The sequence below is a fragment of the Streptomyces bullii genome, assembly GCF_042657145.1.
Lineage (GTDB): Bacteria > Actinomycetota > Actinomycetes > Streptomycetales > Streptomycetaceae > Streptomyces > Streptomyces bullii.
Genome location: NZ_JBHSNY010000005.1, coordinates 169,186 through 224,692 on the forward strand (window position 1 = coordinate 169,186; position 55,507 = coordinate 224,692).

The following is a 55,507-nucleotide window of genomic DNA, read 5'->3' on the forward strand; positions in this document are numbered from 1 at the left end:
ACCTTGCATTCGAAGGTGCCGCTCCCCCTGCAGATGGACGGTGACCACCTGGGGCTGCGTACGAGCGTGACGTTCACAGGCGTACGCCGTGCACTGCGTGTGATTGTGTGAGCAGAAGGGGCTAAAGTCCTTTCACTCGAACGTTTAGGCCAGGGTCCACCCCATGGAAGTACGGCTGTGACCTAGTCGACACCGAAGAATCAAAAAAAACTTTCCTGAAGGGGTTGTATCCGCCGCTGAGGTTTGCGAGTCTCTACGTGGCGATCGGGACGGCCCGCAACACCGGCCTCCACAGATCACCGGAACCCCTCTTCAAACCACAGGACCACGCCGGGTTACCCGGCGGTCGGCCCTTCACTTGTTGAGGGATTCGTGAAAGCGTTCACATTCACAAGCAAGCCCTGCACGTAATACCAAGGAGAGGTAGCAGCCATGGACTGGCGTCACAACGCCGTTTGCCGCGAGGAAGACCCCGAGCTCTTCTTCCCCATCGGCAACACCGGTCCTGCGCTGCTGCAGATCGAGGAAGCCAAGGCCGTCTGCCGTCGCTGCCCGGTGATCGAGCAGTGTCTGCAGTGGGCGCTCGAGTCCGGCCAGGACTCCGGCGTCTGGGGTGGTCTCAGCGAGGACGAGCGCCGCGCCATGAAGCGTCGCGCCGCCCGCAACCGGGCCCGTCAGGCCTCCGCCTGACACTCCACCCCTGCTGACAGCCTGAGCTTGGCGGCGCGTACAGCGAGTACGCATCTCCCGCCCCCGAGCCGCAGCGCGCAGTTCCCCCGATGCGCATAGCACGAGCACTAGCCTCGGACCGTCTGGTCCGAGGCTTTTCGCTGTGTACGGGGCCTCGCGACGGGACCCCCGACCGTCGCCGGCTACTTCTGCGCCCGCACCGGTATGTCCAGGATCACCCGGGTCCCCCGTTCCGACGCCGGAACCATGTCGAAGGTGCCGCCCAACTCGCCCTCGACCAAGGTCCGTACGATCTGCAGGCCGAGGTTGCCCGCGGTCTGCGGGTCGAAGCCCTCGGGCAGGCCGACGCCGTCGTCCTGGACGGTGACCAGCAGGCGGGCCTCCTTCGTCGTACCGCCGCGGACCGCCGACACCTCGACCGTGCCGGTGTCGCCGTCACGGAATCCGTGCTCCAGGGCGTTCTGCAGGATCTCGGTCAGCACCATCGACAGCGGCGTGGCGACCTCGGCGTCGAGTATGCCGAAGCGGCCGGTGCGCCGGCCGGTGACCTTGCCCGGTGAGATCTCGGCGACCATCGCCAGGACCCGGTCGGCGATCTCGTCGAACTCCACGCGCTCGTCCAGGTTCTGGGACAGCGTCTCGTGCACGATCGCGATCGACCCGACCCGCCGGACCGCCTCCTCCAGTGCCTCGCGCCCGCGGTCGGACTCGATGCGCCGGGCCTGGAGGCGGAGCAGGGCCGCGACCGTCTGGAGGTTGTTCTTGACGCGGTGGTGGATCTCCCGGATGGTCGCGTCCTTGGTGATCAACTCGCGTTCGCGGCGACGCAGTTCGGTGACGTCACGGAGCAGGACGAGCGAGCCGATGCGGATGCCCTTGGGTTTGAGCGGGATCGCGCGGAACTGGATGACCCCGTCGCTCGCCTCGATCTCGAACTCGCGCGGCGCCCAGCCGCTGGCCACCTTGGCGAGCGCCTCGTCCACCGGGCCGCGGGTGGGGGCGAGTTCGGCGGTGGTCCTGCCGAGGTGCTGTCCGACCAGGTCGGAGGCGAGGCCCAGGCGGTGGTAGGCGGACAGCGCGTTCGGGGAGGCGTACTGGACGATGCCGTCCGCGTCGAGCCGGACCAGTCCGTCGCCGACGCGCGGCGCGGCGTCCATGTCCTTCTGCTGGTTCGGGAACGGGAAGGAGCCGGCCGCGATCATCTGCGCGAGGTCCGAGGCGCTCTGCAGGTAGGTGAGCTCCAGCCGGCTCGGGGTGCGGACGGTGAGCAGGTTGGTGTTGCGCGCGATGACGCCGAGGACGCGGCCCTCGCGCCGCACGGGGATGGACTCGACCCGGACCGGGACCTCCTCGCGCCACTCGGGGTCGCCCTCGCGCACGATGCGGCCCTCGTCCAGGGCGGCGTCCAGCAGGGGGCGCCGGCCGCGCGGGACGAGGTGGCCCACCATGTCGTCCTGGTACGAGGTCGGGCCGGTGTTGGGCCGCATCTGGGCGACCGAGACGTACCGGGTGCCGTCGCGGGTCGGGACCCACAGGACCAGGTCGGCGAAGGAGAGGTCGGAGAGGAGTTGCCACTCCGAGACCAGCAGGTGGAGCCACTCGAGGTCGGTGTCGTCGAGGGCGGTGTGCTGGCGTACGAGTTCGTTCATGGAGGGCACGTCAGCGAGCGTACCTGGGGGTTTGTACGGCCCTGAAATGTGCGAGGGGTACGGGCCCGGAGACACCCGCGGGCCGCGGCGCCTGGGAGGGACCCTCAACCCTCCCGGCACCGCAGCCCGGAGCAATATCGGCCGTGGGGTGTGCGGTCCCGGTCGGCCGAAGGATGAGGAGCCGGGGCAGTCAGGGCAGAGAGCTCCGGATCCTCGGTCCGCCCTCCTGTGCGGGGAAGGCGGAGGTCTTGGTGCGTGCCTCGCGCAGAGTTCTCAGGGGGCACCCAGGCATTGTGGACTAGACCACTACGGGGTGTCCATGCGTGCGAGGCTGTTGGTTGTTGTCATTTCCGCGGCGGGTCGGACGCCCTGGCGCCCAGCACGCAGCCTAACCCGTGTGGGTTCCTGTTCGGGGCCAGATGGCCAGGGCAATTTCCACGAGCGCTTCCAGTTCCTCCCGGCTCGCCCCGTCCCGTGCCTGTTGTGACATGCCCTGGATCATGGCGCCGGCGTGCCGGGCGAGCACGGCGGCGTCGATGTCGGCGGGCAGGACGCCGGCGGCGACGTCGGCTCGTACACGGTTCTCGATGGCGGCGATGTTGGCGTTGCGCCGCTCCCGCAGGGACTGTTCGACCTCCGGGGTCGAACAGTTGGCGGCTGCGTGGATGACCAGGCACCCGTGCGGATGGCCGGGTTCGGTGTAGGCGGCGGCGGCCTCGCGCAGCATCCGCTCGACGGCCGCCCGGGCCGTGGGCTCCTCCGCGAGGGCGCGGTCGGTGAAGGCGCCGTACCGCGCGCCGTACTCGCGCACGACCTCCTCGAAGAGGGAGCGCTTGTCGCCGAAGGCGGCGTACAGGCTGGGTGCGCCGATGTCCATCACGCGCGATGGGTGACGGGGAGCTGGGTGGACGCGACGGGGGGTTCGCTGACGTAGGCGGTTCGGGGTGCACCGTTCTCGGGCGAGGTGGCCGTGGTCGCGCCCGGCGCGGGGAGCCGGCGACGGCAGTTTCCGGGTCCGCTCGGCGGGCCGTTTCCGGGTCCGCTCTGCTAGATTGGTCTAAACCACATGCCCTACCGGGTCCCCACAGAGCCCCTCTTCTCAGATCGGCAGGCCCACCGTGGAAGTTGTCATCGTTCCGGAAGCCAGGGCGGGCGGCGAGCTCATCGCCGAGGCCATGGCGCAGCTGCTCAGGCGCAAGCCCGACGCCCTGCTCGGCGTGGCCACCGGCTCGACGCCGCTGCCCGTGTACGAGGCGCTCTCGGCCAGGGTGCGCTCCGGTGCCGTGGACACCTCACGGGCCCGTATCGCCCAGCTCGACGAGTACGTGGGGCTGCCCGCCGACCACCCGGAGTCGTACCGCTCGGTGCTGTGCCGCGAGGTGCTGGAGCCGCTCGGGATCGGCATGGACCAGTTCATGGGGCCCGACGGCACGGCCGAGGACGTGCAGGCGGCGTGCCAGGCGTACGACAAGGCCCTCGCCGAGGCCGGGGGTGTGGACCTGCAGTTGCTCGGCATCGGGACCGACGGGCACATCGGGTTCAACGAGCCGTGTTCCTCCCTCGCCTCGCGCACCCGGATCAAGACACTGACCGAGCAGACCAGGATCGACAACGCGCGCTTCTTCGACGGCGACATCGAGCAGGTGCCGCACCATGTGATCACCCAGGGCATCGGCACGATCCTGGAGGCCCGGCATCTGGTGCTGCTCGCCACGGGTGAGGGCAAGGCGGACGCGGTCGCCGCGACCGTCGAGGGGCCGGTCGCGGCGATCTGCCCGGCCTCCGCGCTCCAGCTGCACCCGCACGCCACCGTCGTGGTCGACGAGGCCGCCGCGTCCAAGCTGAAGCTCGCCGACTACTTCCGGCACACCTACGCCAACAAGCCGCGGTGGCAGGGGATCTGAGGCGCGCGAGCGCCGGTGGGTGCGGGAAGGCGCGGGGTCCCGGGCGGGGCCCCGCGCCTTTGCAGCATCGAACGGGTCACTGACTGCCCCGGGCGGTGGTCACCTGCCCGGTGACGCTCACGCCCCCGCGATGACCTCCGCCGCCGCCCGGCCGCAGACGCGGGCCGCGCCGTGGGTGGCGATGTGCAGGGCGCCGCGGGGAGCCGCCTGGGGGACGCCCATCTCGACCACGATCGTGTCGGGGCGGGCCGCCAGCAGGGTGTCGAGGGCCGACGCCATCCAGGGGTGGCGGTGCTCGTCCCGGACGACGGCCACGATGCGGCGCGCTCCGGCTGCCTCGAGGGCGGTGCGCCCGGCCCTCTGCCCGTTCGTCCCGCCGGCCCCTTTCTCCCCCGGGTCCGCCGTGAAGCTGCCCGTCTCGGTGCCCGGGAGGAGGTGGCGGAGCTCCGCTGCCACGCCCCACGGGGTCTCGTCGCCGACCGCGATGTTCGCGACCGGGGTGAAGGCGGCGACGTACGGCGGTTCGGTCAGCGGGGCGAAGCTCGGCGCGCCGGTCACCGTCAGGGCGCGGCGGGCCGCGCGCAGGCCGACCTCGCCGCCGGGGACGGCGCCTCCCGGTGCGGCTGCGACGGCCGTCCACCGGGCCAGCCTGCGGACGCGGTCCGCCGCGTCGGCCAGGCGCTCCTCGGGCAGTTCTCCACAGCGGACGGCCGTGACCAGGGCGTCTCGCAGCCGCCGTACCGTCGCGTCGTCCGCGAGGCCGCCGCCCACGCAGATCGCGTCGGCTCCGGCCGCGACGGCGAGGACGCTGCCGCGTTCAATGCCGTAGGTGTCCGCGATGGCCCGCATCTCCATGCCGTCGGTGACGATCAGGCCGTCGTAGCCGAGCTCCCCGCGTAGCAGGTCGGTCAGGATGCGCCGGGACAGCGTCGCCGGGCGGTCGGGGTCCAGGGCCGGCACCAGGATGTGGGCGCTCATCACCGCGCGCGTGCCGGCGGCGATGGCGGCGCGGAACGGGGCCAGCTCACGCTCCGCGAGCACCGCGTCGGGCGCGTCGACGCGCGGCAGGGCGAGGTGGGAGTCGACGGCGGTGTCGCCGTGCCCCGGGAAGTGCTTGGTGCAGGCGGCCACTCCGGCGGACTGCAGGCCCCGCACATAGGCGGCCGTGTGCCGGGCGACCAGGTCCGGGTCGGCGCCGAAGGACCGTACGCCGATCACCGGGTTGCCGGGGTTGGAGTTGACGTCGGCCGACGGGGCCCAGTCGAAGTTCACGCCGCAGGCCGCGAGGCGGCGGCCGAGTTCGAAGGCGACCTCCTCGGTGAGCTGGACGTCGTCCACCGCGCCCAGGGCGTGGTTGCCCGGGAAGGAGGAGCCGGTGCGCACCTCCAGACGGGTCACGTCCCCGCCCTCCTCGTCGACGGCGACCAGGACGTCGTCCCGCTCGGCGCGCAGCTGGGCGGTCAGGGCGGCGAGTTGGTCGGACGTGGCGATGTTGCGGCCGAACAGGCCCACCGACGCCAGGCCCTCGCCGAGTCGGCGCAGCAGCCAGTCGGGGGCGGTGGTGCCGGTGAAGCCGGGCTGGAGGACCGTCAGCGCGTCGCGCGTGAGGGTGTCCGTGCCGCTGGCGAATGTCGTCATCGGGTGCGTTATCCCTTCACGGCGCCCGCGGTCAGGCCGCTGACGGCCCTGCGCTGCAGGAAGACGAAGAGGATCAGGATCGGGATGGCGAACAGGGAGGAGGCCGCCATGGTGGCGCCCCAGTCGTTGCCGAAGACGGTCTGGAATCCGGACAGCCACAGGGGCAGCGTCTTCGCCCCGGCCTCCTTGTTCAGAACGAGGACGAGCGCGAACTCGTTCCACGCGGTGATGAAGCCGAACAGGGAGGTCGACATCAGACCCGGGGCGAGCAGTGGGAGGATGACCCGGCGGAAGGCCGTCACCCGGGTGCAGCCGTCGACCATCGCCGCCTCCTCCAGCTCCCTCGGTACGGCGGCGACGAAGCCGCGCAGCGTCAGGATGGTGAAGGGCAGGATCATCATCATGTAGAAGACCGTCAGCGGCACGAGGCTGTTCAGCATCGACGCGTCCCGGACGATCATGTACATCGCGATGACCATCACCTCCCAGGGCGCCATCTGGGCCAGCATGAAGGCCACGATGAAGCCGCGCCGCCCCCGGAAGCGCATGCGCGCCAGGGCGAACGAGCCCGCGAGGGCGATGACCAGCGAGAAGACGACCGCGAGGACCGTCACGATCAACGAGTTGGTGACGTACGTCCAGAAGTGGTCGACGCCGGTCGCGGTCCGGAAGTGTTCGAAGGTGATGTCGGTCGGGAACCAGACGGGGTCCTCGGAGATGATGTCGCCGGTCGGTTTGAAGGCCGTGGCGAACATCCAGTAGACGGGGAAGACGAAGCCGATGAACAGCACGACGGCTGTGACGTTGGGCCACAGGCGGCCGAAGAGCGAGCGCCTCACAGCTCGTCCTCCTCTTGTTTGAGCACGATCCTCAGGTAGTAGGCGGTCAGGCCCAGCAGGATCAGGATGGTCAGCACGGCGATGGCGGCGCCCATGCCGTAGTGCTGGTTGCCGACGCCCTCGATGTAGGCGTAGACGGGCAGGATCTCGGTGAGCCGGTCGGGTCCGCCGCCGTTGATGGTGAAGACCTGCACGAACGCCTTGAAGACCCAGATGATCTCCAGGAACGTCGTCGCGTACAGGAAGGGCCGCAGGAACGGCAGGGTGACGGTGCTGAAGCTCCGCCAGGGGCCCGCGCCGTCCAGGGCTGCGGCCTCGTACAGCTCGTTGGGGATCGTGGTGGTCGCCGCGTACAGGTTGATCGCGACGAACGGGATGGACTGCCAGACGATCAGCACGGTGACGACGAAGAACGTCGACATCTGGCTGCTGGTCCAGCTGTAGTCGGCCATCGAGTGCCAGCCGAGCCGGTCCAGGACCCAGTTGACGACGCCGAAGCGCTGGGCGAACAGCCACTGGTAGACGGTGGTCGCGGCGACCACGGGCATCGCCCAGGCCAGCACCAGGCCGACCATCAGGGTGAGCCGCATCCGCCGGCCGAGTCGGGCGAGCAGCAGGCCGACCAGCGCGCCCAGCACCATGATCAGGACGACGTTGGCCGCCGTGAACAGGATGGAGCGCAGGGTGACGCGCCAGAAGTCCTCACCGGTGAGGACCTCGATGTAGTTGTCGACGCCGTTCCACTCGGTGGCGTGCTGGATCAGCTGCGCCATGTTGAGGTTCTGGAACGACAGCAGGACGTCCTTCACCAGCGGCCAGCCGAGCAGCAGCACGGTAGCCGCGCAGGCCGGCAGCAGCAACAGGTACGGGACGAGCGCGCCGGCGCGCGACGCGGCTCGCGGGGTGGGCCCGCCGGATGCTCCGGCGGCCGCCTTGCGGACGTCCGCCGGGCCGGAGGGCGGCCGTTCGGTCTGCACGGTCATGCTCGCGCTCTCTCTCCTCGACCTGCGTACGGTCGCCGGGGCGGGACCGCGGGAAAGGCGGCCCCGCCCCGGTCCGGCGTCCTCAGTTCTGCTGCGCCAGGCGCTTGTTGAGCTCGCCCTCGACCTGCCGGGCGGCCTCGGCCGTGGACTTGCCGTTCAGGACGGCGGTCATGTAGGTCTTGATCGGGTTGGGCGCGTTCTCCACCGCGGCCCACTCGGGGATCAGCGGCGTGGTGCCACCGCCCGCGGCGGCCGGCGCGGCGGCCTCGGCGGCGGCGTTGCCCTTCAGGTTGGTCTGGAGGGACTCCTTGTTCGGGATGACGCCGTTGAGCTTGGCGAGCTGTCCCTCGTACCGGTCGGACAGCGCGATCTTCAGGAACTCCTTGGCGAGCTCCTGCTTCTCGCTGCCCGCCGCCACGGCGAGGTTGGAGCCGCCGAGGAAGACGCCCTCGGGCTTGTCGGCCGTGGCACCGGGGATGGTGAAGTAGCCGATCTCCTTCTCGATCTTCGGGTTGGCCTTGATCGCGATGCCGGCCTCCCAGCCCATCCCGATGAAGGCGCCCACGTCGCCCTTGGCGAAGACCTCCCCCTGCTGCGGGGTGGCCTCGTCCTTGTCCTTCGGGGCCTTGGACAGCGCCTGGAACTTCTTGTACGTCTCCATGGCGGCGGCGACCTTGGGGTCGTCGAGGTTGGAGACGTACTTGTCGCCGTCCTTCTTGACGAGCTCCCCGCCCTCGCCGACCACCAGGCCGACGAAGTGGTACCAGTTCTGGCCGGGCAGGTAGATCGGCTCGGCGTCGGTCTTCTCGCCGATGGTCTTCAGGTCGGCGTAGAACTCGTCGCGGGTCCTGGGGGTGTCCTTGATGCCGGCGTCGGCCCAGACCTTCTTGTTGTAGAGGACGACGCGGTTGGCGAAGTACCAGGGCGCGGCGTACTGCTTGCCCTCGTAGACCGAGGACTCGTTGAGGGACTCGGTCCAGTCGGCGCCGATCTCGGTCTTCAGGTCGGCGAGGTCCGCGAGGCCGCCGGTCTTGGCGTAGGCCGGGGTCTGGGTGTTGCCGATCTCGAAGACGTCCGGCGGGTTCTCCTCCGACAGGGCGGTGGTCAGCTTCTGCTGGATGCCGTTCCACTGCTGGACCTCGAACCTGACCTTCGCCTTGGTCTTCTTCTCGAAGGCGGCGGCCACGTCCTTCTGCCACTGGTCCGGCGAGGAACCGTCCATCACCCACACCGTGAGCGTCTGGCCGGCGTAGCCGTCCGCTCCCGCCTTGCCGTCGCCGCTCCCGTCGTCGCCCCCGCACGCCGCGACGGAGAAGATCATGCCCGCGACACCGATCGCGGATATCAGCTTGCGCTTCACGCCACCCTCCTCAGGGATGCCACACCCCCCTGCCCACAGGCCGGGACCTGGACCAATGGTGTAGACCAGTACGGGGAGCTTGGACCAGACCAGCAAGGGTGTCAAGGGTGCTCCAATACCCCCTGACCAGCCGTTATGGGACCTACATATGCAGGAACCTTTAAGTAAGAAGCCATCGAAAACACCGGCCGGACGAGGCACACTGCCACTAGACCACTCCATCTGTGGACTAGACCAAAAGAAGAGGCGGCGGTATACAGAAGGGATCACGGAGCGTGCAGGGGACATCCCGATACGCTGCCGTGCCACGATGTGAGCCGGATACGGAGCCTGGGAAGGCGGAGCATGAGCACCGACGTCAGCAGTGCGGAGAACGAGAACGGGGCGACCGTCCGTACCGCGCGCGTGCCCAAGTACTACCGCCTGAAGAAGCACCTCCTCGACATGACGGAGACGCAGGCACCGGGGACGCCGGTCCCGCCGGAGCGCACGCTGGCAGCCGAGTTCGACACCTCGCGCACGACCGTGCGCCAGGCTCTCCAGGAGCTGGTCGTCGAGGGCCGCCTGGAGCGCATCCAGGGCAAGGGCACGTTCGTCGCCAAGCCGAAGGTCTCCCAGGCGCTGCAACTCACCTCGTACACCGAGGACATGCGAGCCCAGGGCCTCGAACCCACCTCGCAGCTGCTGGACATCGGCTACATCACCGCCGACGACCGGCTGGCCGAACTCCTCGGCATCACGCCCGGCGGGCGCGTCCTGCGCATCGAGCGGCTGCGCATGGCCAACGGCGAGCCGATGGCGATCGAGACGACCCACCTGAGCGCGAAGCGCTTCCCGGCGCTGCGGCGCTCGCTGGTGAAGTACACCTCCCTCTACACCGCGCTCGCCGAGGTGTACGACGTCCATCTCGCGGAGGCCGAGGAGACCATCGAGACCTCCCTGGCCACCCCGCGCGAGGCGGGACTGCTCGGCACCGACGTGGGCCTGCCGATGCTGATGCTGTCCCGGCACTCCCTCGACCGGGAGGGGAAGCCGGTGGAGTGGGTGCGGTCCGTCTACCGCGGCGACCGGTACAAGTTCGTCGCGAGGCTCAAGCGGCCGCAGGAGTAACGGGCGGCGCACGCGGTGCGGCGGAACGGCGGACGGCGTCCGTCCGGCGAACCGGCCCAGCCCATCGCGGTCGTGGCCGCTGCCGCGGACGCCCCGCGGTGTGCGTCCGGCACATCCGCCGCCCGGCGCCGTCCTCGCCGAGCGAGGCGCCGTGCCGTCCCGCCGGGCATGGGAGCGGACGCGTACCGACCGTCAGGGGGCGGACCCTCGCAGGGCTTCCGCTGCCGCCGACCCCGGAAACGGGCGACCGTTATACGGACGAGGGGTTCCGCTCACGCCATGTCCTGACCTAGATTTCCTGCGCATTGCACAGGTGATCAGTGAGGGGACGGAGCCGCCGATGTCGCAAGCCCCAGAAGTCAACAGAGGGCCGGTGGTGACGCCCATGCGCGTCGTCATCGCCCTCTGTCTCATAGCGCCGTTCGTGGCCATGCTGTGGGTCGGCTCCTACGCCAAGACCGACCCGGCCTTCATCGGCATCCCGTTCTTCTACTGGTACCAGATGGCCTGGGTGCTGATCTCCACGGCGCTGACGGCCATCGCGTACAAGCTGTGGCAGCGTGACCAGCGCGCCCGCTCGACTCGCCAGGGGGGTGCGGCCGAGTGAAGGACGGCGTGAACGGCGTGGCACTCGCCGTCTTCCTCTTCTTCTTCCTGCTCGTCACCGTCATGGGCTTCCTGGCCGCGCGCTGGCGCAGGGCCGAGAACGAGCACAGCCTCGACGAGTGGGGCCTGGGCGGCCGCTCGTTCGGCACCTGGATCACCTGGTTCCTGCTCGGCGGCGACCTGTACACGGCCTACACCTTCGTGGCCGTACCGGCGGCGATCTACGCGGCGGGCGCGGCCGGCTTCTTCGCCGTGCCATACACGATCCTGGTCTATCCGCTGATCTTCACGTTCCTGCCCCGGCTGTGGTCGGTGTCCCACAAGCACGGCTACGTGACCACGTCCGACTTCGTGCGCGGCCGGTTCGGTTCGAAGGGGCTGTCGCTGGCGGTCGCGCTCACCGGCATCCTGGCGACCATGCCGTACATCGCGCTCCAGCTGGTCGGCATCCAGGCCGTGCTGGACGTGATGGGCATCGGCGGCGGCGAGAACACCAACTGGTTCATCAAGGACCTGCCGCTGCTGATCGCCTTCGGTGTGCTGGCGGCGTACACGTACTCCTCGGGCCTGCGGGCACCGGCGCTCATCGCCTTCGTCAAGGACACCCTGATCTACATCGTCATCGCGGTGGCGATCATCTACATCCCGATCAAGCTGGGCGGCTTCGACGACATCTTCGCCAAGGCGAGCGACGCCTTCAGCCAGACCAACCCGGCGACCGGCGCGCCGCGCGGTGCGCTGATACCGGCCGAGGCGGGCCAGTGGACGTACGCCACGCTGGCGCTGGGCTCGGCGCTGGCGCTGTTCATGTACCCGCACTCGATCACGGCGACGCTGTCCTCGCGCAGCCGTGAGGTGATCCGCCGCAACACCACGATCCTGCCGCTGTACTCGCTGATGCTGGGCCTGCTGGCGCTGCTGGGCTTCATGGCGATCGCGGCGGGCGTGAAGGTGCAGAACGGCCAGCTGGCCATCCCGCAGCTGTTCGAGACGATGTTCCCGGACTGGTTCGCGGGCGTCGCCTTCGCCGCCATCGGCATCGGCGCGCTGGTCCCGGCCGCCATCATGTCGATCGCGGCGGCGAACCTCTTCACCCGCAACATCTACAAGGACTTCATCAAGCCCGACGCGACGCCCGAGCAGGAGACCAAGGTCTCCAAGCTGGTGTCGCTGCTGGTGAAGGTGGGCGCGCTGGCCTTCGTCCTGACGATGGACAAGACGGTCGCCATCAACTTCCAGCTGCTCGGCGGCATCTGGATCCTGCAGACCTTCCCGGCCCTGGTCGGCGGCCTGTTCACCCGCTGGTTCCACCGCTGGGCGCTGCTGGCCGGCTGGGCGATCGGCATGATCTACGGCACGGTCGCCGCGTACGGGGTCGCCTCGCCGACGCAGAAGCACTTCGGCGGCTCGGCGAAGGAGATCCCCGGCATCGGGGAGATCGGCTACATCGGCCTGACGGCGTTCGTGCTGAACGTGGTCGTGACCGTGGTCCTGACCTTCGTCCTGAAGGCGGTCAAGGCACCGGACGGTGTCGACGAGACGAAGCCGGAGGACTACACGGCGGACGCGGGTGACCCGGGCGTCCAGGTGGAGCTGCCGCCGGCGACGGCCGGATCCGCTCACTAGGCCACCCACCCCCAGAAATCCGTGACCGACGGGCCGCCGGAGACATCCGGCGGCCCGTCGCCGTACCCGTCCGGCACACTCGGCCTCATGGACATCGTGATCAGGCGGGCGGCCCCCGGCGAGTACGCCGCCCTCGGCGACATCACCGCCCACGCCTACCTCCAGGACGGCCTCTTGGACTTCAGGGAGGGCGACGGGTACCTCGGCGAGCTGAAGGACGTGGCCAAACGGGCGGGCGCCGCCGAGGTGCTGGTCGCCGTGGAGCACGGACAGGTGCTGGGCGGCGTGACGTTCGTGCCGTCGGGCGGCCCGCTGGCCGACATAGCCCGGCCCGGGGAGGCCGAGATCCGCATGCTCGCCGTGGACCGTGCCGCCCGCGGCCGCGGCGTCGGGGAGGCCCTCGTGCGCGCCTGTGTCGAGCGGGCCCGGGCCACCGAGGGCTGCGTGCGGATCGTCCTGTCGACCCAGCGCACCATGCACTCCGCCCACCGCATCTACGAACGCCTGGGCTTCGTGCGCACCCCGGAGCGGGACTGGAACCCTATCCCGCACCTGACCCACCTCACGCTCCTCACCTACGAGTTGACCCTCTGAAGTCAGAGGCGACACAACATATGGGGGCGTGATCCACACCCGGCACAAGATGTATGCTCATGCTCGCTGTCGCCGCAGGGGAATCCGGTGCGAATCCGGAACTGTCCCGCAACGGTGTACTCCTGCACGTATGCCCGCATACGTGCAGACGAGCGTCAGTCCGAGGACCTGCCGACAGCGCGCCCGGCCGTCCGGTCCGGGTGCCCTGACATCCGGGCCTCGTGGAATGGGCCGGTGGACGCGACGCCGCGTGCGCTCGTGTGCTGCCCCCTGCCCTCGGCGAGGCCCCCGTGCCGAGCGAGGGAGAGCCCCACGTGACCATCGCGCCAGCCGATCCGGCCTCAGCCGTCCTGCAGGAGCACGACGGTCCCGGTGCCGCGTTGCTGCGGACCCTGACCGAGCTGACCGCCGACCTCCCCGACGCCGACCCCGGCCGGGTCGCCGCCGCCGCGCTGCGCGGCCGGTCCGCGCGGGCGGACGAGACGGAGCTGCGCGAGCTGGCCACGGAGGCGGCGGCCGGCCTGATCTCCGAGGACCCCGCCTACTCGCGGCTGGCCGCCCGGCTGCTGACCATCGGCATCCGTGCCGAGGCCGCCTCGCAGGGCGTCACGTCGTTCACCGAGTCCGTCGCCGTCGGGCACCGGGAGGGGCTCATCGCCGACCGGACCGCGGAGTTCGTGCGCCGGCACGCCGAGCGCCTGGACGCGCTGATCGACCCCCGCGCCGACGACCGCTTCGGCTACTTCGGCCTGCGCACCCTGCACAGCCGCTACCTGCTCCGGCACCCCATCACCCGCAAGGTCGTCGAGACGCCCCAGCACTTCATGCTGCGCGTCGCCGCCGGTCTCGCCGAGGACGACACGGCACGGTCCGTCGACGAAGTCGCCGCGCTGTACGGGCTGATGAGCCGCCTGGACTATCTGCCGTCCTCCCCCACGCTCTTCAACTCCGGTACGCGGCACCCGCAGATGTCGTCCTGCTACCTCCTCGACTCCCCGAAGGACGAGCTGGACTCCCTCTACGAGCGCTACCACCAGGTGGCGCGGCTGTCGAAGCACGCGGGCGGCATCGGGCTGTCGTACTCCCGCATCCGCTCCCGGGGTTCGCTGATCCGCGGCACCAACGGGCACTCCAACGGCATCGTCCCGTTCCTGAAGACGCTGGACGCCTCGGTCGCCGCCGTGAACCAGGGCGGCCGGCGCAAGGGCGCCGCCGCCGTCTACCTGGAGACCTGGCACTCCGACATCGAGGAGTTCCTGGAGCTGCGCGACAACACCGGCGAGGACGCCCGGCGGACCCACAACCTCAACCTGGCGCACTGGATCCCGGACGAGTTCATGCGCCGAGTGAACGCCGACCAGCCGTGGTCGCTGTTCTCGCCGTCGGACGTGCCCGAGCTGGTCGACCTGTGGGGCGAGGAGTTCGACGCGGCGTACCGGGCGGCGGAGGCCAAGGGTCTCGCGAAGAAGACCCTGCCCGCCCGTGAGCTGTACGGCCGCATGATGCGCACCCTCGCGCAGACCGGCAACGGCTGGATGACCTTCAAGGACGCCGCCAACCGCACCGCCAACCAGACGGCGGAGCCGGGCCATGTGATCCACTCCTCCAACCTCTGCACGGAGATTCTGGAGGTCACCAGCGACGGGGAGACGGCGGTCTGCAACCTGGGGTCGGTCAACCTCGGTGCCTTCGCCGACCCGGCGACCGGCGAGATGGACTGGGAGCGGCTGGACGCGACGGTCCGCACCGCCGTCACCTTCCTCGACCGGGTCGTCGACATCAACTTCTACCCGACCGAGCAGGCGGGCCGTTCCAACGCCAAGTGGCGCCCGGTCGGCCTCGGCGCGATGGGCCTCCAGGACGTCTTCTTCAAGCTGCGCCTGCCCTTCGACTCCCCGGAGGCCACGCGGCTCTCCACCCGGATCGCCGAGCGGATCATGCTCGCCGCGTACGAGGCCTCCGCCGACCTCGCCGAGCGCAACGGCCCGCTGCCGGCCTGGGAGAAGACCCGGACCGCCCGGGGCGTGCTGCACCCCGACCACTACGACGCCGAGCTGACCTGGCCGGAGCGCTGGGCGGCCCTGCGCGAGCGGATCGCCGCCGTCGGCATGCGCAACTCGCTGCTGCTCGCCATCGCCCCGACCGCGACCATCGCCTCCATCGCGGGCGTGTACGAGTGCATCGAGCCGCAGGTGTCCAACCTGTTCAAGCGCGAGACGCTGTCCGGTGAGTTCCTCCAGGTCAACTCCTACCTGGTGGACGACCTGAAGCGGCTCGGCGTGTGGGACGCCCGGACCCGTGAGGCGCTGCGCGACGCCAACGGCTCGGTGCAGGACTTCACCTGGATCCCCGAGGACGTACGACGGCTCTACCGCACGGCGTGGGAGATCCCGCAGCGCGGCCTGATCGACATGGCCGCGGCCCGTACGCCGTTCCTGGACCAGGCCCAGTCCCTGAACCTGTTCATGGAGACGCCGACCATCGGCAAGCTCTCCTCGATGTACGCGTACGCCTGGAAGTCCGGGCTGAAGACGACGTACTACCTGCGCTCGCGCCCGGCGACCCGGATCGCCCGCGCGGCACAGGCGCAAGCCACCGTCCCCGTCCAGCAGGTGCCCTCCGAAGAGGCCGTCGCCTGCTCCCTGGAAAACCCCGAGTCCTGCGAGGCCTGCCAGTGATGACCAGCACCACCCGAACCCAGAACCTCCTCGACCCGGGTTTCGAGCTGACGCTGCGCCCCATGCGCTACCCGGACTTCTACGAGCGCTACCGGGACGCCATCAAGAACACCTGGACCGTGGAGGAGGTCGACCTCCACTCGGACGTCGCCGACCTCGCCAAGCTGACGCCCGGCGAGCAGCACCTCATCGGCCGCCTGGTCGCGTTCTTCGCCACCGGCGACTCGATCGTGGCGAACAACCTCGTGCTGACCCTGTACAAGCACATCAACTCGCCCGAGGCGAGGCTCTACCTGAGCCGCCAGCTGTTCGAGGAGGCCGTGCACGTCCAGTTCTACCTGACGCTGCTGGACACCTACCTCCCCGACCCGGACGACCGCGCGGCGGCCTTCGCCGCGGTGGAGAACATCCCGTCCATCTGCGAGAAGGCCGAGTTCTGCTTCAGGTGGATGGACTCGGTGGAGGAGATCGACCGGCTGGAGACCCGGGCCGACCGCCGCCGCTTCCTGCTGAACCTCATCTGCTTCGCCGCGTGCATCGAGGGCCTGTTCTTCTACGGGGCCTTCGCGTACGTCTACTGGTTCCGCAGCCGGGGCCTGCTGCACGGTCTGGCGACCGGCACCAACTGGGTCTTCCGCGACGAGACGATGCACATGAGCTTCGCGTTCGACGTGGTCGACACCGTCCGCAAGGAGGAGCCGGAGCTCTTCGACGACGAGCTGCGGCAGCAGGTGACGGACATGCTCCGTGAGGCCGTCGAGGCCGAGCTGCAGTTCGCGCGCGACCTGTGCGGTGACGGCCTCCCGGGCATGAACACCGACTCGATGCGGCAGTACCTGGAGTGCGTCGCCGACCAGCGCCTGACCCGACTCGGCTTCGCCCCGGTGTACGGCTCCGAGAACCCCTTCTCCTTCATGGAGCTCCAGGGGGTTCAGGAGCTGACCAACTTCTTCGAGCGGCGGCCGTCCGCGTACCAGGTGGCGGTGGAGGGCACCGTCGACTTGGACGAGGACTTCTGACCCTGCTGGACCCCGCGGGCCTCCCGGGCCTCCCTGATCTGGCGGTCCGTGCGCCGGTCGCGTGCGATGCCGATCACCGCCGGGAGGACCAGGAGGACCAGCATCCCCAGGACCGTGATCATTGCCGTCAGTGTCTCCGTGAACGTCGTATCCATGGACACCACTGTCGCGCCGTTCACTCCTTACCAACAGTGGCAGGACTGCCGCACACCCTCGAATTACTGCCATCGGTGGGGCACACTGGAGGCATGCTCCGGAACGTGGCCGCCGTCCTGCTCGACGGTGTGAACCCCTTCGAACTCGGTGTCGTGTGCGAGGTGTTCGGCACCGACCGCAGCGATGACGGCCTGCCGGTGTACGACTTCGCGGTCGCCTCCGCCGAGGGGCCCGCGCTGCGCAGCGACTCCGGCTTCTCGCTGCACGTCGAACACGGGCTGGAGCGTCTGGAGGCGGCCGACCTGATCGCCGTTCCGGCCGGGCGGCGCTACGAGAACCGGCCGTTCCCGCCGGAGCTGCTGGACGCCCTGCGCGGCGCGGTCGACCGCGGGGCCCGGGTGCTCAGCGTCTGCTCCGGCGTCTTCGTGCTCGCCGCGGCCGGTCTCCTCGACGGCCGGCGCTGCGCCGCCCACTGGCGGCACGCGGACGCCCTCGCCCGGCAGTACCCGCGCGTGTCCGTCCAACCGGACGTGCTGTACGTCGACGAGGACCCGGTGATCACCTCGGCGGGCACGGCCGCGGGGATCGACGCCTGCCTGCATCTGGTCCGCAAGGAGCAGGGCCCGGAGGTCGCCAACAAGATCGCCCGGCGGATGGTGGTGCCGCCGCACCGGGACGGCGGCCAGGCCCAGTACATCGAACGGCCGCTGCCGGCCTCCGAGGGCGACACCATCGGCGAGGTGCTGGCCTGGATGGAGCGGAACCTCGCCGAGGAGGTCACCGTGGAGCAGCTCGCCGCCCGCGCCCGCATGTCCCCGCGCACCTTCGCCCGCCGCTTCCACCAGGACACCGGCACCACGCCCTACCGCTGGATCCTGCGGCAGCGCGTGCTGCTGGCCCAGCACCTGCTGGAGGCGACGGACGAGACGGTGGACGCGATCGCGGGCCGAACAGGGTTCGGCACCGCGGCCGCACTGCGCCACCACTTCGTACGCGCGGTCGGCACCACCCCGAACGCCTACCGGCGCACGTTCAGGGGCCCGGAAGCCGCCTGAGGATCACCTCGACACCGGCGTGAGCAGCAGCCGGTGCGGACGGAGCGTGATGCCCACCCGCGTGGCCCCGTTGGAGCCGGGCGCCTCCTCGAAGCGGTACTTCGTGGCCACCGCCGCCGTGATCAGCGTCAGCTGCGCCATCGAGAAGTGGTCGCTCGGGCACTTCCGGTTGCCCACGCTGAACGGGTTCATGGCGTATTTCGGCACGTCCTCGGCGCGCTCCGGAAGCCACCGGTCCGGGTCGAACCGAAGGTGGTCGGCGTAGGACTTCGCATCCCGCTGGATCGCGTACGGGCTGTAGATGATGTCCGCCCCGGCCGGAATGCGATACCCGCCGAGTTCCGTGTCGGTCACCGCCCGCCGCGTCAGAATCCATACGGCGGGACGCAAACGCATCGTCTCTACGACGACATTGTTGGTGTGCGTGAGCTTGCGGACGTCGTCGAATGCCACCGGACGCCCACCGGTCATGGTCTGGACTTCCTCGCGCACCCGGTCCGCGTGTTCCGGGTGCTCGGCGAGTACCTGAAGCAGGGACATGATCGTGGAGGCGATGGTTTCGCTGCCGGGGGTGAGGATCGCGACGACCTGGTCGTGGATCTCCTGTTCGTCTATCGGGTTGCCATTGTCGTCCCTTGCCTCCAGCAACGCCGTCAGCAAATCGTCCGGCTTTTGACCAGACGCACGGCGCTCGGCGACGATCTCGTCGACCAGGAGATGCAAATCGGCCAGCGCCCGGTTGAATTCCCGGTTGGCCGGAAGCGGCAGCCTGTACAACGGGCCGAGCGGGACCACCATCCGCCGGTACATGCCCCGGAAGACGACGGCGAGCGCGTTGCACAACCGCTCCGCCCGCTCGTCCATGTACTCGCCGCGCAGCAGGCAGCGGGCCGCGACGCGCACGGCGACGCGGAACGACTCGGAGGTGCAGTCGATGGTCCGCCCCGGCTGCCAGCGCTCGGTCAGCGCGTGGGCCTCCTCCTCCATGATCGGGCCGTAGGCGGGGATGGCACCGAGCCGGAAGGCGGGCTGGATGGTGCGCCGCTGGCGGCGGTGCTGCGGGCCGTTGGCGGTGGCCACCCCCTTCTTGCCGAGCAGGCCTTCCAGGGACTCCCACAGCGGCCCGGCGATGATGTAGTCCGGGCTCAGGGCCACCGCGCCGGTGAGCTCGGGCGTGGTGGGCGCGTAGACGGTCTTCGGGCCCAGCCTGAGGCGTACGACGTCGCCGTGGTCCCTCAGCCGGGACATGAAGGCCAGCGGGTCGCGGGCCAGCTTCCAGCCGTGGCCGAGGCCGGGGACGCCACCGCCCGCGAACGGCGGCTCACTCAGCTCCGCGACCGCGGGGGCTTCGGGCTCGACCGACTCGACGGTCATTTCTCACCTGCCGCTTCGTTGTTGACGTACGGGGGCGTGGAGCGGTCGTCCCAGCTGTCGACCATGTACCGGCCGGACTCGTGGTGGAACCAGTAGACCGAGCTGAACCAGTTCCGCATATTGCCGACGCAGGCGCGTGCGGCGGCGCTCAGTTCCTTTCCGCGCACCGTGCCGTCGGCGAGGTCGTCGGCGAACTCCAAAGCGTCCTTCTCCACGACGAGGAATTCCGTGATGCATTCCTCGACGCGCCACCGGACTTCCCCGATCGCCTCTTCCAGGGTCAGTCCCTCATGGGTGATGAGACTGATGCCGAGATTGTGCACCTCGTCGCCCGCTATTTCCTTCGGCAGCGAGCAGAGGTCGTTGTACCAGGCGGCGAATTCCTGACTCAGCAGCGCCGCCCGACGATAGGCCGGGTGTTTCCGTACGGCGTCCGGGAGTTCACAGCCCGCGCTCGGTTCCAGCAGATCGGTCCAGATCCAGTGCGCGAAGGTGAGCCGGCGCAGTTCGAGATAGTCCTCGACGGTCGGGACGATGCCCTCGGTTCGGTTGTGGAATTCGCGGTCGTACGCCTCGATCACCGCGTGGAAGTGCCGCGCGAAGCGGGCGCTCCACGTCTGCGGCAGGAAGGCGTACAGCCGCAGCACGCTGTCCGCGAGCCCGGCGACCACGGGGTCCTCGTGGTGCAGGTGGTCCCGGGGGGAGTCGAGGGCCGTGTGCAGCCGGCCGCGCAGCCGCCGCCAGGCGGCCGGGCGGCCGTGGACGATGTCGCGGTCGTGCCGGTCGTCCCAGACGAAGAACCACGCGCTGTAGTCCGCTATCGCCTGGAGGACCTCGTCGGGCGCGCCGAGGTAGTAGCCCGCCATGAGGTCGGTGTAGCACAGGCCGTCGGCATATTCCTCCACCTTGTCCGCCGGCATGAGCCGTTTTTCCAGCAGCCACACCCGGGTCTTCTCCTGGAGCTTTGGCCAATACGGGTGGAGTTGCCGGGGAAACGCCGCTTCGATCACGGGGAGTGCGAGCGACGGTGGAACTGCGATCGTGGTCGGTGTCGATGTGGTGCCGTGTGACAAAGCATGCACGAACAAACCCCTCTCAGCCGCCAGTTGGCTCACGCCCCTTCCGCCGTGCCGGGCGTGCGCCGTTGCGTAGCCCCGCTCATCCCATTCAGCACCACAACTGACTGTCTGGGAACGGATTTGCCGCATTCACCACCCTGGGATGCCGAGAACCGCCCCTTGCATGACCGGATGTGGATCACGGGAGGAGCAGAAAGGATCGAACGTGCGACGGACAGACGAACGGCGCCCGGTCGGGAAGGGGCTCCTGACCAGACGCCGTCCGTGTGGGGGCCGTGAGACCTCAGTCGTTGGCGACCACGGGGTAGCGGGGCTCGTTCTCGGCCATCTGCCGCAGCGCGTCCTTGCGTTCCCGCTTGGAGAGCCGGTCGATGTAGAGGTAGCCGTACAGGTGGTCGGTCTCGTGCTGCAAACACCGTGCGAAGTAGCCGGTGCCGCGCACCTTGATCGGGTTGCCCTGCTCGTCCTGCCCGGTCACCTCGGCGTAGTCGGGCCGGGCGAGCGGCGCGTATGCGGTCGGCACCGACAGGCAGCCCTCGTTGCTGTCGTCCAGCCGGCGCTTGTCGGCGGGCAGTTCGACGAGCTTGGGGTTGCAGACCACGCCGACGTGCCGGACGCCCTCGTCATCCGGGCAGTCGTAGACGAAGACCTTCAGGTCGACGCCGATCTGGTTGGCGGCCAGGCCCACGCCCTCAGCGGTGCGCTGGCTGGCGAACATGTCCGCCACGAGCTGCTGGAGCTCCTCGCCGAAGTCGGTGACGTCCTTGCACTCCCGGTGCAGCACCGGGTTCCCGACCACCGTGATCGGCCGCGAGGTGCCCCGCTCCCGCCAGGCCGTCTCGCGCTCCTCGCAGTCCTCCGTGTCGATGACGTACCCCTCGTCGTCGACGGGGAGCACGCCCGCGTGCTGCTGATCGGTGTCCTGCTGAGCCATGACCGACGTATGCCTTCCTAGAAAACAGGGGGGTGTGGTGCTGATACAGGGTACGGCGACAGCGCCCCGCCGGGGGCCGGGGACCGTGTCTGACATGCGGCTCGGCCACGCGGGCGCGACCGGCCCACGACGACCCCGGGGCGCAGCGACGACCTCAGCACACCTCTTCGAGATCCCGCCAGTCCCGGGTGTCCGGACTGTCGGCGACCCACCCGTCCAGCAACCCCCGGACGAGCGACGCCGGGGCGGCGATGCCGCACTCCCGCTCCGGAACCCACAACTGCCCGTCCGTCCGGTGCCCCAGCGGCCCCGGGTGCCCCGGCTCGCTGTGATCGTGAGGGTCGAGATGGTCCCCGTCCCCCTCGTCGGACGGCATCCGTGACTCCGAGCACATCCGGCACAGCAACCGCACCGACGACGACCAGTCCTCCGCGGCGAACCCGGCGTCGGCGGCAAGCTGCTCCAGCGCGTCCCGGTCGGCCTCGCTCGCGGCCTCCAGCAGGACGACCCAGGTCGGCACGGGCGAGGGCGCCCACAGCTCGATCTCGTCGAAGACGGGATAGGTGTGCCCGGCGGCCGTGGTGCGCTCCCCGTGGGGCACCCCGTCGTGCAGGACGACCTCGCCCCAGCGCCGCCCGGAGGACGGCAGCGGAATCGACAGCACCTCGATGCGGGCGGGGTCCAGCCGCCGCCCCCACACCACCTCGGCCTCCCCTTCCGGGGACAGCCGCACGGCCGCGCTGCCGAGGTCCATGCCGACCGGCTCGCCGGACTCGGTCGCGCTCCCGGGCACCCGCAGCCCGTAGGCCTGCCAGGCCCGCCGGGCCAGCGGCCAGTCCTGCAGGGCGGTCGCGGCGATGCCGACGTTCCACCAGTCGGGCGCCCCGGTGTCCCGGTCGAGCAGCGCCACGGCCCTGAGGCCCGCCGCCCGCGCCTGCTCCCAGTCGTGCCGGAACTTGTGCAGCAGCGCCAGGTTGAACCAGGACTCCGACAGCCAGGGCTCCAGATCGGCGGCCCGCGTCAGCAGCGCGCCCGCGTCCTCGTACCGGCCGTCGCCGATCAGCGTGAACGCACGGTCTGTGGCCTGCCGCCAGGAGGCGGAGGGCCGGTGCCGTCCCTTGCCGAAGATCCTCACGATTCCCGCCTGCCAGTTCCGTGCGGTGGGCTGGCCTTGCCTGTGTCTGAGCCCCCGGACACCTTCTCCTTCGCATCCAACCATGTACGGCCGGAAGGGCGCTCATTACCCATGGGTTACCCCGCCACGGGCAGGGTCAGACAGCCCGACCGTCTCCTCCCGCCCCCCTCAACCGGGGCTCCCAGTACCTGAACGCCTGGGGGTACCCCCAGCGCGTCACTCCTCTGTTCCGCGCCAGTACCCGGGCCAGCGATTCGACCACCTCGGGCGCGAACTCCCCACCGGTGGCCAGCCGCAGCTCCTCCAGCGCCTTCAGCGGCCCGCCGGGGCCGCCGTCCCGGGCCTTCTCCTCGTACGCGTTGACGGCCCGCACGATGCGTGCCGCCAGCGGCTGCTCCCCGTACGGGTCGGCCTGCCGCTCCACCACGACCGCCACCCGGGGGTCCACCCCGGTCTGCCGGACGACCGCGCCGCCGAGCAGCGCGATCCGCCGCTGCTCCGCCTCCGGCAGGGCGGCGGTGGCTCCCGCGGGCACCGGGTCGACGAGGCTCAACTGCCCGATGTCGTGCATGAGGGCGGCGTACTCCAGCACGGTCAGCTCGGGCTCGGTCAGTCCCAGGTCCCGCCCGACGGCCTGACTGAGGGCGGCGACGCGCCGGGCGTGCCCGCACGGCGTGTAGCCGGCGATCTCGGTGGCCCTGGCCAGGGAGGCGATGGTCTGCCGGTAGGTGGCGCGGACGGCGGCGTACCGGCGGAAGGACAGCTGGGCGAGGAGCAGGGGCACGCAGAAGACGGGCAGTGCCCAGAGCCCCACGACGGCGACCGCGAGCGCCATCACGGCCCCCGTCGCGATGACGGCCGTCCCGATGCCGGGCACGGCCCGCAACTCGTCCCGCAGCACCGGCACGAAGGGCCACCCGGTGCGGGCGTGGGCCAGCGCGGCGGCCAGCACGGCGTCGCACAGCGCGGTCAGGGTCAGCAGCGCGAGCAGCAGCAGGGCGTAGGCCGGGCCGACCCAGTCGGCGATCAGGCCCCGGTTGTACAGGGGCTGGAAGCACACGGCGACGAAGCCGACGGTGAGCACCCGGCGCGCCAGGTGGTCCAGGGTGGGCCCCTGCCCGCGCGCGATGTGCGGCACGCTGCCGAGCAGCGAGGCGGTGAGCACCACGGTGACGACCTGGGCGACACCGTGCCGCGTCGGCTGACCGGCGTCGGCGCCGAGCAGCGCGTACGACAGGGCCCCGGCCGCCGCGAGCGGCGCGGCCTCCCTGAGCCGCGCGCCGTTCCACCGCGTGCCCTCGCCGGCGGCCACGAGCACGCCGAAGGCGAGGGCGGCGCCGCGGCCCTCGAGGCCGGTCCACAGGGTCACGGCGAGGGAGCCGACGGCGAGGAGGCCGGCGCAGGTGTGGACGAGGCCGAGGAGGAGGGGCCGGTGCGCGTTCACCGGCGCGCTCCGGGCCGGCTGGAGACGGGCGGGCCGGGCGGGGGGACACGGGGCGCGTGGGCGTCGTCGGCCGTGACCGCCGGACGCCAGCCGTACCGGCCCAGCGCGCGCACCAGGGCCGCGACCATCACCGGATCGAAGTGGCTGCCGGCGCACCGCTGGAGTTCCTCCAGGGCCACCTCGACCGGCCGGGCCCTGCTGTAGCACCGGGTGGACGTCATCGCGTCGAAGGCGTCCGCGACGGCGACCACCCGCGCCGACTCGGGAATCTGACGGCCGACGAGGCCGTAGGGGTATCCGCTCCCGTCCAGCCGCTCGTGGTGGTGCAGCACCGCCGCCCGGGCCTCACCCAGGAAGGAGATCCCCCGGACCATCTCGTGCCCGTACTCGGGGTGCAGCTCGATGACCCGGCGTTCCTCGGGGGTCAGCGGGCCGTCCTTGGTGAGCAGGCGGGTGGGCACGCCCAGCTTGCCCACGTCGTGCAGGATCCCGGCGAACCGGATCACCTCGACGCGCTCGTCGTCCATGCCGAGCTCGCGCGCGATCATCAACGACGCCTGTCCGACGCGCTCGCTGTGCCCGCGCGTGTAGCCGTCCTTGATGTCGACGGCCTGCACGAGGGCCCGGATGGTCGCCTGGTGGGCGGCCCGCTCCCGGTGGTACTGCGCGAACGCCCACCAGGACACGCACATCGGCAGCAGGACGAGCAGCGCGGCGACGGGCCCGTACGGGCTGCGCCACAGCACGGCCATCATCAGCCCGGCGAGCCCGTGCACGGCGATCGGCGCGAGGGAGCGCGGTAACAGGCCCCGCCAGGCGCGCCGCACCGGCACCCGCTCGGCCGCCGCCAGGATGCCGCCGTCCAGGAGCGTGAGCACCAGGCAGAACGCCAGTACGGCGGCCCCGGCTGGCCCGAGCGCGTAGGGCACATCGCCCGCCACGACCGCGTCGCGTCCGCCGAGCGCCCCGTGCACCCGGGCCGCGGCCCACACGCCCAGGACGAGCTGGGCGGCACGCCAGACCCGGCGCAGCAGGAAGGGCCGCTGCTCGACGTGTGCCAGCAGCGCCCCCGGCAACGCGACGAGCGCGGCGGCGGGGGCCGGCAGCAGGAAGGCCCCGGCGAGCAGCACGGGGTAGAAGGCGCCGGCCGGGTGGGAGATCCCGACGCACCGCGACCGGGCGAGGCGCTCGCAGCCGGCGTAGAGCACGGCCAGCAGCGCCACGGCCCACCAGCGCGTGCGGACCGTCGGCAGCGGCAGCAGACAGAACAGGGCGGCGACGGCGACACAGACGACGTAGGTTCGGGCCCGTGCCGGTACCGCCTCCATGAGCCCCTCCCCGACCGTGCCTGCCGATGCGACCTGCCTGTCAGGCTCGGGAGCCTAGGGCGGCCGCGGGGGGCTTCGCGCGGCGATGACCCGGGGATTAGCACGTTCGAGTGACGACTTCCGGCCAGGAACGAGGACGGACGAGGACTGACCGTTCCTGGGCCGGGTAGAGGGGACGTGCCGGAGTGTCAGGACTCCTGGGGCGAGGCGGGCGCCGCCGGTGGCGCGGGCGCGGTCGCGACGTCCTGGTCGGGCACGGCCTGGCCGGAGCGGATCAGCTCGATCCGTCCCATGACCTTGGCCCGCAGGTCGCCCGGCACGTCGTCATGCCCGCAGCACCGCTTGACCAGCTTCTTCACGGCCTGTTCCAGACCGTACTTCTCCAGGCACGGCGAGCATTCCTCGAAGTGGTGCTCGAACTTCACGCAGTCGGCATCCGGCATCTCACGGTCCAGGAACTCGTAGAGATGATCGAGGATTTCGCTGCAATCCGTCTCGTGCGGCTCACCGCAGCTCATGACCCCGAGCCTTTCGCTTCGTTCGACTCTCCGGCGCCGGCCGGGACCAGTCCGCGCTCGCGGGCGTAGTCCTCGAGCATGCCGCGCAGTTGACGGCGGCCCCGGTGCAGCCGGGACATCACCGTACCGATGGGTGTGCCCATGATGTCGGCGATCTCCTTGTAGGCAAAGCCCTCGACGTCCGCGAGATACACGGCGATGCGGAACTCCTCGGGGATCGCCTGGAGCGCTTCCTTCACGTCCGAGTCGGGCAGGTGGTCGAGCGCCTGCGACTCCGCTGAGCGCAGACCGGTCGACATGTGCGACTCGGCACGGGCCAGCTGCCAGTCCTCGATCTCCTCGGCCGCGCTGCGCTGCGGTTCGCGCTGCTTCTTGCGGTACGAGTTGATGAAGGTGTTGGTGAGGATCCGGTACAGCCACGCCTTGAGGTTGGTGCCCTCACGGAACTGGTGGAAGGACGCGTACGCCTTGGCGTACGTCTCCTGCACCAGGTCCTCGGCATCGGCCGGGTTGCGCGTCATGCGCAGCGCCGCCGAGTACATCTGGTCGAGGAACTCGAGCGCGTCCCGTTCGAAGCGCGCACTGCGCTCGGCGGTCGTCTCCGCGCCCGTGCTGCCCTGGCCCTCGGGCTGCTCCGCCTGGCCGTGTTCGGTCCCTGCGTCGGTACCGGGAACCGGACCCACCTCCTCAAGAATCTCCGCGGGGCCGAAACCGGTCCCACCCGAATCGGAGGATAGACGACGTTCCGTCCCGCCCGCCGCCCGAACAGGGGCGGTCTTCGCCGCGTGCAGCACCGTCCACTCCAGGTCGGCGCGGCTGCTGCGGCTCGGGCAGAAGGTCGAACCCATGCGGCGGACTTCCTCTCCTACGACGTCGCTGCTGGTGGTCGGCGGGGTAGCCGGCCGCCGGCACGTACGTCCGCCACAACAGCGGGGGGTGCCCCGGCATTCCCGAAGCTTTACCCGAGCGATCCCGTCCACCGGACGACCGCGTCGGTGATCACCGTCAGGGCCTCGTCCTGGGTGGTCCCCGCCCGCTTGGGGACGGCGAAGCCGTGGTCGCCGTACGGCACCTCGACCAGCTCGTAGGTGCCTGCGGGGAACTCCTCCGGCTTGCCGAACGGGTCGTTGCCGCCCTGGACGACGAGGGTGGGCACACCGGCCCCGAGCAGCTCGTCGGCGCGGGACTTCTCCGGCTTGCCCGGCGGGTGCAGCGGGAAGCTCAGGGCGAGGACGGCGGCCGCCTTCAGTTCGCTCGCCGTGCGACAGGCCACCCGGGCGCCCTCGCTGCGCCCGCCCGAGATCACCGGCAGCCCCGTACCGGCGAGTGCGGGCCACACGCCGCGCCAGCCGACGTCCAGCGTCTTCGGCGCCGGGGCGACCTTCCTGCCCGCCACGCGCCAGGGCTGCTCGACGAGGGCCACGGTCACGCCGTGGCCGGGCAGGACGGCGGCGAGGGCCCGCAGGTCACGGGCCTCGATGCCGCCGCCGGCGCCGTGGCTCACGGCCAGCACGAGCCGGGCCTTCGTCGTCGCCGGGTGCCAGGTGACGCGGGCCGTCCCGGCGTCCGTCTCGATGGTCTCGGTGGTCACGTCCGTCACATCAAAAGAGTGTGCCCTCTTCCGGGGCAGCCAGCTCCTTCAGCAGCTCCGGACCGTTGTTGCGCACGTTGCTCACGGCTGTGGACACCGGGTACGCCCGCATCAGCCCGGGCGGCGGCGGCGCCAGCAGCCCGCGCAGCTCGTCGGGGTCCGTACGGGACGGGTCGAGCCAGGCGTCCCAGCGGTCGGGCGTGAGCATCAGCGGCATCCGGGGGTGGATGTCGGCCAGCGAGGCCGGGCCCTCGGCGGGGGCCACCGCCAGCGGGGTCGTCTCCGCCTCGGTCGTGATCACCGAGCAGGTCACCCACCAGGCCTGCGGATGGTCGTCCGGCAGGGTCCTGTCCCGCCAGAACTCGTACAGCCCGGCCATCGCGAACACCGACCCGTCGGCCGGCAGCACGAAGTACGGCTGCTTGCGCGGCCGCTTCCTCCTGCCCTCGACCTCCAGGTCACGCTCCTGCTGCCCGGTGACCCACTCGTAGTAGCCGTCGGCGGGGATGATGCAGCGCCGGGCGGCGAAGGCGCGGCGGAACGACGGCTTCTCGTGGACGGTCTCGGCGCGCGCGTTGATCATCCGGGCCCCGCCGTCGGGGGTCTTGGCCCAGGACGGGACCAGCCCCCACTTCAGCCGGCGCAGCTGCCGAACCGGACGCGGGTCGTCCGCGTCTTTCAGAGGGCGGTCGAGGACGGCGTGGACCTCCTTGGTGGGCGCCACGTTGTAGTCGGGCTCCAGGGTCTCTTCCGTCTCCCACTTCTCGATCTCAAAGATTCCTGCGAGATCCTCTGGCCCACGACTGGCCGCATACCGTCCGCACATGCGTGCCACACTGCCAGGCCCACCCGTCACCCGACCACCACCCCTCATCGACGGCGCTTCGCGCCGACTCCACCGATCGACCACAGGGAGCCATCGCAGCACATGGACAGCACCGCATCCGCCTCGCTCGCCGCCCTCTGGGACGAGGTCTCCGGCACGCAGCCCGACCCCGATCTGTGGGTGGTGATCGCAACCCTGGTCGCCGCGCTCGCCGTGGTCGTCCCGCACGGCCTGTGGCGGATCTCGCGCAACGCGATCACCATCGCCCACGAGGGCGGCCACGGGCTGGTGGCACTGCTCACCGGCCGCACCCTCACGGGCATACGGCTGCACTCGGACACCAGCGGCCTGACCGTCAGCCGCGGCAAGCCGTACGGCATCGGCATGATCCTCACGGCGGCGGCCGGCTACACCGCGCCGCCGCTGCTGGGACTGGGCGGCGCGGCCCTGCTGGGCGCGGGCCGCATCACGCTGCTGCTGTGGGTGGCGACGGCGCTGCTGGTCGCGATGCTGGTGATGATCCGCAACGCGTACGGGGCGCTGACCGTGTTCCTGACCGGCGGCACGTTCGTGGTGGTGTCCTGGCTGACCGGGCCCCAGGTGCAGGCGGCGTTCGCGTACGCGGTGGTGTGGTTCCTGCTGCTGGGCGGGGTGCGCCCGGCGTTCGAGTTGCAGGCCAAGCGGGCGCGCGGAGGCGCCGGGGACTCGGACGCGGACCAGTTGTCGCGGCTGACGCACGTGCCGGCGGGGCTGTGGCTGTTCCTGTTCCACGCGGTGTCGCTGTGCTCGCTGATCGGTGGCGGCAGGTGGCTGCTGGAGGTGTGACGCACCTCGAAGGGGCGTGGTCACCGGGGCGTGGGGCCGGGTCGAGGTGCGGCCCACCGCGTGGGCGCGACCGGCCCCGACGGCGCCGCACCCGAGCCACCGCCTCCTTATAAAGTGGGGCCCATGGCCCCGAACAACGCACACACCGCCCTCTGGCCCGCCCCGCACGCGAGCGGAGCCGTCGACGCGACGGTCCACGTGCCCGGGTCCAAGTCGGTCACCAACCGCGCCCTCGTGCTCGCGGCCCTCGCCTCCGAGCCGGGCTGGCTGCGTCGCCCCCTGCGCTCCCGCGACACGCTGCTGATGGCCGGCGCCCTGCGCGCCATGGGCGTGGAGATCGAGGAAGGCGTCGGCCCGGACGGCACGGGCGAGGCGTGGCGTGTGCTTCCCACGGGCCTGCGCGGCCCGGCCACGGTCGACGTCGGCAACGCCGGCACGGTGATGCGTTTCCTGCCGCCGGTCGCCACGCTCGCCGACGGCCCCATCCGCTTCGACGGCGACCCGAGGTCGTACGAGCGCCCGCTGAACGGGGTCATCGACGCGCTGCGCCGGCTCGGCGCCCGCATCGACGACGACGGCCGTGGCGCGCTGCCGATGACCGTGCACGGCGGCGGCGCCCTGGACGGCGGCACGGTGTCGATCGACGCCTCGTCGTCCTCCCAGTTCGTCAGCGCCCTGCTGCTGTCCGGCCCGCGCTTCAACCAGGGCGTCGAGGTCCGCCACACCGGCGCGACGCTGCCCTCCATGCCGCACATCCGCATGACCGTCGACATGCTGCGCGCGGTCGGTGCCCAGGTGGACACGCCCGAGTCCGGTGGTGAGCCCGACGTCTGGCGGGTCACCCCGGGTGCCTTGCTGGGCCGGGACCTGGTCGTCGAGCCGGACCTGTCCAACGCCCAGCCGTTCCTGGCGGCGGCGCTGGTGACCGGCGGCAAGGTCGTCGTCCCGGACTGGCCGGCCCGCACCACCCAGCCCGGTGACCGGCTGCGCGAGATCTTCACCGAGATGGGCGGCTCCTGCGAACTGACCGACTACGGCCTCGTGTTCACCGGTTCGGGGGCGATCCACGGCATCGACGTGGATCTCGGCGAGGTCGGCGAGCTGACGCCGGGCATCGCGGCGGTCGCCGCCCTGGCCGACTCCCCGTCGACCCTGCGCGGGGTGGCGCACCTGCGGCTGCACGAGACGGACCGCCTGGCCGCGCTCACCAAGGAGATCAACGAGCTCGGCGGTGACGTCACCGAGACCGCCGACGGCCTGCACATCCGCCCGCGCCGCCTGCACGGCGGGATCTTCCACACCTACGAGGACCACCGCATGGCCACGGCCGGCGCGATCATCGGCCTCGCGGTCGAGGGCGTGCAGATCGAGAACGTGGCGACGACCGCGAAGACCCTGCCGGACTTCCCCGAGCTGTGGACCGGGATGCTCGGGGCGTAGGACGCGGGGAACAGGTCATGCGCCGCTACGGCAAGCACACCGACGAGGACGACATCCGCACCCGCCCGGGCCGCAGGAACACCCGGCCGCGGACGAACATCCGGCCCAAGCACGAGGACGCGGCCGAGGGCATGGTCCTCACCGTGGACCGGGGCCGTCTGACCTGCCTGGTCGAGGACCGGATCGTGCTGGCGATGAAGGCCCGCGAACTGGGCCGCAAGGCGGCGGTGGTGGGCGACCGGGTCGCGCTCGTCGGCGACCTGTCCGGGAAGAAGGACACCCTCGCGAGGATCGTCCGCATCGAGGAACGCACGTCCGTCCTGCGCCGCACCGCGGACGACGACGACCCGTACGAGCGCGTGGTCGTCGCCAACGCCGACCAGCTGGCCGTCGTCACGGCACTCGCCGACCCGGAGCCCCGCCCGCGGCTGATCGACCGCTGCCTGGTCGCGGCGTACGACGGCGGCCTGAACCCGCTGCTGGTGCTGACCAAGTCGGACCTCGCCCCGCCCGACAAACTGCTGGAGCTGTACGGCGACCTGGACATCCCCTACGTCGTCACCAGCCGCGAGGAACTGGAGAACGGCGACGCGGCGGACCGGGTGCGCGCGCACCTGGACGGCAAGGTCACGGCGTTCGTGGGCCACTCCGGCGTCGGCAAGACGACGCTCGTGAACGCCCTCGTGCCGCAGGAGCGCCGGCGTACGACGGGACATGTGAACGCCGTGACCGGCCGCGGCCGCCACACCACGACCTCGGCGCTGGCGCTGCCGCTGGCAGGCGCGGACGGCTGGGTGATCGACACCCCGGGCGTGCGCTCCTTCGGGCTGCACCACGTCGATCCGTCCCGCGTCATCCACGCCTTCCCCGACCTGGAACCGGGCACGGAGGGCTGTCCGCGCGCGTGCAGCCACGACGAGCCGGACTGCGCGCTGGACGCGTGGGTGGCCGAGGGGCACGCGGACCCGGCACGGCTGTACTCGCTGCGCCGACTGCTGGCGACGCGGGACCGCAAGGAAGGCGACTGACCGCCCGTGGCAGAAAGGCGCCTGACCTTCCCGTCTCGGGAAGGCGCCTGACCTCCGCGTTGTTTGTCATGGTGTGCGGACGGTAAGTGCATAATCGCACCAAGCCCGAGCCAAGCACGAGCAAAGCATGACGAAGCGGTCACACAGCGTGGGACAACGGGAGGACACACATGGCGTGGCTGCTGGTCATCGTGGCCGGGTTGCTCGAGACCGGCTTCGCCGTCTGTCTGAAGCTGTCGCACGGCTTCACCCGTCTGTGGCCCACGATCGCGTTCTGCGTCTTCGCCATCGGCAGCTTCGGTCTGCTGACGCTGTCACTGAAGAAACTCGACGTGGGTCCCGCGTACGCGGTGTGGACCGGCATCGGGGCGGCGGGCACGGCGATCTACGGCATGGTGTTCCTCGGTGACCTGGTGTCGACGCTGAAGATCGTCTCGATCAGCCTGGTGATCATCGGCGTGATCGGCTTGCAGCTGTCGGGCTCGGCCCACTGACCCCGTCAGACGGGCTGCCGGTACAGGGCGCTGCGCACCAGCTCGGCGACGCCGCCCTCGCCCGGTGGCGCGGCCACGCAGGACAGGGCGAGACGGACGGCCAGTTCGCAGGAGCGGGCCAGGTCGGCGGTGTCCGACCGGGACGTGCCGGCCCCGGACAGCACGGCCACGGCACGGTCGCGGACGAGGGTGACGAAGTCGCCCGGAGACGGCAGGGGGCCGTCGGCCCGGCGCTGGGCCGGTACGGCGGAGGAGGACGGCACCGCCCTCAGCGTCGGGGAGGGCAGGCGCTCGCTCCAGCAGCCGGTGAGCATGGCGCGGACCAGGTCGTTCTCACGGGCCGCTGAGGTCAGCCACTCGGCGGTCGCGGTCAGCCGCTCCCGGGCGTCGCTGTGCCCGGCGAGGGCCCGGTCGACACCGGCGAGACACCCGTCCGCCTCCCTGCGGACCAGCGCCCGGGCGAGCCCCTCTTTGCTCCCGAACTCGTTGTACAGCGTCTGCCGGGAAACTCCGGCCGCCGCGGCCACGTCCACCATCCGCACGGCTGACCACGGCCGGCGCGCCAGCGCCGTGAAGGCGGCGTCCAGTAGGGATTCCCGCGCTGCAGGCATCATCGCCTCCCCTTGGGGCGAGCGGCTCTGCGCCCAGGTTTGACGCGCCCGGAGGCACTGTCAAGGGTCCGCGAGGGAGGTACCCGCGGGGGCGGCGGACGTGGGCGCGGAGGCATCCCGTCGCGCCGGGCCGCGCACCCGCCCGCCCGAGTACGACCGCAGGGCGCCCCGCGCCGCGCCCGGTCGTGCTCCCCCACTCCCGCACTCCGCCCGCCCTCCCCCCGAACCCCCGGTAGCCCCGCCTCAGCCCCGGCAGATACCGTTCATCACATGCCCGACTACCTCGATGACCTGCGTCTCGCCCACGTCCTCGCGGACGCCGCCGACGCCGCGACGACGGATCGGTTCAAGGCCCTCGACCTCAAGGTCGAGACCAAACCGGACATGACGCCGGTGAGCGAAGCGGACAAGGCGGCGGAGGAACTCATCCGCGGCCAGCTCCAACGCGCCCGCCCCCGCGACGCGGTCCTCGGCGAGGAGTACGGCGTCGAGGGCACCGGCCCCCGCCGCTGGGTGATCGACCCGATCGACGGCACCAAGAACTACGTGCGCGGCGTCCCCGTCTGGGCCACTCTCATCTCCCTGATGGAGGCCGGCGAGGGCGGCTTTCAGCCCGTCGTCGGAGTCGTCTCCGCGCCCGCGCTCGGCCGCCGCTGGTGGGCGGCGAAGGGCCACGGCGCCTTCAGCGGCCGCAGCCTGACGAAGGCGACCCGTCTGCAGGTCTCCCGCGTCTCGAAGCTCTCCGACGCCTCCTTCGCGTACTCCTCGCTCAGCGGCTGGGAGGAGCAGGGCCGGCTGGACGGCTTCCTCGACCTCACCCGCGAGGTGTGGCGCACGCGCGCGTACGGCGACTTCTGGCCGTACATGATGGTCGCCGAGGGCTCCGTCGACCTGTGCGCCGAGCCGGAGTTGTCCCTGTGGGACATGGCCGCGAACGCCATCATCGTCACGGAGGCGGGCGGTACCTTCACCGGCCTCGACGGCCGCCCCGGCCCTCACAGCGGCAACGCGGCCGCCTCGAACGGCCTGCTGCACGACGAGTTGCTCGGTTTCCTCAACCAGCGCTACTGAGCGCCCTCTTGTTGACCCCCTCTTTACCTGCCACTCTGGGGGTCCCCCCACTTGTGAACTTGTGAAGCAATGAACAAAAGGCGGGGACACTCCAGGAGGTGGCTCCATTCCATGCTTGTTCGCGACGCCATGAGCACGGTCGTCCTCACCATCGGCCCCGACCACACCCTCCGCCAGGCCGCCGCACTGATGTCCGCCCGCCGGGTGGGCGCGGCCGTGGTTCTCGATCCGGATGCCGGCGGCATCGGCATCCTCACCGAACGCGACATCCTCAACTCCGTCGGCCTGGGCCAGGATCCGGACGCCGAACGCGCACACAACCACACCACCACCGACGTCGTGTTCGCCGCCCCGGCCTGGACCCTGGAGGAGGCGGCCCACACCATGGCGCACGGCGGCTTCCGCCATCTCATCGTCCTGGACCGCGACGAGCCTGCCGGCATCGTCTCGGTCCGCGACATCATCCGCTGCTGGGCGCCCGTACGACAGCGCGTACCGGCCTGAGCACGCCGGTGGGCCGGATCCCCGAGGGAATCCGGCCCACAGTCCACGGCAAGCGGTCCAGTGCTGGTGATCAGCCGCGGAGGGCCTGGACCGCGGCCTCCAGCCGCTTGCCGAAGTCGTCGTCGGCCTGACGGAAGTTGTTGATCGCCCGGTCGACGATGTCCTCGCGCGAGACCTGCGAGAGGGAGCCCGCGAGGTTGCCGATCAGGCGCTCCTTCTCGTCCTCCGTCATGAGCCGGTACAGGTTGCCCGCCTGGACGAAGTCGTTGTCCTCGGCGTGCACCGGCGCCTCGTGGTTGCCCGTGCTTCCGGTGACCGGGACCGGCTGCCACAGCGGGCGGTTGGTCTGGAACGGCCCGCCGAAGCTGTTCGGCTCGTAGTTCTTCGCCCCCTTGTGGCGGCCGTCGTACAGGAAGCCGTCACGGGAGTGGGTACGCGCCTCGGTGGCGTGCGGGCGGTTCACCGGCAACTGGTCGGCGTTGATGCCGACCCGGTAGCGGTGGGCGTCGCCGTACGCGAAGAGGCGGCCCTGGAGCATCTTGTCGGGCGAGGGGCCGATGCCGGGGACGAAGTGGGCCGGGCTGAAGATCGACTGCTCGACCTCGGCGAAGACGTTCTCCGGGTTGCGGTTGAGCTCCAGCTTGCCGATCTCGATCGGCGGGTAGTCCGCGTGCGGCCACACCTTGGTGAGGTCGAACGGGTTGAAGCGGTACGTCGCCGCGTCCGCCGCCGGCATGATCTGCACCTGCACGGTCCAGGTCGGGTACGCGCCGCGCTCGATGGCCTCGCGCAGGTCGCGCTGGTGGGAGTCGGGGTCCTCACCGGCCAGCCTGTTGGCCTCCTCCTGCGTGAGGTTCTTGATCCCCTGGTCGGTCTTGAAGTGGTACTTGACCCAGAAGACCTCGCCGGCCTCGTTGTTCCACTGGAAGGTGTGCGAGCCGAAGCCGTCCATGTGGCGGTACGAGGCGGGAATGCCGCGGTCGCCGAACAGCCAGGTCACCTGGTGGGTCGACTCCGGGGACAGGGACCAGAAGTCCCAGACGTTGTCCGGCTCCTGGCTGCCCGTGTACGGGTCGCGCTTCTGGGTGTGGATGAAGTCCGGGAACTTGATGGCGTCCTTGATGAAGAACACCGGGGTGTTGTTGCCGACGAGGTCGTAGTTGCCCTCCTCGGTGTAGAACTTCAGCGCCCAGCCGCGCGGGTCGCGGACGGCGTCCGCCGCCCCCAGGCTGCCGGCCACCGTCGAGAAGCGCAGGAAGACCTCGGTCTGCTTGCCGACCTCGGAGAGGAACTTCGCCCGCGTGTACCGCGTGACGTCGGCGGTGACCGTGAAGGTGCCGTAGGCGCCCGCACCGCGGGCGTGCACCACACGCTCCGGGATGCGCTCCCGGTTGAAGTGGGCCAGCTTCTCCAGAAGGAGCTGGTCCTGGACGAGCACCGGGCCGCCGACGCCCGCCGTCTCGCTGTTCTGGTTGTCGGCCACCGGAGCACCGGCCTCCGTGGTGAGCGGCCCCTGCGTCACGTGCGCCTCCTGCGTCACTCTGTCTTCCTCTGTTACTTAACTAAAGTCAGGCTCGATCCTACATTGGACTTAGTCCAAGTCAAGTAGTGCTCCAAAGTCACACCTGTTCGGGATCTGGTCCTCTTGCTGTTAAGCTGGGCTGCATGAGCGACCTTCTGGAACGGCTGCGCGGACGCGGATGGCGGATGACCGCGCAGCGGCGCGTTGTGGCCGAGGTCCTCGACGGCGAACACGTCCATATGACGGCCGACGAGGTCCACGCCCGGGCTGTCGCCAAGCTGCCCGAGATCTCCCGGGCGACCGTCTACAACACACTGGGCGAGCTGGTCTCGCTCGGTGAGGTGATCGAGGTCACCACCGACAAGCGCGCCAAGCGGTACGACCCCAACGCCCACCGCCCGCACCACCACCTGGTCTGCGCGCAGTGCGGCGCGATCCGCGACGTCCACCCGCAGGGCAACCCGCTGGCCGACCTCCCCGACACCGAGCGCTTCGGCTTCACGGTCTCGGACGTCGAGGTCACGTACCGCGGCCTGTGCCCCAACTGCGCGAAGGCGTAAGACTTTTCGGAATCCGGAAAGCCCCGGCACCTGTGTGGTGCCGGGGCTTTTTCGTTGCGTACGCCGAACCGGGTCGGCGGACCAGTGACCGCGAACACACCGAGGGCCGGAGCCCTTTCGGACTCCGGCCCTCGATCTTCAGTAGCGGGGACAGGATTTGAACCTGCGACCTCTGGGTTATGAGCCCAGCGAGCTACCGAGCTGCTCCACCCCGCGTCGGTGAATGCAACGTTACGTCAAGACCGCGGACAGAAGCAAATCGCTTGTCCCGGGGTCTCAGCCGCGGCGCCGGGCGGCGGGCCGTCCGCAGAAACCGGGAGTCGGGCGGGGTGGACGGCACCTCGGTTCCGGGCCGCGCGAGCGGCCCGCCTCGGGCCGGCACGCCCGTCCAGCAGCTGCGCAGGGCTTCGATCACACGTCGGGCACCGATCAGCGCCGGCCCGCACCACCCGCCGACCGAGGGCACCGTCAGACGCACACAGCACCGAAGGCCGCACGGCCCCGTCTCACGCACGGCATCGTCAGGCCGACAGTTCCTGCCGCAACGCGTCACGGAGCCTCGCCGCACGCTCCGTCACCGACGCCGGTCCCAGCTCCACCGCCCGGTCGGCCCACCGCTGCCCCTCGGCCAGCTCTCCCTGACGCGCGTAGACGAGGGCCAGCCGCAGCGCCGCCCGCCCGTGCCCCGCCTCGGCCGCCCGTGTCCACCACACGACCGCCTCGGGCTCACTGCCCTCCCGGGCCAGCAGCAGCCCGAGATTGAACGCGCCGTTGCGGGAGCCGGCGTCGGCCGCCTCCCGGTACCACCGAGCCGCCTCGACCACGTCGCCGCGGGCTGCGGCGAGCATCCCCACCCGCACCTGGGCCCGCCGGTGTCCCTGGGAGGCCGCCCGCTCGTACCACTCCTCGCACTCGCTGCGCTGGTGCACGGGCTCCCCCAGCTCATGGGTGGGCTCCGGCGGCCGCCGGGCGTCCAGCAGCGTCGCCAGCCGGAACGCGGCCTCCGCGCTGCCGCCCCCCGCAGCGCAGCGCAGGTACCGTTCCGCCTCCTGCTCCTCACCGTCCCGCAGCCGCGCGATCCCTACCTGCAGCGCGGCCTCCGTGTGCCCGGCGGCAGCGGCACGCTCGTACCACCGCAGGGCGGCCTCCTCCTCGCCCCGTCCGGCGTACAGGATGCCGAGGTTGAAGGCGGCGTCCACGCTGCCTGCCTCCGCGGCCTTGGAGAACCACGGCTCCGCGCCCGTCTCGTCCCCGCCCCGCAGCAGCAGGATCGCGAGCGCGTTCGCCGCCTCCCGGTGTCCGGCGTACGCGGCCCGCCGGTACCACTGCTCGGCCTGCGCGGTGCGTCCCTGCTCGGCGCAGAGGAGCCCCAGGTTGTACGCGCCGTTCACGTCGCCCGCGTCCATCGCGGCCCGGTACCACCGCTCGGCCGTCTGGGTCTCGCCCCGCTCGGCGTGCAGCGCACCCAGGGCGTTGGCCGCGTTGCCGTCGCCCTCCTGGGCGGCGCGCAGCCACCACACGGCGGCGTTCTCGGTGTCGCCCGCGTCGCGCAGCAGGAAGCCGAGCGCGCAGGCGGCCCGCATCTCGCCGTCCTTGGCGGACGTCAGGTACCAGCGCCCCGCCTCCTTGAGCTCGCCGCGCTTCTCCAGGATCGCTCCCAGGTGCAGCGCGGCCCGCCGGTGCCCGCGCGCGGCGGCCTGCCGGTACCACTGCTCGGCCTCTTCGAGGAGAGGGACACCGTTGTCACCGTCGGAGTGCCGCACCGCTCTCCGGTCGAGCGCTCTCGCCAGCCGGTACGCCGCCTCCCGGTGGCCGCGCTCGGCGGCAGCTCTCATCCACTGCTCGGCCCCGGCGTCACCGCGGTGTTCCAGCAGGTCGGCGAGTGCGTACGCGCCGAGGACATGGCCCTGTTCGGCGGACTGGCGCAGCCAGTACTCGGCGGCGGGCTCGTCGCCGCGTTCGCGGTGGTGCCGGCCGAGCGCGTGCGCGGCCGCAGCGGATCCGGCGACGGCGGCGATCCGCCACCATCCGGCGGCCTCGTCGGCGTAGCCGCGCTGGTGCAGCAGGACTCCGAGGTTGTTGGCGGCGGCACGGTCGCCCGCGCCGGTGGCGGCACGCAGGTGGGGTTCGGCTCCGTCGAGATCTCCCCGGCGCAGCAGCATGGCGCCGAGGACGCTCATCGCCTCGACGTCACCGGCTTCGGCGGCGAGCCGCTGGCGCAGCTCCTCGGCCGCCTCGTCAGCGATCTCTCCGGCTTCGTCCGGAGTGTCCTCCAGGCTGGAAGGCTGCACAAAACGCCCTGTCTCGAACAGAGTTGCCTTGTCCCCCATAACGTCCATCGTCGCACCACCTGCAACCTGGGTACACCTCGTATACCGCAGCCAGTGAGGTCACTTCAGCGTTTTGTCGACATGCCCACAGAGAGACAAGTCAAACACAGATCTGCCCAACTCCCCCTGGCGGCACGGCCGCGAACCGTGTCAGTACATGCGTTCACACATCACGAAGGCCCGGATTCCTTGTGGAATCCGGGCCTTCGCCTTCAGTAGCGGGGACAGGATTTGAACCTGCGACCTCTGGGTTATGAGCCCAGCGAGCTACCGAGCTGCTCCACCCCGCGCCGTTGCGTGCACAACCGTATCACGGCGCGGGCGGGCCACTTGAACAGGTGTGCCCTAGCCGCTCGGACTGGGGCTGGGACTGGGGCTGCTGCCCCCGCCGCCCTGGTTCCGGTCGTCCCGCGACTGTGCCTCCTCGGCCCGCTGGAGCGCTTCCTCCAGGTCCTTCTGCGCCCGGCCGTACGCCTCCCAGTCGTTCTCCTTCAGGGCTTCCTGGCCGGCGTCGAAGGCTTTCTGGGCGTCGTTCAGCGCCTCCTGGACCGTGGGGTTGTCGGACGTCGGCGGCGGCGTGGGACTCTCGTCCTCGCCCGGCGGCTCGGCCGGCGGTGTCTGTCCCTCGGCTCCGAAGATCTTGTTGAAGGCCTCCTCCAGCGTGTTCTCGAAGGCGGTCTCGCCTCCGTAGGTCACCAGCACCTTCCGCAGCAGCGGGTACTTGAGTCCACCACCGCGTACGTAGACCGGCTCGACGTACAGCAGTCCGCCGTCGAGCGGCACCGTCAGCAGGTTGCCGTACTCCACCTCCGAGTCGCCGCCTCTCAGCAGCCTGATGGACTCGGCGATGTCCTCCTGGGAGTTGAACTGGCTCTGGACCTGTTTGGGTCCGTTGACCGTGGTGTTGGTCGGCAGTTTCAGGATTCTGATCGTGCCGTAGTCGGGAGTGCCTGCTTCGGCGTCGACCGCCATGAAGGCACTGAGGTTGTCCCGGCCGTTGGGCGTGAAGGTCGTCGTCAGCGAGAACGCCTGTTCCTTCTGGTCGGGCATCCGCATGCTCAGGTAGTACGGCGGCACCGCGTTGCCCGCCCGGTTGGTCGGGTCGTCCGGCACCTGCCAGACCTCGCTGCCGCTGAGGAACGTCGTCGCGTCCCTCACGTGGTAGCGGGTGAGCAGCTCGCGCTGGACCTTGAACAGGTCCTGCGGGTAGCGCAGATGCGCCATCAGGTCGCCGGAGATCTTCGACTTCGGCTCCACCGTGCCGGGGAACGCCTTCATCCAGGTCTTCAGGACCGGGTCCTTGGTGTCCCACTGAAAGAGCTTGACCTCGCCGGTGTACGCGTCGACCGTCGCCTTCACCGAGTTGCGGATGTAGTTGACCTGGTTCTGCTGGGCCACCACCGCCCGGTTGTCGTTGGTCGCGGTCAGCGAGTCGGCCGTCGTGTCGCCGAGGGTCGTGCGCGAGGAGTACGGGTAGCCGTTCGTCGTCGTGTACGCGTCGACGATCCACTGGATACGGCCGCCGACGACCGCCGGGTAGGCGTCGCCGTCGATGGTCAGCCACGGGGCGACCGCCTCGACGCGCTCCTTCGGCGTGCGGTTGTACAGGATCCGCGAACCGTCGCCGATGGCGCCGGAGTACAGGATCTGCGGCTCGCCGAAGGCCGCCGCGTACGCGGCACGGTTGACCGGGTTGGAGAGGTTGACCCCGCTGTCGCCCTTGTAGCTGGTGGTCTTCTCACCGCTGTCGTCGGAGTAGTCGATCTCCTTCTGGGGACCGCCGACGATCGAGTAGGTGGTGGTCTTCTCGCCGTAGTAGACCCGCTGCTCGTACGTCCCGAGGTCGCCCTCGGAGGGCAGGTCCGACTCGGTGAAGACCGGGCGGCCCTGGGCGTCGGCGCTGGTGCCCTCGGCGGCCACCACGCCGTAGCCGTGGGTGTAGCGGAAGTGGTTGTTGATCCAGTTCTTCTTCGGGATGCCCGCCAGGTTCAGCTCGCGCAGGCCGATGACCGTGTCCTGCTCCTTGCCGTCCTTGGCGTAGCGGTCCACGTCCAGGTTGTTCGGGAACGCGTAGTAGTTCCTGATCTGCTGGAGCTGCTGGAACGTCGGCGAGACGATGTTCGGGTCCATGATCCGGATGCTCGCCGTGCTGTCGGCGTCGTCGCGCAGCGTGGACTTGTCCTTGGTCGTGCTCGTGCCCGAATACTCGGTGACCTTGGCCCCGTCGATGCCGTACGCCTCACGGGTCGCCTTGAGGTTCTTCGCGACGTACGGCGCTTCCTTGGCCTGCTCGTTCGGCTGGACCTGGAACTTCTGGACGATCGCCGGGTACAGGCCGCCGATGAGGATCGCGGAGAGCACCATCAGGCCGAAGCCGATCACGGGCAGCTGCCATGTGCGCCGCCACAGGGTGGCGAAGAACAGCAGCGCGCAGATCACCGCGATGCAGAACAGGATGGTCTTGGCCGGCAGGTAGGCGTTGGCGTCCACGTACCTCAGGCCGGTCCAGTTGTCGGTCGCCTTGAAGTCGCTGGACTTGACCGCCAGTCCGTACCGGTCGAGCCAGTACGCGACCGCCTTCAGAGCAACGAAGATCCCGATGAGCACCGACAGGTGGCCGGTGGCCGCGGCCGTGGCGCGCGCGCCCGGGCTGGTGATGCGCAGCCCGCCGTACAGATAGTGGGTGAGCGCGGCGGCGATCACGGACAGGATCGCGGCGGCGAAGCCGAAGCCGAGCAGGAACCGGTACCAGGGCAGGTCGAAGGCGTAGAACGCGACGTCGAGCTGGAACTGCGGGTCCTTCTGACCGAAGGGCACGCCGTTGACCCACATCAGCCAGGTCCGCCACTGGCCGGAGGCGGAGGCGCCGGCGATCAGGCCCACCAGGGAGGTGATCCCGAGCAGCAGCCACTTCTTGTAGGGCGCGATGCCCATCCGGTAGCGGTCGAGGTTCTGCTGCTCCATCGACATGGCGCTCAGCGGCGGTCGCAGCCGGTGCGCCAGCCAGATGTTGAAGCCGACGGCCAGGGCCATCAGCAGCCCGAAGACGAAGAACAACCCGATCTTCGTCCACAGGGTGGTGGTGAAGACCGACGAGTACTTCACCGACCGGTACCAGAGCCAGTCCGTCCAGAAGCCCGCGAACATGGTGAACGCCATGCCGAGGACGGCCAGGACGCCCAGTGTCATGAGCAGGGTCCGGACACGCCGGGACGGGCGGCCCACTCTGATCCGTGGCCCCGTCGGGCCTCCGCCGCGGTCCGGCATCTGGAAAGCCAAGGTGCGCACCTCGAAGTTCGCTGTCGATTCGTCAGGCCCGCGTGTTCGTGGACCCTCCGTGGCCCCCGGTGATCGTGGGCCCCCACCTATGCAACTTACTCACCGTTTACTCGGTTCCCGATTCGGGCCAGGAACGAGGCAGGATTGTGACCATGTCCAACACTCCCATGGCGGCGAGCCCGCTCACCCGGGCCGTACTCGAGATCGACGAGTACGTCTCCGGCCTCGGCTGGGACCAGCCCGCCCGCCTCTTCGCCCTCGTCGACACCGCACGGCTGCGTGCCGAGCAGCCCTCTCTCGCGGACCGGCTCGGACTTCAGGGCGAGTCCGAGACCTCCGGTCTCACCCCGATCGAGCAGGACGAGGTTCCAACGGGCAAGCCGCTCGATGAGTTCCTCGGCACCATCGCCTGGCCCGACGCGGTGGCCGGCTGCGCCCTCACGGTGGAACGGCTGATGCTGCCGCCGTCCGCGGAGGCCCAGGTTCCGCAGAGTCTGGACGAGGCCGCGCTGTCCAGGTGGGTGGCCGAGCACCCCGACCGCCAGGAGGTCCGCATGACGGTCGCGGTGCTGCGCGACGGCTCCCGCGAGTCGGCCCTGCGCCTGCGCGAGAAGGACTCCCCCACGGAGGTCCTCACCGGCTCCGACCTGGTGCCGGGTCTGGCCGAGGCGCTGGCGGCGACGCTCGCCGAGTAGCCCGCGCCTGCCCGGCCGGGCCCTACTGGACCCTGCCCTACCCGGCCGTGCACTTCGGCAGGTCGGCGGTGTCGCCGGAGCGGATGTCCTTCAGGGCGCCGAGCGCGTCGTCGATGGTGCCCACCTTGACGAGGGTCAGGCCCTCGGGGGTGTCCTTGGCGGCGGCCGCGCAGTTGTCGGCGGGCGTCAGGAAATACTGGGCGCCCTTGTCGCGCGCGCCGACGGTCTTCATCTCGATGCCGCCGATCGGCCCGACCTTGCCGTCGTCGTCGATCGTGCCGGTGCCGGCGACGAACTTCCCGCCGGTCAGGCTGCCCGGCGTGAGCTTGTCGTAGATGCCGAGCGCGAACATCAGGCCGGCGCTCGGCCCGCCGACGTCGGCGAGCTTGATGTCGATGCTGAACGGGAACGTGTGGTCGACTCCGGCGGAGATCCCGACGATGGCGCGCTTCTCGCCGCCGTCGTCGGAGGTCGCCGTGGTGATGGTGACGTTCTCCGTCTTCGTCGCCGCCCGCTTCTCCTTCTCGGCGGCGGCCTGTTCCTTGGCGGGCACGACCGTGAAGACGACGTCCTGGCCGGGCTTGTGCTTCGTGACCAGCTTGGCGACGTCGGCCGGTTCCTTCACTGCCGTACCGTCGACGGCCTTGATCACGTCGCCGGCGTGCAGCTTGCCCTCCGCCGGGGAGCCCTTGACCACCGTGGAGACGATCACCCACGAGTTCACCTTGACGCCGAGTTCCTTCAGCGCCGCGACCTTGGCGCTCTCCTGGGACTGGCTGAACTCCTCGGCGTTCTCCTGGGTGGACTCCTCCTCCGTCTTGCCGTCCGGGTAGAGGGTGTCGTGCGGTACGACCTTGTTGTCGTGCGCGAGCCAGCCGTAGACGGCCTCCACGAGGTTCATCCGGTAGTCGGCGCTGGTGACCCGGACGGTGGTCATGTTGAGGTGTCCGGTGGTGGGGTAGGTCCTGTGACCGGAGATCTGCAGCACCGGCTCGCCGTCGTGGTCCGCGAGGGTGTTCACCGTCGGCCCCGGGGACATCTCCGAGTAAGGCACGGGGATGAACACTCCCGCGCACAAAAGCGCGATCAGCATCAGGGTGGAGGCGAGCATCGTCGCAGTGCGGCGTGGCATGTCTCGACAGTACGGGACGCCTCTGTCAGCGCACCGTCAGGGCCGTCCGTCCGGGGCGGCCCTGACGTCTTCCACGCCTCTGACCGGGCGTTTCCCTGGCCGTCAGGTGCCCGACCGGGACTTCTCCATGGCCTCGCGGAAGCGGGCGTAACCGATGAGTTCGGGACCGTCGCCCCGCACCTTGCGGGTCCGGCCGGCCCAAGTGCCCCACAGACCCGCGCCTATCGCAGCCACAAGCGGAATCAGCAACCAGGCGAGCGCCGCCATGCCGACCTCCCAACCCCATTGAGCGTCCGCAACTGACTGATCAGCAGATTAACCATCCGCCGTGACAACGCTCACGCCAGGGGTGCGGTTACGCAACCGGAAGACGACCGGTGGAAGGCAGGTGGAGGACCGGTGCCATCAGCAGGCGCCGACCCACTCCTCGGTGCCGTCGGAGAACTTCTGGTGCTTCCAGATGGGCACCTCGTGCTTGAGATCGTCGATCAGCTTCCGGCAGGCCTCGAAGGCCTCTCCGCGGTGCGGACACGACACGCCCACGACCACGGCGAGATCACCGACCGCGAGCTCCCCCACGCGGTGCACGGCGGCCAGGGCCCGCACCGGGTACTGCGCGACGATCTTCTCCGCGATCCGCCGCATCTCGGCCTCGGCACTGGGGTGGCACGAGTACCCCAGCTCGTCCACGTCGGCACCGCCGTCGTGGTTCCGTACGGTCCCGACGAACAGCGCCGTCCCGCCTGCGGCGTCGTCCCCCACGGCGCGGAAGACCTCGTCTACGGACAGGGGCGTCTCCCGGATGCCGATCAGCTTGATGGGATCCTGCGCGGCCTGCTCACCGGGGTGGTCGCTCGTGGGTGCCATGGCCCCATCGTGCCCCACGGCACGGACAACACGGAATAGCGTGATCGCCCCGCACGCGGGCGTGCTGCTTTGGAGCCTCCTACAGGAAGCCTCCAGCAGAGCTCCGTAGGGAGCTGTGCGGGAGAGCCCCGTCGGAAGAGCCGTGCGGGGTGCCCCGCTCTCAGATCCGCCGCCGGGCCTTGCGGGCCCGCCGCACCACCGCCGCCGCACCGAGCAGGGCCACCGTCGCGCCCGCGGCCCCGGCGGCCGTCGCGTCCTTGCGCCCGAGCCGCCGCCCGGCCACCGTGTGCCTCCCGGACACCTCGTCCAGGAGCTCCGCGAGCACTTCCTCGTTGGTGTACTTCGGCCGCCACCCGGCGTCGTGCAGCCGGCTTCCGCTCACCACCCAGGGGTACATCGTGTAGGCCAGGTCGCCGGCGGGGGACGGGGTCAGCCCGATGCGGTGCAGCCGGGCCGCCGCCCCCAGCGCCACCGCCGACGGCAGCTCCATGCGCCGGATGCCGCTGAGCTCCTCGACCTCCTCCTGTTCCAGCCATCCGTCGCAGCCGACGGCCAGCTCTCCGTCGACCTTCTCGAGCACGGCGTACTCCAGCGCACTGCACAGGTCCTCGACGTGGCAGAACTGCCACGCGGGCCGCGACCCCGCGACGACGAGCAGCCGAGGCGACTCGAAGTACCTGGTCAGCGCGGTGTCCGTGCCGCCGACCAGCACGGCCGGACGGACCACGGTCACATTGAGCCCCGGGTGGGCCCGCGGCGCCCGGCGCGCCAGCCGCTCGATCTCCAGCAGGTCCCCGACCCCGGTCGCCTCGGCCGTCGCCCGCAACTCGGCGTCCTCGGACAGCGGCAGCTCGTTGTCGGGCAGGGCACCGTAGACCATCGCCGAGGTGCACAGCACCACCCTGTGCACCCCGGCCGCGGCGGCCGCCGTGAGGACGGTCTGCGTCCCCCGTACGTTGTAGGCCGTTCGGGCGGCGGCATCGGTCTCCAGATCGAGGTCGAGCGCCAGATGGACCACCACATCGGCCCCGCGCAGCTTGTCCGCGATGGCCGGATCCCGTACGTCCAGGATGTGCCACTGCGCGGCCGCGCACTCGCCGCGCCGCTCGTCGATGGCGATGACCTGCTTGATCTCCTCCGAGGCGGCGAGCCGCTCGGTGAGCAGCGCACCGACGCCGGACGCGGCGCCGGTGACCGCGACGACGGGCCCGCGCACGGCAGGGCTCGCGGGACTGGTTGACTTGTTTCGCGCTGCGCGAACCTGCGGATCTGGGGAACTCACCGGGCGTCTCCAGCGGTTGTCTTCAGTACGGGCGCGACGGACGCGTGCGTACCAGGTGGCATCCATCCTGCCGCAGGCCCTCTGTCGGCGAAGCACCGAGGCCCGAACCGCCCCGGGTGTCTACGCTGGGTGGTGTTGTCGGGCAGCCAGTCCGCCGGAAAGAACCGGCGGCCCTACCAGCCGAGGAATCCCGTGAGTGACACCCCATTCGGATTCGGCCTTCCGCCGGAGGAGCCGGACGACGGCGACGAGGGCAAGAAGAAGGACCAGCAGGACGGTGGTGGTCAGGGACCGGCCAACCCGTTCGGTTTCGGCATGCCCGGAGCCGGAGGCTTTGGCGGCGGCCCCGGCGGCCCTGGAGGGGACAATCCGTTCGCTGCCATGTTCGGTTCCCTGAACCCGTCCGACCTGGGCGCCGCGTTCCAGCAGCTGGGCCAGATGCTGTCGTACGAGGGCGGCCCGGTGAACTGGGACATGGCCAAGCAGATCGCCCGCCAGACGGTCTCCCAGGGCACACCGGACGGCTCCAAGGACGCGAGCGTCGGCCCCGCCGAGCGCAGGTCCGTCGAGGAGGCCGTCCGCCTGGCCGACCTGTGGCTCGACGACGCCACGTCGCTGCCGTCCGGGGCCGCCTCCGCGGTGGCCTGGAGCCGCGCGGAGTGGGTCGAGGCCACGCTGCCCGCGTGGCAGGAGCTCGTCGACCCGGTCGCCGAGCGCGTCGGCACCGCGATGGGCGATGTCCTGCCGGAGGAGATGCAGGCCATGGCCGGCCCGCTGATCGGCATGATGCGCTCGATGGGCGGTGCCATGTTCGGCACGCAGATCGGGCAGGCCGTCGGCGTGCTCGCCGGCGAGGTCGTCGGCTCCTCCGACATCGGCCTTCCGCTCGGCCCGGCCGGCAAGGCCGCGCTGCTGCCGCTGAACATCGAGACGTTCGGCAGGGACCTGGGCGTGCCGAAGGAGGAGGTGCGGCTGTATCTCGCCCTGCGCGAGGCCGCCCACCAGCGCCTGTTCACGCACGTGCCGTGGCTGCGCTCGCACCTGTTCGGCGCGGTCGACGGCTACGCGCGCGGGATCAAGGTCGACACGGCCAAGCTGGAGGACGTGGTCGGCCAGTTCGACCCGCAGAATCCGGAGCAGTTGCAGGAGGCTCTCCAGCAGGGCATGTTCCAGCCGGAGGACACGCCGGAGCAGAAGGCCGCCCTGGCCCGTCTGGAGACGGCTCTGGCGCTCGTCGAGGGCTGGGTGGACGCGGTGGTGCACGCGGCTGCCAAGCCCCGACTGTCGTCCGCCGACGCGCTGCGTGAGACGCTGCGCCGTCGCCGTGCCTCGGGCGGACCCGCCGAGCAGACGTTCGCCACGCTGATCGGCCTGGAGCTGCGTCCGCGCCGTCTGCGTGACGCGTCCCGTCTGTGGGCCTCGCTCACGGACGCGCGTGGCGTCGACGGCCGGGACGCCCTGTGGGCCCACCCGGACATGCTGCCGACGGCCACCGACCTGGACGACCCGGACGGTTTCGTGCACCGCGAGCAGATCGACTTCTCCGAGTGGGACAAGATGCTCGGCGAGGCGGCCGACAAGCCCGACCTGCGCAAGAAGAAGGACGAGGGCGACAGCAAGGGCGACGACACCGAGTGAGCCTGTACGACGACGCGGTCCTCGTGCTCAAGCGCTACGAGGACCAGCCGGAGCTGCGCCAGGCCTACCTGGACCACCTGGCGGAGCACCCGGACGGCATGTGGAAGGCGTGTCACGCGGGCCATCTCACGGCGAGCGCCCTGGTGATCGACCCGGAGGGCGGGCGGGTACTGCTGACCCTCCACAGGAAGCTGCGCATGTGGCTGCAGATGGGCGGCCACTGCGAGCCGGGCGACGCCTCCCTGGAGTCCTCCGCCCTGCGGGAGGCGACGGAGGAGTCGGGCGTCACGGGGCTGTCGCTGCTGCCGGGCGGCCCGGTGCGTCTGGACCGGCATCCGATCCCGGCGCCGTGTCACTGGCACTTCGACGTCCAGTACGCGGTCCTGGCGCCGCCGGACGCCGCGCACACGGTCAGTGACGAGTCCCTCGACGTGCGCTGGTTCGCGTACGACGAGGTCGCGGAGGTCGCGGACGAGTCGGTCGTCCGGCTGCTTGAGGCGACGCGGGCGTGGCTCGGGGTCTGAGGTATGTGTGGCCGGGGTCTGAGGCATGTGTAAGGGGCGGCCGCTGCGGCGGCCGCCCCTTACGTGCGCTTGCTTGTGGCGGGTCAGCTCCAGGCGTTGCCCTGGTTCTGCCCCCGGGCTCCCTGCTGGCCCATGCCGTACTGGGCGGCGACGCCCGAGCCGATCTGGGCGTTCTGCGGCGGCAGCAGCTCGCTGGGCTGGACGAGTGCGAAGCCCGTGCCCATGAAGCTGAGCTCCCAGCCCTCACCGGTGTTGCCGCGGCGCCGCCACACCCCGGAGGAGTGCGTCTGGGCCTGCATCTGCACGCGCAGGCTCGTCGACCAGGCCACGATCGCGTCGGCATCGCAGTTGACGTACTTGTCCGGCGTCACCTGCAGCATCAGCGGCATGCCCGAGGTCATCAGGGCGACCTTGCCTCGGCCGGTGATGTTGAGCTGGTACTTCCCGGAGCCGGAGATGCCGTACAGGCTGTCCACGGCGATGACCTCGTGGTGCAGGGAGGAGTCCATCGCGAGCACGTAGCTGCTGTCGACGGTGAGGCCGTCCTGCTCCACCTCCATCACGTGGATGTGCTGCTTGAGGTTGGCGAGGTAGACGGTGCCCTGCCCGTGGCAGCGCATCAGGTCCAGGCCCTCGCCGGTGCGCGCACGCGCGCGTGCCTGGTCCCTGCTCTGGTACTCGGCGTCGAACTCGACGAGCCCCTGGTAGGCGACCATCGTGCCCTTGCGGGCCAGGATGTCGTCGTGGCCTTCCAGGGCGACGCGCAGCATCTGCTTGTTCTGCAGGCTCCAGCGTTCCTGGGTCTGCTGCTCGTTGTAGGCGAAAATCGGGCTCTGCATGGCGTGTGGCTCCCCCTCAGCCCCGGACCCGGAGACGGTCGGTGCTGTCCTCGCTGGGCTGGACGACGACGATGCCCTGACCGGAGAAGGCCATCTGGTAGGCCTCGCCGCTGCCGCGGCCGATCAGCGACTGCGCACGGAAGCTGCGCTTGCCCTTCACCTTGAGGTTCGGGGACCAGGCGACCAGCGCGTCCGGGTCGACGTACGTCTCGTCCTCACCGCCGCCGCAGTCGACGACGATGGGCTTGCCCCGGGAGGTGAGGGCGACCCAGCCCTGCCCGGAGATTCTGGTGTTCCACAGGCCCTGCCCGGCGAACTTCGCCAGGCCCTTGACCCGCTCCACGCCCCAGGTCAGATGGGCGTCGAAGGCGAGCAGGTTGGTGGCGTTGACGGAGATGCCGTCGCCGTTGAGGTTGATGACGACGACGTTCGCGCCGTAGTCGGCGAGGTAGAGCAGGCCGTCGCCGGAGCACTTCATCAGGGGCGCGCCTTCGCCGGTGATCCAGTCGCGCGCGACCTGGCGCACGGCCGGCGGGTTGGGCTCGTACTGGATGAAGCCCTCGTAGGCGACCATCGACCCCACGCGCGCGAGGAGGTCGTTTCCGGTCTGCAGGGCCACCTTCAGCATGTGGTTGCCGTGGTTCTCCATGCGGGCGGTGACGGGTGCGGGGGCGTGGCCCGCGAGCTGCTGTGTCATGACGGGCTCCCTCAGACCTCGTATGGCTGGACGACGATGAAGTTGCCGGGCGCTCCCCGGAACTGGAGGTTGACGCTCTCCCCGGTGTCGCCGGGGTAGGCGTTGCGGCGCATCCGCACCTGGCTGGAGACGACGACCTGCGCGGCGGCCGACCAGGCGACGACCGCGTTGCAGTCGGCGAACGTGGTCGGCGTGACGGGCAGGACGACGGGCGTGCCGTGCGTCTTCACCACGAGCGTGCCGGTCCCCTGGAACTGCATCGTGAACAGCGCGCCGCCGGGGATGCCATGTCCCTCGATGCGGCGGACCTCGTACTGCAGGCTCTCGTCGAAGGCCAGGACGTTCTCGGCGGAGACACAGACGGCGTCGCCCTGGAGCTCGATGGGGTGCAGCATCGTGGAGTTCTCGGCGAGGAACACCTGGCCCTGGCCCGTGCAGCGCATCAGCTGCATCTCCTGGCCGGTGGCGTTGCCCACGATACGGCCGCCGAAGCCGGCGCCCTTGTAGCTGAAGTCGACCTTGCCCTGGTAGAGCACCATGCTGCCCTGCCGGGCGAGGACCGGCTGCCCGCCGATGCCCAGGTCGACGCGGACCATCTTCTTGTTCTGCTGCGTCCAGCGCTGCCCGGTGGGGGTCTCCTTGAACATCCGCAGCGCGGCGGCGACACCGGCACCCTGCGGGGCGCCCTGGGGAGCTCCCTGGGGAACACTCTGCGGGGCTCCGTAGGGGGCCTGCCCGAACGGGGGCTGCTGGCCGTGGCCCGGGGGCGGGGCGGGCTCCTGGCCGTAGCCGGGCGGCGGGGTCGGGGCCTGCGGCTGGGGGTAGCCGGGGGGCGGCGGCGCGGTCTGGCCGGGGACCTGGCCGTACGCAGGCGGCTGCTGGCCCGGGGTGCCGTAGGGCGCGGGCGCCGGAGCCGGCGGCGGGGGCGGGACGGTTCCGCCGGGCGGCGTGTGCAGGGGCGCGACGATGGTCGGCGCGGCGTGCACGCCGGGCGCGGGCGCCGGGGGCGGCGGAGTCGCGCCCGGCGGGGGCGCGAAGCCCTGCGCGGCGGGCTGGGGGGCGGGCGTCCGGGCCGGAGCGGGCGCTGGAACCGGGGCCGGCGCGGGTGCGGGGGCGGGCGACGGGGTGCCGGGGACACCGAACGCGGGCGGGGCGGCGGCCTGGGCGGGCGGGGCGAAGCCCGGGGCGACGCCGGGCTGCGGCTGCTGCGGGGCGGCGGAGGTCTCCTCCTCCGCGACCTCGCCGCCGAAGTTCTTCAGCAGCGCGTCGAGTCCGCCGTCGAAGCCCTGTCCGACCGCGGCGAACCGCCACACGTCCTTGAGGTAGAAGTCGCCCAGCATCACGGCCCGTTCGGTGGAGAACTCCGAGCCGCTGAAGGGGTAGCGGGCCACCTCCTCGCCGCCCGCGACGATGCGGATGTATCCGGGGCTGATCTGCGACATCTGCCCGGCGCCGTCGATCGTCGCCGTGAAGGACAGCTTGCGGATCTGCGGCGGGATCCGGTCCAGCGTCACACGGAAGGACTCCGTGTCGCCCGCCTGGGCGCCCAGGAGCTGAATGGCCTCCTCGGGGGACTTCGGCTGGTTGTAGAACACAAAGTACCGGTCGTCCGAGAGCCGTTCGTCGGCGTCCAGACCGAAGCAGCTGATGTCGAAGCTCAGCCCCGGGCCGGAGATCTGCACGCCTACGTACAGATCCGTGCCCGCGGTGAGGTCACTGATCCTGGCCTTGTGGCCGCGTTGGAATTCCCTGGCCATGCGTAACGACCGTCCCCCATCCAGAACGTGAGTGCGTCGCGCCAGGCTAACGGCAAACTCGGACACCGGACGCAGTCGGTACAGAGCCGGTACAGAACCCGTGCTCGGCCGTATCGGCTGCTCGTCCCGGGTAAGCGGTCACCCGCCCCGGTCACCGCGCCCGGTCGGTCACTCCTCGAGCGTGCCGGGCACGTGGGGCGGTACAGGGGGTGGCACATGGGGCAGCCGCTCGGCCGCGACCACGCCTTCCAGGTAGCCCCGGGCGCGTTCGGTGCGCGGGTAGGCCTCCAGCAGCCGCCAGAACCGCGGCCCGTGTCCGGGCACCAGCAGATGTGCCAGCTCGTGGACGAGGACGTAGTCGACGACGTACTCGGGCATGCCCTGCAGACGGTGCGACAGGCGGATGCTGCCCTCCGACGGGGTGCACGAGCCCCAGCGCGTGTTCTGGTTGGTGACCCAGCGCACCGAGGTCGGCCGGGCACGGCCGGCGAAGTACTCGGCCGACAACCGTTGGGCGCGCTCGGCCAGTTCGCCGTCGCCGAGCGCCCGCCTGCTCTCCTGGGCGGCCAGTTTGTCGAGCATGACGCTCACCCAGCGCTGCTCCTCCGCCTCGGACATCCGGGCGGGGATGAGCACGACGGTGCGATCGCCCTCGCGGTACGCGGAGACCGTTCTGCGGCGACGGGCGCTCCTGCGGACCTCGATCGCGCTCGCCCCCGAGCCGCTCGTCGGCTGGCTCGTCGTGCTGCGCTGTGACTTTCCGGCGCGGTGCAGTGGGTCGGCGGGCACGCCCCGACGTTACCCGCTGCGCCCGGGGAAGTCCCGGCTCCGGTACGGTTCCGCGCCGATCGCCCCACCGCGCGCCGGATTTGTACGACGATTCCCTCCGCCTGTGGACAACTTCCGGCAGCCGGCCCCGGATCCGGGCATGCTGGCTCTCGCCGAGGGAACCGCGACCGGGGCCCGTCGGCGAACGGGGACGAACGAGGGCAAACGGGGGCCTGGCATGCATCCGATGGTGAAACCCGCGCTCCGGCGCGGCTGGCGCGATCTCAGCACTGTGCAATTCGGGATGACTCCGGCGCACGCGATGACGCTCGGACCGATGGACACCGCGACGGGCAGCTTCCTCGAGCTGCTCAACGGCACACGCGGGCTGGAGCTGCTGCGCGAGGAGGGACGCCGCATGGATCTGCCCGACGGCCATGTCGACGGGCTCGTGCGGGGGCTGGCGCGGGCGGGGCTGCTCGACGACGCGCGGGGTGGCGGGCCGGCCGCCGACGCGCTGCGGAAGAAGAAGGACGTCCTCGACCGGCTGCGCCCGGATCTCGCCTCCCTGTCCCTGACCACATCGGAGCCGGGCGACGCGCTCAGGGTTATGGCCGCCCGCCGCTCCCTGCGGGTGCAGGTCCGGGGCGCGGGCCGGGTGGGCGCGGTGGTCGCCGCGCTGCTCTCGGGTGCCGGGGTGGGCGAGGTCGATGTGCGCGACGGCGGCTGCGTCGAGCCGTGGGATGTCGCGCCGGGCGGTCTGCCCGCCGAGGCGGTCGGTGACCGCCGGGACGAGGCGGCCCGCCGTGCGGTACGCCGCGCGGCACCGGACCGTCCGCCGCGCCGCGGACCCGGCACCGCGCCCGAGGACGGTGACCAGGGCTACTCGCTGGTGGTGCTCGCCCCGCGGGACGACGTGGCCGTCCACGCACCGGCCGCGTCCGCCGCCGAGACCCTCATGGCATCCGGCACACCCCACCTCTATGCCGGAGTGGTGGAGGGAACCGGTATGGTCGGCCCTCTCGTCCTGCCGGGTGAGACGGGCTGCGCGGGCTGTCTGCACGAGAGCCGCACCGACCGGGACCCGACCTGGCCGCGCCTGGTCGCCCAATGGCGCTCGGGGAGACAGCGCCAGGTGCGACCGTGCGACCTGGCGCTGGCCACGACGGTGGCCGGGCTGGCGGCCGCTCACGCGCTCGCCTTCCTGGACGGCCGGGTGCCGTCGAGCGCCAGCGCCCGCTGGGAGGTCTCCGCTCCCGGCCTCCACTGGCACGCGCGGCCGGTGTGGGGGCATCCCGCATGCCCGTGCGGAGCCGGGGAGAAAGGTATGGGGGAACACACCTCCGAAGACGGGGATCCGCACGAGACAATGGCGGTGCAACGGCCGTCGGAGCGGTTGCGTCGTAAGGCAGACGCGGAGCGGCTGGCTGGGACTTGGAGGGCGCATGTCTGATCTTCCCCGGAAGGCGGTCACCCGGACCGCCAAGCTCGCCGCGCTCCCGCTCGGCTTCGCCGGGCGGGCCACCTGGGGACTCGGCAAGCGGATCGTCGGCGAGTCCGCGGAGCTCGTCGGCCGCGAACTGCAACAGCGCACGGCTGAGCAGCTGTTCAAGGTGCTCGGCGAGCTCAAGGGCGGGGCGATGAAGTTCGGCCAGGCCCTGTCCGTCTTCGAGTCGGCGCTGCCCGAGGAGATCGCCGGGCCCTACCGGGCCGCGCTGACCAAGCTCCAGGAGGCGGCGCCGCCGATGCCGACCCGCACCGTCCACGCGGTGCTCCAGGAGCGGCTCGGCGAGAACTGGAACGAGCTGTTCCTGGAGTTCGAGGACAAGCCCTCCGCGGCGGCCTCGATCGGCCAGGTGCACCGGGGAGTGTGGCACGACGGCCGCGAGGTGGCGGTCAAGGTGCAGTACCCGGGCGCCGGCGAGGCTTTGCTGTCCGACCTGAACCAGCTGAGCCGCTTCGCCCGCCTGCTGGGGCCGCTGATCCCGGGCATGGACATCAAGCCGCTGATCACCGAGCTCAAGGACCGGGTGTCGGAGGAACTGGACTACGGCCTGGAGGCCCAGGCCCAGCGGACGCACGCCGAGGAGTTCACCGACGACCCGGACGTGGTGGTGCCGAACGTGGTCCACCAGTGCGAGCAGGTCCTGATCACCGAGTGGATCGACGGCATACCGCTGTCGGAGATCATCTCTGAGGGCACGCAGGAGCAGCGCGACCGCGCCGGTCAGCTCCTGGCCCGCTTCCTCTTCTCCGGCCCGGCCCGCACCGGCCTGCTGCACGCCGATCCGCACCCGGGCAACTTCCGCCTGCTGCCCGGCGGCCCGGACGACGAGGAGGACTGGCGGCTGGGCGTCCTGGACTTCGGCACGGTCGACCGCCTGCCCGGTGGCCTGCCGCCCGAGATCGGTGAGTCGCTGCGCATGACCCTCGACGGCGAGGCGGAGGCCGTCTACGAACTCCTCTGCGCAGAGGGCTTCGTCAAGGAGTCCATAGAGCTGGATCCCGAGGCCGTCCTCGACTATCTGCTGCCGATCATCGAACCGGCCCAGGTCGACGAGTTCACCTTCACCCGCGGCTGGATGCGCAGCCAGGCAGCCCGCATTGCCGACCCCCGCTCCCCCGCCTACCAGCTCGGCAAGCAGCTCAACCTGCCTCCGGCGTACCTCCTGATCCACCGGGTGACCCTCAGCACGATCGGTGTCCTGTGCCAGTTGAGCGCCACGGTGCGGCTGCGCGAGGAGTTGGAGGAGTGGCTGCCGGGGTTCGTTCCGGAGGAGGACGTCAAGGAGGGGGACTCGGCGGCGGAGGCCTGAGTGCCTCGGGGACAGCGCTGCTGACTCGGCCTGTGCGCTTCGGCACCGCGGGCCCTACCGCGCCGGGGTTACCACCACTCCGAGTCCAGCCGTCCCTCGATCGCCCTGAGGTTCTCCCGGGAGCAGGTCGCACAGAAGTGCTGGCGGACGCCGTTCTCCACGGAGAAGGTCCAGGTGGGCTGGGGGGCCTCGGCTCTGGTGCCGCAGCGGGCGCACACGAGGAACTGGGGCTCCGCAGTGGAGCCGCCGTCGTCGCTGTCTCCGGAATGGCTCGCCATCCGGCGACGATAACGCCGTGACCCTCGCGCGCGGACACAACGCACCGCGGGGGCCGGTCCGTTCGGCACGGACCGGCCCCCGCGGGGAGCTTCGCCTCCTGACGGGAGGCCACCGCTTCAGGCCTGGACGGTTACTGCATGACCGCCATGGCGAGCGCCCTGCGGGCGCGCCGCGAGGCGCGCTCCGCCCGGCGCTGCATCCGGCGGGCGGCCACCAGGCGCACGGCCTGGCGGTCCCGCTCCGCCTCTCGCAGTCGCTCGTGCATATGGGCACGAGCCATGGCTTCTGGGATGAGTTGCATCTCTCGGGTCCTGTTCTGACGCGAGTCGTTCGCGCCACTGGTGGTGAAGTCTTCGGTCGCGGAGCCTGCGGGCTCGTGGGTGGACGGCTTCATCGGGGCCTGCTTCTGGGGG

At 70.8% G+C, this 55,507-nt stretch carries 53 protein-coding genes, 2 tRNA genes and 1 riboswitch (2 of these 56 running past the window's edge); of the genes, 22 read left to right on the forward strand and 33 right to left on the reverse strand.

Going from position 1 to position 55,507, the window contains the following annotated elements; all coding sequences use genetic code 11:
* On the forward strand, nt 1-111 hold the final stretch of the coding sequence (locus tag ACFPZJ_RS15445) for a diacylglycerol/lipid kinase family protein (RefSeq protein ID WP_381021544.1). 858 nt of this gene lie to the left of the window's left edge; the window shows 111 of its 969 coding nt (coding positions 859-969); the start codon falls outside the window, past its left edge; the stop codon is at nt 109-111.
* Between the two features lie 321 nt (nt 112-432).
* Nucleotides 433-690: a WhiB family transcriptional regulator gene (locus ACFPZJ_RS15450; protein ID WP_003992873.1), complete on the forward strand. Its 258-nt coding sequence runs from the start codon at nt 433-435 to the stop codon at nt 688-690.
* A 182-nt stretch (nt 691-872) separates the two neighbouring features.
* Here ACFPZJ_RS15450 and ACFPZJ_RS15455 read toward each other — a convergent pair whose 3' ends face one another.
* Together ACFPZJ_RS15455 and ACFPZJ_RS15460 are read right to left on the reverse strand one after the other, a co-directional pair.
* Complete coding sequence (locus ACFPZJ_RS15455) at nt 873-2,348, reverse strand: sensor histidine kinase (RefSeq protein ID WP_381021545.1); 1,476 nt, start codon at nt 2,346-2,348, stop codon at nt 873-875.
* Between the two features lie 379 nt (nt 2,349-2,727).
* Nucleotides 2,728-3,216, reverse strand: a complete 489-nt coding sequence (locus tag ACFPZJ_RS15460) for a TetR/AcrR family transcriptional regulator (RefSeq protein ID WP_381022130.1) — start codon at nt 3,214-3,216, stop codon at nt 2,728-2,730.
* Between the two features lie 241 nt (nt 3,217-3,457).
* Here ACFPZJ_RS15460 and nagB point away from each other — a divergent pair, with 241 nt between their 5' ends.
* A complete protein-coding gene (nagB, locus tag ACFPZJ_RS15465) occupies nt 3,458-4,243 on the forward strand; it encodes a glucosamine-6-phosphate deaminase (RefSeq protein WP_381021546.1) in 786 nt (261 codons plus the stop codon).
* Between the two features lie 117 nt (nt 4,244-4,360).
* Here the strand turns inward: nagB and ACFPZJ_RS15470 are convergent, their stop codons facing one another.
* From ACFPZJ_RS15470 to ACFPZJ_RS15485, 4 genes are all read right to left on the reverse strand, one after another.
* Complete coding sequence (locus ACFPZJ_RS15470) at nt 4,361-5,881, reverse strand: glycoside hydrolase family 3 protein (RefSeq protein WP_381021547.1); 1,521 nt, start codon at nt 5,879-5,881, stop codon at nt 4,361-4,363.
* Nucleotides 5,882-5,889: 8 nt separating this feature from the next.
* Complete coding sequence (locus tag ACFPZJ_RS15475; protein WP_381021549.1) at nt 5,890-6,720, reverse strand: carbohydrate ABC transporter permease; 831 nt, start codon at nt 6,718-6,720, stop codon at nt 5,890-5,892.
* Nucleotides 6,717-7,703: a carbohydrate ABC transporter permease gene (locus ACFPZJ_RS15480; protein WP_381021550.1), complete on the reverse strand. Its 987-nt coding sequence runs from the start codon at nt 7,701-7,703 to the stop codon at nt 6,717-6,719. The genes ACFPZJ_RS15475 and ACFPZJ_RS15480 overlap by 4 nt, the downstream gene beginning before the upstream one ends.
* Before the next feature lie 82 nt (nt 7,704-7,785).
* Nucleotides 7,786-9,063: an extracellular solute-binding protein gene (locus tag ACFPZJ_RS15485; protein ID WP_381021551.1), complete on the reverse strand. Its 1,278-nt coding sequence runs from the start codon at nt 9,061-9,063 to the stop codon at nt 7,786-7,788.
* 345 nt (nt 9,064-9,408) lie between these two features.
* Between ACFPZJ_RS15485 and ACFPZJ_RS15490 the strand changes: the two genes are divergently transcribed.
* From ACFPZJ_RS15490 to ACFPZJ_RS15515, 6 genes are all read left to right on the forward strand, one after another.
* Nucleotides 9,409-10,173 carry a GntR family transcriptional regulator gene (locus tag ACFPZJ_RS15490; RefSeq protein WP_381021553.1) on the forward strand — a complete coding sequence of 255 codons (765 nt, stop codon included), beginning with the start codon at nt 9,409-9,411 and terminating at the stop codon, nt 10,171-10,173.
* Nucleotides 10,174-10,513: 340 nt separating this feature from the next.
* A complete protein-coding gene (locus ACFPZJ_RS15495; RefSeq protein WP_381021555.1) occupies nt 10,514-10,780 on the forward strand; it encodes a DUF3311 domain-containing protein in 267 nt (88 codons plus the stop codon).
* Entirely contained in the window at nt 10,777-12,405 is a 1,629-nt protein-coding gene (gene mctP, locus ACFPZJ_RS15500; RefSeq protein WP_381021557.1) for a monocarboxylate uptake permease MctP, read from the forward strand. The genes ACFPZJ_RS15495 and mctP overlap by 4 nt, the downstream gene beginning before the upstream one ends.
* An 87-nt stretch (nt 12,406-12,492) precedes the next feature.
* A complete protein-coding gene (locus tag ACFPZJ_RS15505; RefSeq protein ID WP_381021559.1) occupies nt 12,493-12,999 on the forward strand; it encodes a GNAT family N-acetyltransferase in 507 nt (168 codons plus the stop codon).
* A gap of 53 nt (nt 13,000-13,052) precedes the next feature.
* A riboswitch (cobalamin riboswitch) is annotated at nt 13,053-13,189 on the forward strand.
* Between the two features lie 124 nt (nt 13,190-13,313).
* Nucleotides 13,314-15,677, forward strand: coding sequence for a ribonucleoside-diphosphate reductase subunit alpha (locus ACFPZJ_RS15510; RefSeq protein ID WP_381021560.1), 2,364 nt, complete (start codon nt 13,314-13,316; stop codon nt 15,675-15,677).
* The gene (locus ACFPZJ_RS15515; RefSeq protein ID WP_381021562.1) at nt 15,677-16,696 is read left to right on the forward strand and encodes a ribonucleotide-diphosphate reductase subunit beta; all 1,020 of its coding nucleotides are present in this window, start codon (nt 15,677-15,679) and stop codon (nt 16,694-16,696) included. Before ACFPZJ_RS15510 ends, ACFPZJ_RS15515 begins: the two co-directional genes overlap by 1 nt.
* Here the strand turns inward: ACFPZJ_RS15515 and ACFPZJ_RS15520 are convergent.
* Complete coding sequence (locus ACFPZJ_RS15520) at nt 16,609-16,851, reverse strand: hypothetical protein (RefSeq protein WP_381021564.1); 243 nt, start codon at nt 16,849-16,851, stop codon at nt 16,609-16,611. The genes ACFPZJ_RS15515 and ACFPZJ_RS15520 overlap by 88 nt on opposite strands.
* Nucleotides 16,852-16,944: 93 nt before the next feature.
* Here ACFPZJ_RS15520 and ACFPZJ_RS15525 point away from each other — a divergent pair, with 93 nt between their 5' ends.
* Nucleotides 16,945-17,907: a helix-turn-helix domain-containing protein gene (locus ACFPZJ_RS15525; RefSeq protein WP_381021566.1), complete on the forward strand. Its 963-nt coding sequence runs from the start codon at nt 16,945-16,947 to the stop codon at nt 17,905-17,907.
* 3 nt (nt 17,908-17,910) lie between these two features.
* Here ACFPZJ_RS15525 and ACFPZJ_RS15530 read toward each other — a convergent pair whose 3' ends face one another.
* The 10 genes from ACFPZJ_RS15530 to ACFPZJ_RS15575 all read right to left on the reverse strand — a co-directional run bounded on the left by ACFPZJ_RS15530 (nt 17,911) and on the right by ACFPZJ_RS15575 (nt 28,136).
* Nucleotides 17,911-19,281, reverse strand: coding sequence for a bifunctional albaflavenone monooxygenase/terpene synthase (locus tag ACFPZJ_RS15530; RefSeq protein WP_381021568.1), 1,371 nt, complete (start codon nt 19,279-19,281; stop codon nt 17,911-17,913).
* Nucleotides 19,278-20,363, reverse strand: coding sequence for an epi-isozizaene synthase (cyc1, locus tag ACFPZJ_RS15535; protein WP_381021570.1), 1,086 nt, complete (start codon nt 20,361-20,363; stop codon nt 19,278-19,280). The genes ACFPZJ_RS15530 and cyc1 overlap by 4 nt, the downstream gene beginning before the upstream one ends.
* A gap of 280 nt (nt 20,364-20,643) precedes the next feature.
* The gene (def, locus tag ACFPZJ_RS15540) at nt 20,644-21,294 is read right to left on the reverse strand and encodes a peptide deformylase (RefSeq protein ID WP_381021572.1); all 651 of its coding nucleotides are present in this window, start codon (nt 21,292-21,294) and stop codon (nt 20,644-20,646) included.
* Nucleotides 21,295-21,448: 154 nt separating this feature from the next.
* Nucleotides 21,449-22,429, reverse strand: a complete 981-nt coding sequence (locus tag ACFPZJ_RS15545) for a tetratricopeptide repeat protein (RefSeq protein WP_381021574.1) — start codon at nt 22,427-22,429, stop codon at nt 21,449-21,451.
* A gap of 136 nt (nt 22,430-22,565) precedes the next feature.
* A complete protein-coding gene (locus ACFPZJ_RS15550) occupies nt 22,566-23,873 on the reverse strand; it encodes an HD-GYP domain-containing protein (RefSeq protein ID WP_381021575.1) in 1,308 nt (435 codons plus the stop codon).
* On the reverse strand, nt 23,870-25,201 hold the full coding sequence (locus tag ACFPZJ_RS15555; protein ID WP_381021576.1) for an HD-GYP domain-containing protein: 1,332 nt from the start codon (nt 25,199-25,201) through the stop codon (nt 23,870-23,872). Before ACFPZJ_RS15555 ends, ACFPZJ_RS15550 begins: the two co-directional genes overlap by 4 nt.
* Before the next feature lie 188 nt (nt 25,202-25,389).
* Entirely contained in the window at nt 25,390-25,719 is a 330-nt protein-coding gene (rsrA, locus tag ACFPZJ_RS15560; protein ID WP_381021577.1) for a mycothiol system anti-sigma-R factor, read from the reverse strand.
* Nucleotides 25,716-26,402: an RNA polymerase sigma factor SigR gene (sigR, locus tag ACFPZJ_RS15565; protein WP_381022131.1), complete on the reverse strand. Its 687-nt coding sequence runs from the start codon at nt 26,400-26,402 to the stop codon at nt 25,716-25,718. The genes rsrA and sigR overlap by 4 nt, the downstream gene beginning before the upstream one ends.
* A 275-nt stretch (nt 26,403-26,677) precedes the next feature.
* A complete protein-coding gene (locus ACFPZJ_RS15570; RefSeq protein ID WP_381022132.1) occupies nt 26,678-27,310 on the reverse strand; it encodes an alpha/beta hydrolase family protein in 633 nt (210 codons plus the stop codon).
* 10 nt (nt 27,311-27,320) lie between these two features.
* Nucleotides 27,321-28,136, reverse strand: a complete 816-nt coding sequence (locus ACFPZJ_RS15575) for an SOS response-associated peptidase (protein WP_381021579.1) — start codon at nt 28,134-28,136, stop codon at nt 27,321-27,323.
* 102 nt (nt 28,137-28,238) lie between these two features.
* Between ACFPZJ_RS15575 and ACFPZJ_RS15580 the strand changes: the two genes are divergently transcribed.
* The 4 genes from ACFPZJ_RS15580 to ACFPZJ_RS15595 all read left to right on the forward strand — a co-directional run bounded on the left by ACFPZJ_RS15580 (nt 28,239) and on the right by ACFPZJ_RS15595 (nt 31,923).
* Nucleotides 28,239-28,961, forward strand: coding sequence for a M50 family metallopeptidase (locus ACFPZJ_RS15580; protein WP_381021581.1), 723 nt, complete (start codon nt 28,239-28,241; stop codon nt 28,959-28,961).
* Nucleotides 28,962-29,084: 123 nt separating this feature from the next.
* Nucleotides 29,085-30,401 carry a 3-phosphoshikimate 1-carboxyvinyltransferase gene (gene aroA, locus ACFPZJ_RS15585; RefSeq protein ID WP_381021583.1) on the forward strand — a complete coding sequence of 439 codons (1,317 nt, stop codon included), beginning with the start codon at nt 29,085-29,087 and terminating at the stop codon, nt 30,399-30,401.
* A 17-nt stretch (nt 30,402-30,418) separates the two neighbouring features.
* Complete coding sequence (gene rsgA / locus ACFPZJ_RS15590) at nt 30,419-31,429, forward strand: ribosome small subunit-dependent GTPase A (RefSeq protein WP_381021585.1); 1,011 nt, start codon at nt 30,419-30,421, stop codon at nt 31,427-31,429.
* 170 nt (nt 31,430-31,599) lie between these two features.
* Nucleotides 31,600-31,923, forward strand: coding sequence for a DMT family transporter (locus tag ACFPZJ_RS15595; RefSeq protein ID WP_381021586.1), 324 nt, complete (start codon nt 31,600-31,602; stop codon nt 31,921-31,923).
* Between the two features lie 5 nt (nt 31,924-31,928).
* Here ACFPZJ_RS15595 and ACFPZJ_RS15600 read toward each other — a convergent pair whose 3' ends face one another.
* On the reverse strand, nt 31,929-32,537 hold the full coding sequence (locus ACFPZJ_RS15600) for a TetR/AcrR family transcriptional regulator (protein WP_381021588.1): 609 nt from the start codon (nt 32,535-32,537) through the stop codon (nt 31,929-31,931).
* 267 nt (nt 32,538-32,804) lie between these two features.
* On the opposite strand from ACFPZJ_RS15600, the gene hisN reads away from it, so the two are divergent.
* The gene (hisN, locus tag ACFPZJ_RS15605; protein ID WP_381021590.1) at nt 32,805-33,605 is read left to right on the forward strand and encodes a histidinol-phosphatase; all 801 of its coding nucleotides are present in this window, start codon (nt 32,805-32,807) and stop codon (nt 33,603-33,605) included.
* 111 nt (nt 33,606-33,716) lie between these two features.
* The gene (locus tag ACFPZJ_RS15610) at nt 33,717-34,109 is read left to right on the forward strand and encodes a CBS domain-containing protein (protein ID WP_381021591.1); all 393 of its coding nucleotides are present in this window, start codon (nt 33,717-33,719) and stop codon (nt 34,107-34,109) included.
* A 70-nt stretch (nt 34,110-34,179) separates the two neighbouring features.
* On the opposite strand, the gene ACFPZJ_RS15615 is transcribed toward ACFPZJ_RS15610, so the two are convergent.
* Entirely contained in the window at nt 34,180-35,631 is a 1,452-nt protein-coding gene (locus tag ACFPZJ_RS15615; RefSeq protein WP_381021593.1) for a catalase, read from the reverse strand.
* 143 nt (nt 35,632-35,774) lie between these two features.
* Between ACFPZJ_RS15615 and ACFPZJ_RS15620 the strand changes: the two genes are divergently transcribed.
* Nucleotides 35,775-36,191 carry a Fur family transcriptional regulator gene (locus ACFPZJ_RS15620; protein WP_381021595.1) on the forward strand — a complete coding sequence of 139 codons (417 nt, stop codon included), beginning with the start codon at nt 35,775-35,777 and terminating at the stop codon, nt 36,189-36,191.
* 142 nt (nt 36,192-36,333) lie between these two features.
* Here ACFPZJ_RS15620 and ACFPZJ_RS15625 read toward each other — a convergent pair.
* From ACFPZJ_RS15625 to ACFPZJ_RS15640, 4 genes are all read right to left on the reverse strand, one after another.
* A tRNA-Met gene (locus ACFPZJ_RS15625) sits at nt 36,334-36,407 on the reverse strand.
* Nucleotides 36,408-36,712: 305 nt separating this feature from the next.
* Nucleotides 36,713-38,530 (reverse strand): tetratricopeptide repeat protein, encoded by a 1,818-nt coding sequence (locus ACFPZJ_RS15630; RefSeq protein ID WP_381021597.1) that lies wholly within the window; start codon nt 38,528-38,530, stop codon nt 36,713-36,715.
* A gap of 207 nt (nt 38,531-38,737) precedes the next feature.
* Nucleotides 38,738-38,811: transfer RNA gene (locus tag ACFPZJ_RS15635), tRNA-Met, on the reverse strand.
* 55 nt (nt 38,812-38,866) lie between these two features.
* A complete protein-coding gene (locus ACFPZJ_RS15640; RefSeq protein WP_381022133.1) occupies nt 38,867-41,788 on the reverse strand; it encodes a UPF0182 family membrane protein in 2,922 nt (973 codons plus the stop codon).
* A gap of 164 nt (nt 41,789-41,952) precedes the next feature.
* On the opposite strand from ACFPZJ_RS15640, the gene ACFPZJ_RS15645 reads away from it, so the two are divergent.
* Nucleotides 41,953-42,495 (forward strand): PPA1309 family protein, encoded by a 543-nt coding sequence (locus ACFPZJ_RS15645; protein WP_381021599.1) that lies wholly within the window; start codon nt 41,953-41,955, stop codon nt 42,493-42,495.
* A gap of 37 nt (nt 42,496-42,532) precedes the next feature.
* Here the strand turns inward: ACFPZJ_RS15645 and ACFPZJ_RS15650 are convergent, their stop codons facing one another.
* The 4 genes from ACFPZJ_RS15650 to ACFPZJ_RS15665 form a co-directional block, all read right to left on the reverse strand.
* Nucleotides 42,533-43,627, reverse strand: a complete 1,095-nt coding sequence (locus tag ACFPZJ_RS15650) for a YlbL family protein (protein ID WP_381021601.1) — start codon at nt 43,625-43,627, stop codon at nt 42,533-42,535.
* A 102-nt stretch (nt 43,628-43,729) separates the two neighbouring features.
* Nucleotides 43,730-43,894 (reverse strand): hypothetical protein, encoded by a 165-nt coding sequence (locus ACFPZJ_RS15655; protein ID WP_381021603.1) that lies wholly within the window; start codon nt 43,892-43,894, stop codon nt 43,730-43,732.
* 138 nt (nt 43,895-44,032) lie between these two features.
* Nucleotides 44,033-44,494: a molybdenum cofactor biosynthesis protein MoaE gene (locus tag ACFPZJ_RS15660; RefSeq protein ID WP_381021604.1), complete on the reverse strand. Its 462-nt coding sequence runs from the start codon at nt 44,492-44,494 to the stop codon at nt 44,033-44,035.
* A gap of 160 nt (nt 44,495-44,654) precedes the next feature.
* Nucleotides 44,655-45,776: an SDR family oxidoreductase gene (locus ACFPZJ_RS15665; RefSeq protein ID WP_381021605.1), complete on the reverse strand. Its 1,122-nt coding sequence runs from the start codon at nt 45,774-45,776 to the stop codon at nt 44,655-44,657.
* Nucleotides 45,777-45,968: 192 nt separating this feature from the next.
* Here ACFPZJ_RS15665 and ACFPZJ_RS15670 point away from each other — a divergent pair, with 192 nt between their 5' ends.
* Nucleotides 45,969-47,414, forward strand: a complete 1,446-nt coding sequence (locus ACFPZJ_RS15670) for a zinc-dependent metalloprotease (protein WP_381021607.1) — start codon at nt 45,969-45,971, stop codon at nt 47,412-47,414.
* Entirely contained in the window at nt 47,411-47,938 is a 528-nt protein-coding gene (locus ACFPZJ_RS15675) for an NUDIX hydrolase (RefSeq protein WP_381021609.1), read from the forward strand. Before ACFPZJ_RS15670 ends, ACFPZJ_RS15675 begins: the two co-directional genes overlap by 4 nt.
* Before the next feature lie 83 nt (nt 47,939-48,021).
* On the opposite strand, the gene ACFPZJ_RS15680 is transcribed toward ACFPZJ_RS15675, so the two are convergent.
* The 4 genes from ACFPZJ_RS15680 to ACFPZJ_RS15695 form a co-directional block, all read right to left on the reverse strand.
* Complete coding sequence (locus ACFPZJ_RS15680) at nt 48,022-48,777, reverse strand: AIM24 family protein (protein WP_381021610.1); 756 nt, start codon at nt 48,775-48,777, stop codon at nt 48,022-48,024.
* Between the two features lie 16 nt (nt 48,778-48,793).
* The gene (locus tag ACFPZJ_RS15685) at nt 48,794-49,474 is read right to left on the reverse strand and encodes an AIM24 family protein (protein ID WP_381021611.1); all 681 of its coding nucleotides are present in this window, start codon (nt 49,472-49,474) and stop codon (nt 48,794-48,796) included.
* A gap of 11 nt (nt 49,475-49,485) precedes the next feature.
* Complete coding sequence (locus ACFPZJ_RS15690) at nt 49,486-51,231, reverse strand: TerD family protein (RefSeq protein ID WP_381021612.1); 1,746 nt, start codon at nt 51,229-51,231, stop codon at nt 49,486-49,488.
* Nucleotides 51,232-51,399: 168 nt separating this feature from the next.
* Nucleotides 51,400-52,020, reverse strand: a complete 621-nt coding sequence (locus ACFPZJ_RS15695) for a M48 metallopeptidase family protein (protein ID WP_381021613.1) — start codon at nt 52,018-52,020, stop codon at nt 51,400-51,402.
* 217 nt (nt 52,021-52,237) lie between these two features.
* Here ACFPZJ_RS15695 and ACFPZJ_RS15700 point away from each other — a divergent pair, with 217 nt between their 5' ends.
* Both ACFPZJ_RS15700 and ACFPZJ_RS15705 read left to right on the forward strand, forming a co-directional pair.
* Nucleotides 52,238-53,452, forward strand: coding sequence for a ThiF family adenylyltransferase (locus ACFPZJ_RS15700; RefSeq protein WP_381021614.1), 1,215 nt, complete (start codon nt 52,238-52,240; stop codon nt 53,450-53,452).
* A complete protein-coding gene (locus tag ACFPZJ_RS15705) occupies nt 53,445-54,815 on the forward strand; it encodes an ABC1 kinase family protein (RefSeq protein WP_381021616.1) in 1,371 nt (456 codons plus the stop codon). The genes ACFPZJ_RS15700 and ACFPZJ_RS15705 overlap by 8 nt, the downstream gene beginning before the upstream one ends.
* Before the next feature lie 68 nt (nt 54,816-54,883).
* On the opposite strand, the gene ACFPZJ_RS15710 is transcribed toward ACFPZJ_RS15705, so the two are convergent.
* Nucleotides 54,884-55,093 carry a hypothetical protein gene (locus ACFPZJ_RS15710; protein ID WP_381021618.1) on the reverse strand — a complete coding sequence of 70 codons (210 nt, stop codon included), beginning with the start codon at nt 55,091-55,093 and terminating at the stop codon, nt 54,884-54,886.
* A gap of 131 nt (nt 55,094-55,224) precedes the next feature.
* Nucleotides 55,225-55,507: the 3' portion of a hypothetical protein gene (locus tag ACFPZJ_RS15715; RefSeq protein ID WP_381021619.1), read on the reverse strand. It continues 41 nt past the right edge of the window; only the last 283 of its 324 coding nucleotides appear in the window; the start codon falls outside the window, past its right edge; the stop codon is at nt 55,225-55,227.

Excerpts from the sequence above, each read along its gene's own strand:
- ACFPZJ_RS15575 (WP_381021579.1), bottom strand. The coding sequence starts at position 28,136 with ATGTGCGGACGGTATGCGGCCAGTCGTGGGCCAGAGGATCTCGCAGGA.
- ACFPZJ_RS15700 (WP_381021614.1), top strand. The coding sequence starts at position 52,238 with ATGCATCCGATGGTGAAACCCGCGCTCCGGCGCGGCTGGCGCGATCTC.
- ACFPZJ_RS15490 (WP_381021553.1), top strand. The coding sequence starts at position 9,409 with ATGAGCACCGACGTCAGCAGTGCGGAGAACGAGAACGGGGCGACCGTC.
- ACFPZJ_RS15555 (WP_381021576.1), bottom strand. The coding sequence starts at position 25,201 with ATGGAGGCGGTACCGGCACGGGCCCGAACCTACGTCGTCTGTGTCGCC.
- ACFPZJ_RS15595 (WP_381021586.1), top strand. The coding sequence starts at position 31,600 with ATGGCGTGGCTGCTGGTCATCGTGGCCGGGTTGCTCGAGACCGGCTTC.
- ACFPZJ_RS15525 (WP_381021566.1), top strand. The coding sequence starts at position 16,945 with ATGCTCCGGAACGTGGCCGCCGTCCTGCTCGACGGTGTGAACCCCTTC.
- ACFPZJ_RS15495 (WP_381021555.1), top strand. The coding sequence starts at position 10,514 with ATGTCGCAAGCCCCAGAAGTCAACAGAGGGCCGGTGGTGACGCCCATG.
- ACFPZJ_RS15620 (WP_381021595.1), top strand. The coding sequence starts at position 35,775 with ATGAGCGACCTTCTGGAACGGCTGCGCGGACGCGGATGGCGGATGACC.
- ACFPZJ_RS15705 (WP_381021616.1), top strand. The coding sequence starts at position 53,445 with ATGTCTGATCTTCCCCGGAAGGCGGTCACCCGGACCGCCAAGCTCGCC.
- ACFPZJ_RS15685 (WP_381021611.1), bottom strand. The coding sequence starts at position 49,474 with ATGACACAGCAGCTCGCGGGCCACGCCCCCGCACCCGTCACCGCCCGC.
- ACFPZJ_RS15450 (WP_003992873.1), top strand. The coding sequence starts at position 433 with ATGGACTGGCGTCACAACGCCGTTTGCCGCGAGGAAGACCCCGAGCTC.
- ACFPZJ_RS15630 (WP_381021597.1), bottom strand. The coding sequence starts at position 38,530 with ATGGACGTTATGGGGGACAAGGCAACTCTGTTCGAGACAGGGCGTTTT.
- ACFPZJ_RS15680 (WP_381021610.1), bottom strand. The coding sequence starts at position 48,777 with ATGCAGAGCCCGATTTTCGCCTACAACGAGCAGCAGACCCAGGAACGC.
- def (WP_381021572.1), bottom strand. The coding sequence starts at position 21,294 with ATGGCTCAGCAGGACACCGATCAGCAGCACGCGGGCGTGCTCCCCGTC.
- ACFPZJ_RS15655 (WP_381021603.1), bottom strand. The coding sequence starts at position 43,894 with ATGGCGGCGCTCGCCTGGTTGCTGATTCCGCTTGTGGCTGCGATAGGC.
- ACFPZJ_RS15470 (WP_381021547.1), bottom strand. The coding sequence starts at position 5,881 with ATGACGACATTCGCCAGCGGCACGGACACCCTCACGCGCGACGCGCTG.
- rsrA (WP_381021577.1), bottom strand. The coding sequence starts at position 25,719 with ATGAGCTGCGGTGAGCCGCACGAGACGGATTGCAGCGAAATCCTCGAT.
- ACFPZJ_RS15520 (WP_381021564.1), bottom strand. The coding sequence starts at position 16,851 with ATGGATACGACGTTCACGGAGACACTGACGGCAATGATCACGGTCCTG.
- ACFPZJ_RS15515 (WP_381021562.1), top strand. The coding sequence starts at position 15,677 with ATGACCAGCACCACCCGAACCCAGAACCTCCTCGACCCGGGTTTCGAG.
- ACFPZJ_RS15600 (WP_381021588.1), bottom strand. The coding sequence starts at position 32,537 with ATGATGCCTGCAGCGCGGGAATCCCTACTGGACGCCGCCTTCACGGCG.
- ACFPZJ_RS15640 (WP_381022133.1), bottom strand. The coding sequence starts at position 41,788 with ATGCCGGACCGCGGCGGAGGCCCGACGGGGCCACGGATCAGAGTGGGC.
- ACFPZJ_RS15650 (WP_381021601.1), bottom strand. The coding sequence starts at position 43,627 with ATGCCACGCCGCACTGCGACGATGCTCGCCTCCACCCTGATGCTGATC.
- ACFPZJ_RS15660 (WP_381021604.1), bottom strand. The coding sequence starts at position 44,494 with ATGGCACCCACGAGCGACCACCCCGGTGAGCAGGCCGCGCAGGATCCC.
- rsgA (WP_381021585.1), top strand. The coding sequence starts at position 30,419 with ATGCGCCGCTACGGCAAGCACACCGACGAGGACGACATCCGCACCCGC.
- hisN (WP_381021590.1), top strand. The coding sequence starts at position 32,805 with ATGCCCGACTACCTCGATGACCTGCGTCTCGCCCACGTCCTCGCGGAC.
- ACFPZJ_RS15690 (WP_381021612.1), bottom strand. The coding sequence starts at position 51,231 with ATGGCCAGGGAATTCCAACGCGGCCACAAGGCCAGGATCAGTGACCTC.
- ACFPZJ_RS15710 (WP_381021618.1), bottom strand. The coding sequence starts at position 55,093 with ATGGCGAGCCATTCCGGAGACAGCGACGACGGCGGCTCCACTGCGGAG.
- ACFPZJ_RS15530 (WP_381021568.1), bottom strand. The coding sequence starts at position 19,281 with ATGACCGTCGAGTCGGTCGAGCCCGAAGCCCCCGCGGTCGCGGAGCTG.
- aroA (WP_381021583.1), top strand. The coding sequence starts at position 29,085 with ATGGCCCCGAACAACGCACACACCGCCCTCTGGCCCGCCCCGCACGCG.
- ACFPZJ_RS15580 (WP_381021581.1), top strand. The coding sequence starts at position 28,239 with ATGGACAGCACCGCATCCGCCTCGCTCGCCGCCCTCTGGGACGAGGTC.
- ACFPZJ_RS15460 (WP_381022130.1), bottom strand. The coding sequence starts at position 3,216 with ATGGACATCGGCGCACCCAGCCTGTACGCCGCCTTCGGCGACAAGCGC.
- ACFPZJ_RS15480 (WP_381021550.1), bottom strand. The coding sequence starts at position 7,703 with ATGACCGTGCAGACCGAACGGCCGCCCTCCGGCCCGGCGGACGTCCGC.
- ACFPZJ_RS15610 (WP_381021591.1), top strand. The coding sequence starts at position 33,717 with ATGCTTGTTCGCGACGCCATGAGCACGGTCGTCCTCACCATCGGCCCC.
- ACFPZJ_RS15645 (WP_381021599.1), top strand. The coding sequence starts at position 41,953 with ATGTCCAACACTCCCATGGCGGCGAGCCCGCTCACCCGGGCCGTACTC.
- ACFPZJ_RS15505 (WP_381021559.1), top strand. The coding sequence starts at position 12,493 with ATGGACATCGTGATCAGGCGGGCGGCCCCCGGCGAGTACGCCGCCCTC.